Annotated in this window: 53 protein-coding genes, 1 tRNA gene and 1 rRNA gene (2 of these 55 cut by a window edge); 31 read left to right on the top strand and 24 right to left on the bottom strand. The window is 63.8% G+C overall.

Annotation, left to right across the window (positions count from 1 at the left end; genetic code table 11):
* Together LB559_RS15265 and LB559_RS15260 are read right to left on the bottom strand one after the other, a co-directional pair.
* Positions 1-623, bottom strand: partial view of an ABC transporter permease gene (locus LB559_RS15265; RefSeq protein ID WP_024503777.1) — the 5' end (the start) only. Its footprint begins 958 nt before the window's first position; only the first 623 of its 1,581 coding nucleotides appear in the window; it begins with the start codon at positions 621-623; its stop codon lies beyond the left edge, outside the window.
* 174 nt (positions 624-797) lie between these two features.
* The gene (locus LB559_RS15260; RefSeq protein ID WP_013529419.1) at positions 798-1,805 is read right to left on the bottom strand and encodes an iron ABC transporter substrate-binding protein; all 1,008 of its coding nucleotides are present in this window, start codon (positions 1,803-1,805) and stop codon (positions 798-800) included.
* Between the two features lie 261 nt (positions 1,806-2,066).
* Here LB559_RS15260 and LB559_RS15255 point away from each other — a divergent pair, with 261 nt between their 5' ends.
* From LB559_RS15255 to LB559_RS15245, 3 genes are all read left to right on the top strand, one after another.
* Positions 2,067-2,618, top strand: a complete 552-nt coding sequence (locus LB559_RS15255) for a sigma-70 family RNA polymerase sigma factor (protein ID WP_013529420.1) — start codon at positions 2,067-2,069, stop codon at positions 2,616-2,618.
* 1 nt (position 2,619) lies between these two features.
* Positions 2,620-3,258 (top strand): NrsF family protein, encoded by a 639-nt coding sequence (locus LB559_RS15250; RefSeq protein WP_013529421.1) that lies wholly within the window; start codon positions 2,620-2,622, stop codon positions 3,256-3,258.
* 134 nt (positions 3,259-3,392) lie between these two features.
* The gene (locus tag LB559_RS15245; RefSeq protein ID WP_224674418.1) at positions 3,393-5,432 is read left to right on the top strand and encodes a PAS domain S-box protein; all 2,040 of its coding nucleotides are present in this window, start codon (positions 3,393-3,395) and stop codon (positions 5,430-5,432) included.
* Between the two features lie 56 nt (positions 5,433-5,488).
* Here the strand turns inward: LB559_RS15245 and LB559_RS15240 are convergent, their stop codons facing one another.
* The 7 genes from LB559_RS15240 to LB559_RS15210 form a co-directional block, all read right to left on the bottom strand.
* A complete protein-coding gene (locus LB559_RS15240) occupies positions 5,489-6,367 on the bottom strand; it encodes a 3-hydroxybutyryl-CoA dehydrogenase (protein ID WP_013529423.1) in 879 nt (292 codons plus the stop codon).
* 207 nt (positions 6,368-6,574) lie between these two features.
* Positions 6,575-7,504 (bottom strand): electron transfer flavoprotein subunit alpha/FixB family protein, encoded by a 930-nt coding sequence (locus LB559_RS15235; RefSeq protein WP_024503779.1) that lies wholly within the window; start codon positions 7,502-7,504, stop codon positions 6,575-6,577.
* A 158-nt stretch (positions 7,505-7,662) separates the two neighbouring features.
* Entirely contained in the window at positions 7,663-8,412 is a 750-nt protein-coding gene (locus tag LB559_RS15230; protein WP_013529425.1) for an electron transfer flavoprotein subunit beta/FixA family protein, read from the bottom strand.
* Between the two features lie 198 nt (positions 8,413-8,610).
* A complete protein-coding gene (locus tag LB559_RS15225; RefSeq protein WP_024503780.1) occupies positions 8,611-9,411 on the bottom strand; it encodes a rhomboid family intramembrane serine protease in 801 nt (266 codons plus the stop codon).
* A 28-nt stretch (positions 9,412-9,439) separates the two neighbouring features.
* Complete coding sequence (locus LB559_RS15220) at positions 9,440-10,021, bottom strand: cob(I)yrinic acid a,c-diamide adenosyltransferase (RefSeq protein WP_013529427.1); 582 nt, start codon at positions 10,019-10,021, stop codon at positions 9,440-9,442.
* Between the two features lie 25 nt (positions 10,022-10,046).
* Entirely contained in the window at positions 10,047-10,238 is a 192-nt protein-coding gene (locus LB559_RS15215; RefSeq protein WP_013529428.1) for a twin transmembrane helix small protein, read from the bottom strand.
* A gap of 24 nt (positions 10,239-10,262) precedes the next feature.
* Complete coding sequence (locus LB559_RS15210) at positions 10,263-11,129, bottom strand: SDR family oxidoreductase (RefSeq protein WP_127365830.1); 867 nt, start codon at positions 11,127-11,129, stop codon at positions 10,263-10,265.
* A 55-nt stretch (positions 11,130-11,184) separates the two neighbouring features.
* On the opposite strand from LB559_RS15210, the gene LB559_RS15205 reads away from it, so the two are divergent.
* Entirely contained in the window at positions 11,185-12,036 is an 852-nt protein-coding gene (locus LB559_RS15205) for a YihY/virulence factor BrkB family protein (RefSeq protein ID WP_013529430.1), read from the top strand.
* A gap of 94 nt (positions 12,037-12,130) precedes the next feature.
* Here LB559_RS15205 and LB559_RS15200 read toward each other — a convergent pair whose 3' ends face one another.
* A complete protein-coding gene (locus tag LB559_RS15200; protein ID WP_224674417.1) occupies positions 12,131-13,051 on the bottom strand; it encodes a DMT family transporter in 921 nt (306 codons plus the stop codon).
* A 145-nt stretch (positions 13,052-13,196) separates the two neighbouring features.
* Positions 13,197-14,072: a tRNA glutamyl-Q(34) synthetase GluQRS gene (gene gluQRS, locus LB559_RS15195; protein ID WP_224620177.1), complete on the bottom strand. Its 876-nt coding sequence runs from the start codon at positions 14,070-14,072 to the stop codon at positions 13,197-13,199.
* Between the two features lie 74 nt (positions 14,073-14,146).
* On the opposite strand from gluQRS, the gene LB559_RS15190 reads away from it, so the two are divergent.
* Positions 14,147-14,788, top strand: a complete 642-nt coding sequence (locus LB559_RS15190; RefSeq protein ID WP_013529433.1) for a DNA-3-methyladenine glycosylase family protein — start codon at positions 14,147-14,149, stop codon at positions 14,786-14,788.
* A gap of 128 nt (positions 14,789-14,916) precedes the next feature.
* Entirely contained in the window at positions 14,917-15,474 is a 558-nt protein-coding gene (locus tag LB559_RS15185; protein WP_006328497.1) for an HNH endonuclease, read from the top strand.
* A gap of 165 nt (positions 15,475-15,639) precedes the next feature.
* On the opposite strand, the gene LB559_RS15180 is transcribed toward LB559_RS15185, so the two are convergent.
* On the bottom strand, positions 15,640-16,158 hold the full coding sequence (locus LB559_RS15180; protein WP_224620178.1) for a disulfide bond formation protein B: 519 nt from the start codon (positions 16,156-16,158) through the stop codon (positions 15,640-15,642).
* 34 nt (positions 16,159-16,192) lie between these two features.
* Positions 16,193-16,780: a YqaA family protein gene (locus tag LB559_RS15175; protein WP_013529435.1), complete on the bottom strand. Its 588-nt coding sequence runs from the start codon at positions 16,778-16,780 to the stop codon at positions 16,193-16,195.
* Positions 16,781-17,054: 274 nt separating this feature from the next.
* On the opposite strand from LB559_RS15175, the gene LB559_RS15170 reads away from it, so the two are divergent.
* A tRNA-Leu gene (locus LB559_RS15170) sits at positions 17,055-17,139 on the top strand.
* Between the two features lie 97 nt (positions 17,140-17,236).
* Here the strand turns inward: LB559_RS15170 and LB559_RS15165 are convergent.
* The 4 genes from LB559_RS15165 to secA form a co-directional block, all read right to left on the bottom strand.
* Positions 17,237-18,520 carry a hypothetical protein gene (locus LB559_RS15165; RefSeq protein ID WP_224674416.1) on the bottom strand — a complete coding sequence of 428 codons (1,284 nt, stop codon included), beginning with the start codon at positions 18,518-18,520 and terminating at the stop codon, positions 17,237-17,239.
* A gap of 232 nt (positions 18,521-18,752) precedes the next feature.
* Entirely contained in the window at positions 18,753-20,033 is a 1,281-nt protein-coding gene (locus tag LB559_RS15160) for a GNAT family N-acetyltransferase (protein WP_013529437.1), read from the bottom strand.
* Entirely contained in the window at positions 20,033-21,433 is a 1,401-nt protein-coding gene (locus LB559_RS15155) for a lipopolysaccharide biosynthesis protein (RefSeq protein WP_224674415.1), read from the bottom strand. The genes LB559_RS15160 and LB559_RS15155 overlap by 1 nt, the downstream gene beginning before the upstream one ends.
* A 443-nt stretch (positions 21,434-21,876) precedes the next feature.
* Positions 21,877-24,609 carry a preprotein translocase subunit SecA gene (gene secA, locus LB559_RS15150; protein ID WP_013529439.1) on the bottom strand — a complete coding sequence of 911 codons (2,733 nt, stop codon included), beginning with the start codon at positions 24,607-24,609 and terminating at the stop codon, positions 21,877-21,879.
* A gap of 246 nt (positions 24,610-24,855) precedes the next feature.
* Here secA and LB559_RS15145 point away from each other — a divergent pair, with 246 nt between their 5' ends.
* Complete coding sequence (locus tag LB559_RS15145) at positions 24,856-25,773, top strand: peptidylprolyl isomerase (RefSeq protein WP_024503787.1); 918 nt, start codon at positions 24,856-24,858, stop codon at positions 25,771-25,773.
* 69 nt (positions 25,774-25,842) lie between these two features.
* Here LB559_RS15145 and LB559_RS15140 read toward each other — a convergent pair whose 3' ends face one another.
* On the bottom strand, positions 25,843-26,442 hold the full coding sequence (locus tag LB559_RS15140; RefSeq protein ID WP_224620181.1) for a TetR/AcrR family transcriptional regulator: 600 nt from the start codon (positions 26,440-26,442) through the stop codon (positions 25,843-25,845).
* Between the two features lie 458 nt (positions 26,443-26,900).
* Here LB559_RS15140 and argJ point away from each other — a divergent pair, with 458 nt between their 5' ends.
* The 5 genes from argJ (at position 26,901) to LB559_RS15115 (ending at position 30,078) form a co-directional block, all read left to right on the top strand.
* The gene (gene argJ / locus LB559_RS15135; RefSeq protein WP_013529442.1) at positions 26,901-28,142 is read left to right on the top strand and encodes a bifunctional glutamate N-acetyltransferase/amino-acid acetyltransferase ArgJ; all 1,242 of its coding nucleotides are present in this window, start codon (positions 26,901-26,903) and stop codon (positions 28,140-28,142) included.
* A gap of 29 nt (positions 28,143-28,171) precedes the next feature.
* The gene (locus LB559_RS15130; RefSeq protein WP_013529443.1) at positions 28,172-28,924 is read left to right on the top strand and encodes a GNAT family N-acetyltransferase; all 753 of its coding nucleotides are present in this window, start codon (positions 28,172-28,174) and stop codon (positions 28,922-28,924) included.
* Positions 28,917-29,339 carry an 8-oxo-dGTP diphosphatase MutT gene (gene mutT, locus LB559_RS15125; RefSeq protein ID WP_063173141.1) on the top strand — a complete coding sequence of 141 codons (423 nt, stop codon included), beginning with the start codon at positions 28,917-28,919 and terminating at the stop codon, positions 29,337-29,339. The genes LB559_RS15130 and mutT overlap by 8 nt, the downstream gene beginning before the upstream one ends.
* A 129-nt stretch (positions 29,340-29,468) precedes the next feature.
* Positions 29,469-29,783 (top strand): hypothetical protein, encoded by a 315-nt coding sequence (locus LB559_RS15120; RefSeq protein WP_224674414.1) that lies wholly within the window; start codon positions 29,469-29,471, stop codon positions 29,781-29,783.
* 109 nt (positions 29,784-29,892) lie between these two features.
* The gene (locus tag LB559_RS15115) at positions 29,893-30,078 is read left to right on the top strand and encodes a Flp family type IVb pilin (RefSeq protein ID WP_013529446.1); all 186 of its coding nucleotides are present in this window, start codon (positions 29,893-29,895) and stop codon (positions 30,076-30,078) included.
* A gap of 27 nt (positions 30,079-30,105) precedes the next feature.
* Here LB559_RS15115 and LB559_RS15110 read toward each other — a convergent pair whose 3' ends face one another.
* Complete coding sequence (locus LB559_RS15110) at positions 30,106-30,981, bottom strand: class I SAM-dependent methyltransferase (RefSeq protein ID WP_224674413.1); 876 nt, start codon at positions 30,979-30,981, stop codon at positions 30,106-30,108.
* 65 nt (positions 30,982-31,046) lie between these two features.
* On the opposite strand from LB559_RS15110, the gene LB559_RS15105 reads away from it, so the two are divergent.
* The 5 genes from LB559_RS15105 to LB559_RS15085 all read left to right on the top strand — a co-directional run bounded on the left by LB559_RS15105 (position 31,047) and on the right by LB559_RS15085 (position 34,095).
* On the top strand, positions 31,047-31,847 hold the full coding sequence (locus LB559_RS15105; protein WP_013529448.1) for a ComF family protein: 801 nt from the start codon (positions 31,047-31,049) through the stop codon (positions 31,845-31,847).
* A gap of 27 nt (positions 31,848-31,874) precedes the next feature.
* The gene (grxC, locus tag LB559_RS15100; RefSeq protein ID WP_224674412.1) at positions 31,875-32,144 is read left to right on the top strand and encodes a glutaredoxin 3; all 270 of its coding nucleotides are present in this window, start codon (positions 31,875-31,877) and stop codon (positions 32,142-32,144) included.
* Positions 32,145-32,154: 10 nt separating this feature from the next.
* On the top strand, positions 32,155-33,021 hold the full coding sequence (locus LB559_RS15095; RefSeq protein ID WP_224674411.1) for a carbon-nitrogen hydrolase family protein: 867 nt from the start codon (positions 32,155-32,157) through the stop codon (positions 33,019-33,021).
* Positions 33,018-33,443, top strand: coding sequence for a DUF1178 family protein (locus LB559_RS15090; RefSeq protein WP_013529451.1), 426 nt, complete (start codon positions 33,018-33,020; stop codon positions 33,441-33,443). Before LB559_RS15095 ends, LB559_RS15090 begins: the two co-directional genes overlap by 4 nt.
* Before the next feature lie 97 nt (positions 33,444-33,540).
* Entirely contained in the window at positions 33,541-34,095 is a 555-nt protein-coding gene (locus tag LB559_RS15085; protein WP_164753528.1) for a hypothetical protein, read from the top strand.
* A gap of 6 nt (positions 34,096-34,101) precedes the next feature.
* Here LB559_RS15085 and LB559_RS15080 read toward each other — a convergent pair whose 3' ends face one another.
* Complete coding sequence (locus LB559_RS15080; protein ID WP_318014172.1) at positions 34,102-34,587, bottom strand: MarR family winged helix-turn-helix transcriptional regulator; 486 nt, start codon at positions 34,585-34,587, stop codon at positions 34,102-34,104.
* A gap of 96 nt (positions 34,588-34,683) precedes the next feature.
* Here LB559_RS15080 and LB559_RS15075 point away from each other — a divergent pair, with 96 nt between their 5' ends.
* Positions 34,684-35,574 (top strand): DMT family transporter, encoded by an 891-nt coding sequence (locus tag LB559_RS15075; protein WP_127387724.1) that lies wholly within the window; start codon positions 34,684-34,686, stop codon positions 35,572-35,574.
* Between the two features lie 142 nt (positions 35,575-35,716).
* Complete coding sequence (locus LB559_RS15070; RefSeq protein ID WP_224674409.1) at positions 35,717-36,235, top strand: flavin reductase family protein; 519 nt, start codon at positions 35,717-35,719, stop codon at positions 36,233-36,235.
* A 1-nt stretch (position 36,236) separates the two neighbouring features.
* Here LB559_RS15070 and ubiG read toward each other — a convergent pair whose 3' ends face one another.
* The gene (ubiG, locus tag LB559_RS15065; protein ID WP_023811162.1) at positions 36,237-36,986 is read right to left on the bottom strand and encodes a bifunctional 2-polyprenyl-6-hydroxyphenol methylase/3-demethylubiquinol 3-O-methyltransferase UbiG; all 750 of its coding nucleotides are present in this window, start codon (positions 36,984-36,986) and stop codon (positions 36,237-36,239) included.
* Positions 36,987-37,270: 284 nt separating this feature from the next.
* Here ubiG and LB559_RS15060 point away from each other — a divergent pair, with 284 nt between their 5' ends.
* Positions 37,271-37,840: a putative glycolipid-binding domain-containing protein gene (locus LB559_RS15060; RefSeq protein WP_224674408.1), complete on the top strand. Its 570-nt coding sequence runs from the start codon at positions 37,271-37,273 to the stop codon at positions 37,838-37,840.
* Between the two features lie 11 nt (positions 37,841-37,851).
* Here LB559_RS15060 and LB559_RS15055 read toward each other — a convergent pair whose 3' ends face one another.
* Complete coding sequence (locus tag LB559_RS15055; RefSeq protein ID WP_224674407.1) at positions 37,852-39,708, bottom strand: CHASE3 domain-containing protein; 1,857 nt, start codon at positions 39,706-39,708, stop codon at positions 37,852-37,854.
* A gap of 258 nt (positions 39,709-39,966) precedes the next feature.
* Here LB559_RS15055 and LB559_RS15050 point away from each other — a divergent pair, with 258 nt between their 5' ends.
* From LB559_RS15050 to LB559_RS15015, 8 genes are all read left to right on the top strand, one after another.
* Complete coding sequence (locus LB559_RS15050; protein WP_013529459.1) at positions 39,967-41,220, top strand: aspartate kinase; 1,254 nt, start codon at positions 39,967-39,969, stop codon at positions 41,218-41,220.
* Positions 41,221-41,303: 83 nt separating this feature from the next.
* On the top strand, positions 41,304-43,574 hold the full coding sequence (gene ptsP, locus LB559_RS15045) for a phosphoenolpyruvate--protein phosphotransferase (protein WP_224674406.1): 2,271 nt from the start codon (positions 41,304-41,306) through the stop codon (positions 43,572-43,574).
* A gap of 10 nt (positions 43,575-43,584) precedes the next feature.
* Positions 43,585-44,664 (top strand): peptide chain release factor 1, encoded by a 1,080-nt coding sequence (gene prfA / locus LB559_RS15040; RefSeq protein WP_224674405.1) that lies wholly within the window; start codon positions 43,585-43,587, stop codon positions 44,662-44,664.
* Positions 44,657-45,529: a peptide chain release factor N(5)-glutamine methyltransferase gene (gene prmC / locus LB559_RS15035; protein ID WP_224674404.1), complete on the top strand. Its 873-nt coding sequence runs from the start codon at positions 44,657-44,659 to the stop codon at positions 45,527-45,529. The genes prfA and prmC overlap by 8 nt, the downstream gene beginning before the upstream one ends.
* A 303-nt stretch (positions 45,530-45,832) precedes the next feature.
* Positions 45,833-46,777 carry a DUF4167 domain-containing protein gene (locus LB559_RS15030; protein ID WP_224674403.1) on the top strand — a complete coding sequence of 315 codons (945 nt, stop codon included), beginning with the start codon at positions 45,833-45,835 and terminating at the stop codon, positions 46,775-46,777.
* 219 nt (positions 46,778-46,996) lie between these two features.
* Positions 46,997-49,603, top strand: coding sequence for an ATP-dependent chaperone ClpB (clpB, locus tag LB559_RS15025; protein ID WP_013529464.1), 2,607 nt, complete (start codon positions 46,997-46,999; stop codon positions 49,601-49,603).
* 59 nt (positions 49,604-49,662) lie between these two features.
* A complete protein-coding gene (locus LB559_RS15020; RefSeq protein WP_013529465.1) occupies positions 49,663-50,028 on the top strand; it encodes an MmcQ/YjbR family DNA-binding protein in 366 nt (121 codons plus the stop codon).
* 150 nt (positions 50,029-50,178) lie between these two features.
* A complete protein-coding gene (locus LB559_RS15015) occupies positions 50,179-51,684 on the top strand; it encodes a L,D-transpeptidase family protein (protein WP_013529466.1) in 1,506 nt (501 codons plus the stop codon).
* Here LB559_RS15015 and LB559_RS15010 read toward each other — a convergent pair.
* Positions 51,658-52,290: a TMEM175 family protein gene (locus LB559_RS15010; protein WP_224674402.1), complete on the bottom strand. Its 633-nt coding sequence runs from the start codon at positions 52,288-52,290 to the stop codon at positions 51,658-51,660. The two genes, LB559_RS15015 and LB559_RS15010, sit on opposite strands and share 27 nt — an antisense overlap.
* Before the next feature lie 151 nt (positions 52,291-52,441).
* Here LB559_RS15010 and LB559_RS15005 point away from each other — a divergent pair, with 151 nt between their 5' ends.
* Positions 52,442-54,001: an MFS transporter gene (locus LB559_RS15005; protein ID WP_063173134.1), complete on the top strand. Its 1,560-nt coding sequence runs from the start codon at positions 52,442-52,444 to the stop codon at positions 53,999-54,001.
* Positions 54,002-54,007: 6 nt separating this feature from the next.
* Here the strand turns inward: LB559_RS15005 and LB559_RS15000 are convergent, their stop codons facing one another.
* Complete coding sequence (locus tag LB559_RS15000; protein ID WP_027163525.1) at positions 54,008-55,975, bottom strand: M23 family metallopeptidase; 1,968 nt, start codon at positions 55,973-55,975, stop codon at positions 54,008-54,010.
* Between the two features lie 787 nt (positions 55,976-56,762).
* On the opposite strand from LB559_RS15000, the gene LB559_RS14995 reads away from it, so the two are divergent.
* Positions 56,763-56,774 (top strand): 16S ribosomal RNA (locus tag LB559_RS14995); it runs 1,473 nt beyond the window's last position.

Raw genomic sequence — 56,774 nt, 5'->3', positions numbered from 1 at the left:
TACTCGGCCAGCAGATGCAGGCCGACCAGCAGCGAGCCGCCGCAGATGGCGAGCCGCAATTGCGGCAGCACGACCCGCCAGAACACGCGCCGGGGCCCAAGGCCGAGTGCGGCGGCGGCGTCTTCCAGGGCGGGATCGAGACGGCGCAACGCCGCCGACACCGGCAGATACAGGAACGGGAAATAGGCGATCACGGAAACCAGCACGCCGGCCCACAGGCCGTGTAGTCCCGGCACCATGGTGACCCAGGCATAGCTGTGCACAAAAGCCGGGATGGCGAGCGGCGCCACGCACAGCCAGGCCCAGAGCCGGGCGCCCGGCAGGTCGCTGCGCTCGGTCAACCAGGCCAGCGAAACCGACAGCACGATGGTGATCGGCACCGAGAGCGCGACCAGCAGGACAGTGTTGACCAGAAGCTCGCCGACACGCGGCCGGAAGACCAGTGCCGAGACTGTTTCCCAGCCGGTCTGCACCGCGATCCAGATGATGAAGGCAAGCGGCACCAGCGCCAGCAGCGCAACGAAGATGGCGGCGAGGACCAGCCAAAGCGGTGCGCGTCGCCGAGCCCTTCGGCCTGTGCCCGAAGGCAGGCCCGAATGCGCGAGATCGACCGCGGACTGCATCAGGTCAGACGCCGTGCCGTTGCCGTCCAGCGGCAGCAATTGAAAGACCGCGATCGCGGTCGGGAACACAGCGTGTCGTCATCGACGAATGCCATCTCGAAAAACAAAATCACTCCCGCGGAAGGCGAATTCCCGCGGGAGCGTGGTCGGGTGTCCTTTTAGGACGAATGGCAACTAAAGCAAGCCGGCTGCCGTCATCAGATCGGTGACCTTCTTGGAGTTCAGCGTCGTGGCATCGACCTTCGGCGCCTGCAGATCGGCGAGCGGCACCAGCTTCGGGTTGGAGTCCGCACCCTTGCCGACCGCGTACTCGAAGGAATCGCCGGTTTTCAGCACGTCCTGACCGCCTTTGCCTGTCAGCCATTTCAGGAACGCCTGGGCTTCCTTCGGATGCTTGCTCGAAGCCAGCACACCGCCGCCGGAGATCGAGACGAAGGCGCCCGGATCCTGGTTCTTGAAATAGTGCAGCGCGACATTCTTGCTGTTTTCGCCGGTCTTGGCCTGATCGCCGAAATAGTAATAGTGATAGATCACGCCGCCTTCGATCTCGCCGGCATTGACCGCCTTCATCACCGTGCTGTTGCCCTTGTAGGCGGTGAAATTGGTTTTCATCGCCTTCAGCCAGTCGGCGGTAGCGGCTTCACCTTTGAGCTGGAGCAGGGCGCTGACGATGGCCTGGAAATCAGCGCCCGACGGGGAGGCGGCCCAACGGCCTTTCCAGCTCGGATCGGCGAGGTCCAGCATCGACTTGGGCAACTGGTCGGCAGTCAGCTTGGTCTTGTTATAGGCAAAGACCGTGCTGCGCGCGGCAACGCCGACCCATTTGCCGCTGGCCGGCTGATAGTCCTGGGGAACCTGTGCCAGCGTGTCCGCGTCGACCGGCGCGAACAGGCCGGCGCTTTCGACCAGCGCCATGGCCGGTGAGTTTTCGGTCAGGAAGACGTCTGCGGGCGAAGCAGCGCCCTCGGCGACGATCTGGTTGGAGAAATCGCTGTCGCCGCCATTGCGCACGGTGACCTTGATGCCTGTTTCCTTGGTGAAGCCTTCGGCCCACGCCTTGGTCAGGCTTTCGTGCTGGGCGTTGTAGACAATGATGCCATCCTCTTCCGCCTTTGCCGGACCGGCGATGAGGCTGATTGCCAGCGCGGCGGCGCCGGCGAGGGTGGAAAGAGCGTATTTCATGGCATTGTCCTCGATTTCGGGGGTCCTAGGTCTGTCACGGCTGCACCTATCGATACATGACAGCTATAGTCAACATTGTTGGTGTGCTTCAATCGGTCGCTGACGTGCAAAGGTGGGTGCCGAACGGACAATTCCGCGTGATGCTCACGGTTCGGCGGTGCCGCAAACTTTCGTGATTTGCCGACAGTTTGGCTTGGACATTATTTCGCCGGCCACGTAACAAATCAGCGCCGAGACGCGAAAATCGGGGAGTGAACTCTTGTGAGCGGCAAGGACGAGGCCGAACTTTCCCGGCTGATGCGGGCCGCGATCGCGGGAGATGAAAGGGCTTACGCCGACTTTCTGCACCGGATTGCCGCGCTGGTTCGCGGTTTTGCCAGGCGCAAGATCGTGCAGGGCGGGGTCGATCCCGAGGATGTCGTGCAGGAAACCTTGCTGGCCATTCATGTGAAACGGCATACCTGGCGTCAGGATGCGCCGGTGTTGCCGTGGGTCTATGCGATTGCCCGCTTCAAGCTGATCGATGCGTTCAGGCGGCGCGGACGGCGCATCGAGATCGACGTCGACGATATCGCCGAGACGTTCGCCGAGCCGGAAACCGAGACCGTCAGCGAGCGCGACATCAACCGTGCATTGGACGGTCTGTCGCCGGCTCAGCGCTCCGTGGTCTCGGCCGTGTCGGTGGAAGGGCGGTCCATCGGCGAGACGGCGGCAAAGTTCGGCATCAGTGAGACGGCGGTGCGGGTGTCGCTGCATCGCGGACTTGCCGCGATAGCCAAGCGATTCGGGCAGGGGCGGTTCGGGCGGGAATGACATGAGAACGGACGATCTCATCAAGGCGCTGGACGCCGATGCAACCAGCAAGGCGATGCCGCTGCAATCGGCCTGGTGGCTGGCCGCCGGTGCGGCAGCGGTGATCGCGGCCGTCGTTTTCCTGCTGACCATCGGCCCACGCCCGGATTTCATGGCGGCCGCGCACACGATGCGCTTCCTTTCCAAATTCGTTTTCACCATCGTGCTTGCCGTCAGCGCCTTCGCCCTGATCCGCGCCTTGTCGACACCGGGTGCGTCGACGGGCCGGGCGATGGTTGGGATGGCTGCGGCGCCAGTGCTGGTAGCCGTGGCGGTGGTTCTGGAGCTTTTCATGGTGCCGGAGGCGCTGTGGGGAACCAAAATGGTCGGCTCCAACATGATGATCTGCATGGCTTTCATCCCGCTGATCGGCCTCGGTCCGCTTGCCATCTTCCTGTGGATGCTGCGCTACGGGGCGCCGACACGGCCGGTGCTTGCCGGTGCGGTGGCAGGCCTGCTCGCCGGCGGGCTGGCGGCAACCTTCTATGCCGCCCACTGCTTCGACGATTCGCCGCTTTTCGTCGCCACCTGGTACACGATAGCCATTGCAGCGCTCGCATTGCTTGGCGCGCTCGGCGGACGGTTTTTCGTGCGCTGGTAGCGTTGCGCCACGCTAGCCCGCTCGCGCATACCGATCCTTAATCATGCCGGCAATTGTTTGCCGGTTAGCGATGGCACCGGAATGCCTGACGCAACCTTTCCTTAAAATCGATCCGCCAAGGTTGAGGCGAGAACATGCGTTTGCGCACGGGGGTGGCACGTATCGTGATGTGGCGAGGATTGACCAGCCGAGAATCTCTTGGGCGTGCAGGGCTGGCGTTGCTCGTCGCCGGCCTGGGCGTGCTGGCGGCCTCGATCCTGCTGTCGCGCCTGGACCTGGGCACCGAAGCCTTGAAACTCTGCCTGCAGATCGCGATGGCAGTGGCGGCGGGCGCGCTGTTCCTCGCCGCCCTGTCCACCCGCAGGATCAGCATGGATCGCCAACAGATCGCCGAGAGCGAGCTGCGCTTCCGCCGCGCCATGGAGGATTCAGCGATCGGTATCGTCGTTGTCGGTCTCGATGGGCGCATCCGCCAGACCAATCCGGCCTTCGCGGCCATGCTTGGCTACACAAGCGAAGAGATCGAGGCGCTGACTTTCTTCCAGATCACGCATCCCGACGACCAGCAGATCGGGCGGGAGACGATGGACGATCTGAAGGCGGGCACGGTCAATTCCTTCCATTTCGAGAAGCGCTATCTCCGCAAGGACGGAACGCCTGTCTGGGCCCATCTTGCCGGTTCGGTCATTCGCGATGAGACCAGCGGCCGCCCGCTCTATCTCGTCTCGCAAATCGAAAACATCGACGCTCGCAAGCAGGCCGAGGCGCGCATTGCCGAAGCGGAAACGCGTTGGAATTTCGCGCTCGCCGGCGCCGGCCAGGGCGTCTGGGACCTCGACATGCGCAAGGGCGGCACGACCTATTCCTCGACCTGGGTCAAGATGCTGGGCTATGCGGATGGCGAGCTCGATGGCGACACCGACCGCTGGCTGACGATGATCCATCCTGATGATCGCGAGACTGTCGCCGAAGCGGATCGCGCTCATCTCGAGGGCAAGACACCGTTCTTTGAGGCCGAGTTCAGGATGCGCCACAAGGATGGCCACTGGGTGTGGATCCTCGACCGCGGCAAGGCCATCGAACGTGATGAGGATGGACGGCTGATCAGGGCCATCGGCAGCTTGACCGACATCACCCGCCGCAAGGAGGCCGAAGAGCGCCTCACCGTGTCGGCGGCAATGCTTGCCGATGAAAAGGAGCGGCTGAGGGTGACGCTGCAATCGATCGGCGATGCCGTGATCTGCACCGATGCCGCAAACCGGATCACCTTCATGAACCCGGTCGCCGAAAAGCTGACCGGGATTGCCGGCGGCGAGGCTCTCGGCAAGATGCTTGGCCATGTCTACTGGGCGGTCGATGAGGAGACGGGGCACAGGATCGGCGTGACCCGGCCCGCGGTTGGCGTTCATGCGCCCGCCGACCAGAACAGCCGCGCCGTCCTCATCCGGCGCGATGACACGCGCTGCAGCATTCGCCAGGTGGTGTCGCCGATCGTCAACGACCGCAACGAATTCTGCGGGCTGGTCATCGTCTTCCAGGACTTTACCGATGCGCGCGCGCTGCAGCGCCAGCTCGCCCACGCCGCGGCACACGATGCGCTGACCGGCCTTGCCAACCGCTCCAGCTTCATCCGCGCCATGGAGGACCTCGTCGGCCAGGCGCGCAAGGACGGCACCGCCGACACGACACGGTCGGTCGGCGACACGACAAGGTCGGTCGGAGGCGCCGGACATCAGTTCATGTTCATCGACCTCGACCACTTCAAACTGGTCAACGACACGGGTGGTCACGCGGCGGGAGACGCGCTGCTGAAGCGGGTCGCCGTGGCTATTCGCGGCGTGCTTGGTCCAGACGACATCGTCGCTCGCCTCGGCGGCGACGAATTCGCGGTCGTTTTGAAATCGGGTTCGGCAGCCGGCGCCAAGATCGCGGCGCGCTCCATCATCGATGCGATCGGCGGGCTAGACTTCACCTGGGACGGCCGTCCTCACGTGATCGGCGCCAGCATCGGGTTGGCTGCGATCAATGCCAATTGTGGCGAGGTCGACGAGATCATCGCCAGGGCCGATGCGGCTTGCTATGCCGCCAAGGCGGCGGGCCGTGGCTGTGTCTCCGTGGCGCCCGACGCACAGATCGTGGATGGCCGGACAGAGCCACTGGCGGTGGCCTCCTGATAGACCCGTGGCCGTTGAACCGAAAGGCTTGTCCCTGATTTGCGCCGACGATCCGCTCAGCGCGTCGGGACGGGATGCTCGCCGCGATAGTCGTAGAAGCCGCGCCCGGTCTTGCGGCCGAGCCAGCCGGCCTCGACATACTTCACCAGGAGCGGGCAAGGGCGGTACTTGGAGTCCGACAGGCCGTCATGCAGCACCTGCATGATCGACAGGCAGGTATCGAGCCCGATGAAGTCAGCCAGCTGCAGCGGCCCCATCGGATGGTTGGCGCCGAGCCGCATGGCCGTGTCGATGGCGTCGACCGAGCCGACACCCTCATAGAGCGTGTAGATCGCCTCGTTGATCATCGGCAGCAGGATGCGGTTGACGATGAAGGCAGGAAAATCCTCCGAGACCGTGATCGTCTTGTCGAGCTGCTTCACATAGGTCTTGGCTGCCTCGAAGGTCTGGTCCTCGGTGGCGATGCCGCGCACCAGTTCGACCAGCTTCATCAGCGGCACCGGGTTCATGAAATGTATGCCGATGAACCGCTCGGGCCGGTCGGTCTGCGCGGCAAGCCGCGTGATTGAGATCGACGAGGTGTTGGTCGCCAGGATGGCTTCGGGATTGAGCTGCGGACAAAGCTGGGCGTAGATCTTGCGCTTGACCGTCTCGTCCTCGGTCGCCGCCTCGATCACCAGGTCAGCACCCGCAAGATCGGCCATCGCGGGCGCGGCCGAAATGCGGCCCATCGCATCGTTGCGCACCTTCTCGTCGAGCTTGCCGGACCCCACCTGGCGGGCCATGTTGCCGCTGATCGTGGCGATGCCCTTCTCGATGCGGTCGGGCGAGATATCGTAGATCAATACCTTGTAGCCTGAAAGCGCGGAGACATGGGCGATGCCGCCACCCATCTGGCCCGCGCCGATGATGCCGATCGTCTCGATCTTGCTCATTACACCGATCCCGTCCTGAACCCTTCCGCTTGAACTGCGAAAGCGCTCCACCTTTTATTTTACCGCAATCCCGGACGCAAAACCGCTGCGCACTTTGCTGGATTGCTTTCAGCCTTTGCGGCCTGCTTTTTGTGCGGTGCAAACTAAAAGGGCGGGGCGACTTCGTCTACCCCACCCTCACCATTTAATACGCTTTGGCAGAAAGCGTCAAAGCGCCTTTTGCAGTTCCGGCAGGATGACGAACAGGTCCCCGACGAGGCCGTAGTCGGCAACCTGGAAAATCGGCGCCTCCTCGTCCTTGTTGATGGCGACGATGACCTTGGAATCCTTCATGCCGGCAAGGTGCTGGATGGCGCCGGAGATGCCGACCGCGATGTAGAGATCGGGGGCAACCACCTTGCCGGTCTGGCCGACCTGCCAATCGTTCGGCGCATAGCCGGCATCGACGGCGGCGCGGGAAGCGCCGACCGCGGCGCCGAGCTTGTCGGCAACCGGCAGGATGACCTCCTGGAATTTCTCCGAGGAGCCCAGCGCGCGGCCGCCCGAGATGATGATCTTGGCCGAGGTCAACTCCGGACGGTCGGTCTCGGAAAGCTTGTTCTCGATGAAGGTGGAGAGGCCCGGATTGGCCGCGGCCTTGACGGTCTCGACGGCTGCCGAGCCGCCCTCGGGGGCTGCCTGGAAGGAGGCGGTGCGCACGGTGATCACCTTCTTGGCGTCGCTCGACTGCACCGTCTGGATGGCGTTGCCGGCATAGATCGGCCGCTTGAAGGTGTCGGGCGATACGACTTCGATGATCTCGGACACCTGCGCGACATCGAGGAGCGCAGCCACGCGCGGCGCGACATTCTTGCCCGACGAGGTCGCCGGCGCGATGATGGTGTCGTAGGCGCCCGCCAGCGACACAATGAGCGCTGCCGTCGGTTCGGCCAGGCGCTCGGCAAGCTCGTCGGCCTCGGCCAACAGCACCTTGCTCACGCCCTTCAGCTTGGCGGCAGCGTCGGCTGCCGGCTTGGCGCCCTTGCCGGCAACCAGCACATGCACGTCCGAGCCGATCTGCAGCGCGGCCGACAGCGCCTTGGCGGTCTGGTCGGAAAGGGTTGCGTTGTCGTGTTCTGCAATCAGAAGAATAGCCATTGATGATATTCCTGACTTTCGTCTTCGCGGCTCCCTGAAATCCGGTCAGGCCGAGTCGAAAACGGTTGGTTTCGAGAACCGGAGCGGAGCGTACTTCTGTACGTGAGCACCGGAAGCGGAGAAGCCAGCCGTTTGCAGGCCGGCCTCATCGGATTTCCTTACAGCACGCCGGCTTCGTTCTTCAGCTTGTCGACCAGCTCAGCGACGCTCTTGACCTTGACGCCTGCCTTGCGGCCGCTCGGCTCTTCGGTCTTGATGACCTTCAGCCGCGGCTTGACGTCGGCGCCGTAGTCGGCCGGGCTCTTCTCGTCGAGCTGCTTCTTCTTGGCCTTCATGATGTTGGGCAGCGAGGCATAGCGCGGCTGGTTGAGGCGAAGGTCGGCGGTGACGATCACCGGCATCTTCAGTTCCACCGTCTGCAGGCCACCATCGACTTCGCGCGTCACCTTGGCCTTGTCGCCGTCGAGCACGATCTTGGAGGCGAAGGTGCCCTGCGCCCAGCCCAACAGTGCCGCCAGCATCTGGCCGGTCTGGTTGGAATCGTCGTCGATCGCCTGCTTGCCGAGGATGACGAGGCCGGGCTGCTCGGCGTCGACGACGCCCTTCAGCACCTTGGCGACGCCGAGCGGCTCGGTCTGTTCGTCGGTCTTGACCAGGATGGCGCGGTCGGCGCCCATGGCGAGCGCCGTGCGCAGGGTTTCCTGCGCCTGCTGCGGGCCGATCGAGACGACGATGATTTCTTCCGCCTTGCCAGCTTCCTTCAGCCGGATCGCCTCTTCAACCGCGATCTCGTCGAACGGGTTCATCGCCATCTTGACGTTGGCGAGCTCCACCGCCGAACCATCAGCCTTCACGCGAACCTTGACGTTCGCATCCACAACCCGCTTCACGGGCACAAGGATCTTCATTTGCCTGTCACCTCTTCACGCTAATTGGGCGCGCTATAACAGCCTGCGCCCGTTCTGAGTTGTCGAAAGCCGACATTCCAGGTGGAAATTCTGGCCGGATGGAAATTCTGGTCTTTGCCCGCCTTAGGTTGCGGCGGAGACGTTTCCGTAGTTGCGGCAACCCTGCACGTCAATACGCTGCAAGTGGCTCAAATCGGTTCAGTCCGAACTGGAAGCGTTTCCGCGTCCCCAGCGCGGTGTCGCGGCGGGTTGATCGGGGATCAGCGGTTCCGTGGCAACCGGCGGCTGGTCGGGCGCGGCGGGCGCGACGTCTTCGTCGGCGCCGGCAAACAGCGGCACGCCGCGGCTACGCAAGACAAGCACCAGAACGGCGCCGGCGATGATGCCGCCGATATGGCAGGCCCAGGAGATCTGATCCTCGCCGCCGGCGGCAAACATCACCACCTGGAAAAGGACCCACAGGATGAGCGGGATGAAGGCCGGAATGCGCAGCGGGATGCGGGCGAAGGCCAACACCCAGACCTTCACCCTGGGATAAAGGATCAGATAGGCGACGACCACGCCGGCGATGGCGCCCGAGGCACCGATCAGCGGCACCTGCGAGTCCCAGGCGACGAGGCCCTGGAAGGCGGCGCCGGCGATCGCGCACAACAGGTAGAAGATGAGGTAGCGGATGTGACCGAGCGCGTCCTCGACATTGTCGCCGAACACCCACAGGAACAGCATGTTGCCGCCGAGGTGGAAGATGTCGGCATGCAGGAAGGAATAGGTGAGATAGCTCAGGCTTTCGGGGATGACGATAAAACGGGGATCGAGCTCGGCGGTGTCATGGACGACCGACGGGATGAAGCCGAGACCAAGCACGGCGGCATTGGAGAAACTCTCGCCGCCGAGCGCGGTGGCGAGGTAGACCAGGGCGTTGACCACGATCAGCCCGATGGTCACATATTGCAGGCGGATATGGCGCAGCCTGTTGGTGTCGTAAAGCGGGATGAACATGCCCCAGGCCCTCTTCCGCTTTCGACAATCAGCGGTTCTTGCCGGGAACCCATAGCACGTCGGCGTTTCCGTTGTCATTGACCGCCCGGGCGGCGACAAACAGGAAATCCGAGACGCGGTTGATGTATTTCAGACCGTCGCGGTTGACGTGCTCGTTCGGGTCCTGGGCCAGTGCGACCATCAGCCTTTCGGCTCGCCTTGCCACGGTGCGGGCAAGGTGAAGTGCCGCCGCCGCCGCTGTGCCGCCATTGAGCACGAAGGATTTGAGCGGCTGAAGCTCCTTGTTGAGAAGGTCGATGTCCTTTTCGACCCGGTCGGTCTGCACGGCGACGATGCGAAGCGGCTCATAGCCGAGCGGCTTGCCGTCGTCGGGTACGGCGAGATCGGCGCCGAGATCGAACAGATCGTTCTGGATGCGGGACAGCATGGCGTCGATCGCGGGATGGGCCGCGGCCGTGTGGACCCTGGCGATGCCGATGCAGGCATTGGCCTCGTCGACCGTGCCGTAGGCCTCTACCCGCAGATCGGATTTCAGCCGCCTCTCGCCGGTGCCGAGACCCGTGGTGCCATCATCGCCGGTGCGGGTGTAGATCTTGTTGAGCTTGACCATTTCGCCTCCCCGGCCGCCGGCATCCTCACTTGCGGGTGAAATACACCGCCAGCAGGATCAGCACCAGCGCCACGGCCTGCAGCATGACTCGCGCCTGCATCAGCTTGTTCGAGGTGACGCCGGAGCCGCCGCGCATCATGTTGATGAGGCCGCGAACAAGCACGACCGCAACGGCGACCATGACCAGAATGGCGAGAATGTTGAAGACGGTTGCCATTGCTTCGTTCCAGTTGGTTGGCGTTCAGGCGCGTTTGGCCATCAGGCGGTAAAGCATCGATGCCGGCAGGATGCGTCTGAGCACCGCGCCGATCCTGGCGGGCACTGTTACCACATAGTGCGGGCGTGGGCGCCGCGACAGAAGTGCATGGCGCAGCGCCGCATGAACCACTTCCGGCCCTGGCTTCAAGGCCGATTGGCTGCCGCCGGCCCGCAGTCGCTCGAGTTGCGCCGCATAGTCCACGCGGTGCACGGAATTCTCGTGGTCGATGTTGCTGAGAAACCAAATGAGGCCATTGCTGGCGATCTTCGACTTCACCGGCCCCGGCTCGATCAGCGAAACGTGGACGCCGCTGCCGGCCAGTTCCTGGCGCTGGCAGAGCATCAAGGCCTCCAGTGCGTGCTTCGACGCCGAATAGGCGCCGCGAAAGCGCACCGGCACGAGGCCAAGGATCGAGGAGCAGTGGACGATGCGGCCCTGACCCTGGCGGCGCATCACCGGCACCAGCCGGCGGGTCAAATCATGCCAGCCGAAGAAATTCGCCTCGAACTGCTGCTTGAGCGCGGCAACGGGCAGATCCTCGACGGCGCCCGGCTGCGCATACGCGCCGTTGTTGAACAGGGCGTCGAGCCGGCCGCCGGTGCGGTCGAGCACCGCCGTCACCAGCGCGGCGATGGAGTCCGGCTCGCAATAATCGAGATAGAAGGCCTCGATGCCATCGGCTTCGAGCGCGGCGATATCCTGTGGCTTGCGCGCCGTTGCGAACACCCGCCAGCCTTCCGCCTTCAACGCGCGGGCGCAGTACGCGCCTATTCCCGAAGACGCACCGGTGATGATAATCGAGCGCAACTTCTGCGCCGGACCGTTCGTGGTTTCGCCAAGGGTTGCCATTTGCCGCAATCCCTTCCCATATTCCCGGCGTGGAGACAATTGGAGGGCGCGGTTCTTGTTGCGGAAGATCGTAGCCCTCAAGCGGGTCCTCTACGACGCACTTGGTCATTTCAACACCGATGACGGCTGGGCGATGGCCAGCCATCTGGCGATCACCTCGCTGATGGCGCTGTTCCCGTTCCTGATCTTCGCGACGACGCTGGCGAGCTTCCTCGGCGCGCAGGCGTTCTCCGACACGGCCGTGCATCTGGTCTTCGACACCTGGCCCGAACAGATCGCCAAGCCGATCGCGCGCGAAGTGCTCAATGTGCTGACCGTCAGGCGCACCGACCTTTTGACCTATGGTGTGGTGCTTGCGGCCTATTTTGCCTCGAACGGCATCGAGGCGCTGCGCACGTCGCTCAACCGCGCCTACCGCGTCTCGGAAACGCGCGGCATCATCTACCGCCGGGTGCAGAGCATCATCTTCGTGCTCATCGCCACAGCCGGTTTCCTGGCGATCAGCGTGCTCCTGGTGTTCGCGCCGCTGCTGGCGCGGCTCGCCGAAGCCCATATCGACTGGATCAAGCCCTATATGGGCACCATTACGCTATGGCGTTACGTCATCGCTTCGGCGGTCATTGTCGGCGGATTGTTTGCCGTCCATTTCTGGCTGCCGGCGGGCAAGCGCCGCTTCGTGTCGCTGGTGCCGGGCATCGTCTTCACGCTGGCGGCATGGCTTATCGGTTCGACCATCTTCGCCACCTATCTCGACCACTTCTCGTCCTATGTGACGACCTATGCCGGCCTGGCCTCGATCATGATCGCCGTGGTCTTCCTCTACATGGTGTCTGCGATCTTCATCCTCGGCGGCGAGCTCAATGCCGCGATCAGCCGCTACCTGGAGGCGCGTGCGCGGGTGGGATGACAGGGCGAATTGAGGAATTGAAGAACTGAAGAATTGGAGAAAAAGCGGGCCATATCCGGCGCTGTCTGTGCTTCTTCCTCAATTCCTCAATTCCTCAATTCCTCAATTCCTCAATTCCACAATTCCTCAATTCCACAGTTCTTCCCTTGGCCTGCCGCGCCGTTGCCAGGCCGACGCCGAATGTCGTGATCGCCATGCCGGCAATCTGAAGTGCGTTGAGCTGCTCGTCGAACAGGGCCCAGGCGATGATCGCCGTCACCGCCGGCACCAGGTAGAACAGCGAGGCCACCTTCGACATCTCGCCGTCGCGGATCATCACCATCAGCAGGAAGATGGCGCCGAGCGACAGCACCAGCACCAGCCAGGCCATGGCGAAGATGAGTTCGCCATTGATGACGACCGTGTGGGTTTCGAAGGCAAGGGAGGCGACGAGCATCAGCGAGCCACCGCCGACATATTGCCACATGGTCGCCGCGACGAGGTCGCCGCCGGAGGCAAAGCGCTTCTGCCAGATGGTGCCGGCGCTCATGCCGAGCACCGAAACCAGCGAGGCGGTCAATGTCGCCGCGGTCACGCCGCCGCCGAGCGCGCCGAGCTTCGGCCACAGCACGATGACGATACCGATGAGGCCGATGCCAAGGCCAAGCCAGTGACGCGGCAGGATCGCCTCGCCGAGGAATTTGCCGGCCAGCACCGCCGTGATCAGCGGCTGCAGGCCGACGATGAGGGCCGAAAAGCCGGCCGGCATGCCCCTGTGGATGGCCCAGAACACAGCGCCGAGATAGACGCCATGCATCAGGATGCCCGCGCCGGTGGCATGCAGCGCCTCCTCGCGGGTGGCTTTTTTCGAACCCAATACAAGCATCAGGACGGCCAGCAGGATGGCGGCGATGACGAACCGCGCGGCGAGGAAGGTGAACGGCTCCGCCCATGGCATGGCGTAGCGCGCGCCAATGAAGCCGGTCGCCCACAGAACGACGAAGGTGGCGGGAATGAACCGCTTGATGCTGTGCATGTTCCGGAGTCCGCCGCACTGGAGAGAATTGCCGTGGCGATGCTCTAATCCCGTTCACCCCGGCGCGCAAAGCGAAACGGTTGATCCATAGATCACCGGAATTCAACGCCGGCCCATCTGGGGTGGCTTCTTGGTCTCACCGGGCTCAAAGCCCGACCATTCGCCTGATGTCGTCAGGCGATGCGCCGGCATGGCGCAAGGCGGCAAGGCCGGTATCGCCCAGGCTCTTCGACAGTTTTCGCCCGTCGGGCCCGAGGATGAGGCGATGATGGAAATAGGCGGGTTGCGGCAGTCCCAGGAGTTGCTGCAGCAGGCGCTGCACGCCGGTGGCGGAAAACAGATCTTGTCCGCGCACGACGTGGCTGACACCTTGCAGGGCATCGTCCATGACGACGGCGAGGTGGTAGCTGGTCGGGATATCGCGGCGCGCCACGATCACGTCGCCCCAGTCCTGCGGACGGGCTTCGATCGAGCGTGTCGCGGAAAGCGTCTCGTCGGCGAATTCGGTCCAAGACAGGTCCTTGCCGACACGCGCCAAGGCGGCATCGACATCCAGCCGCCAGGCGAAGGGCGCATTCCCGGCGATCCGCCGCTGGCGTTCCTTGACTGGCAGCGCCTTGTCAGCGGCGGGGTAGAGCGGCACGCCATCGGGATCGCGCGGCCAGTCGCGCCCACGCTTTTCACTGTCGGCGATGAAGGCGCGGATCTCGCCACGGCTCATGAAGGCGGGATAGACGAGTTCCTCCCGGACCAGCCGCTCGAGCACCGCCTGGTATTCGGCGAAATGCTCGGATTGGCGGCGCACCGGCTCTTCCCAGCCAAGCCCCAGCCATTCCAGGTCGGCAAGCACGCCGGCCTCGAATTGCGGCGTGCAGCGCGTCGTGTCGATATCCTCGATGCGCAGCAGCAGGCGGCCGTCCCCCCGTGCCGCCAGCTTCCGGTTGAGCAGCGCCGAATAGGCGTGGCCGAGATGCAGGTCGCCATTGGGGCTGGGCGCGAAGCGGAATGTCAGGAGTGTCATCTCTGCGGCGGCAATCGGGTTGTGCGGCGGTTTTGCCAATTGCTACCGTGCTGCCGGTTCAGGAACAAGAAAGCATGCAGCGTATCGCGACATCGGACGACATTGCCCGGGGGCTCGATGCGCTTTGCGTGATCGACCCGCGCCTGGAAAAGGTGCGCGGCATGGCCGGCGAGGTGCCGCTGCGGCTGTCCGAACCGGGGTTTCGAAGCCTGGCGTCGATCGTCGTCTCGCAGCAAGTGTCCCGCGCCAGCGCCGATGCGATCTTCGGCCGGCTGACCAAGCTCGTCGATCCGCTGACGCCGCAGGCCATCCTGGCCGCCGGCGAGGACATGTTTCGCGAGGCCGGCCTGTCGCGGCCGAAGCAGCGTGGCCTGATCGCAATTGCCCAGGCCGTGGTCGACGGCCTCGACCTGCATCACCTCTGTTCGCTCGATGCCGAGGAGGCGATCACGACGATGACGGCGGTGTCCGGCATCGGCCCGTGGACGGCGGAAGTGTACCTTTTATTCGCCGCCGGGCACCCCGACATTTTCCCCGCGCGTGATGTCGCGCTGCAGAGCGCGGTCGGCCACGCGCTCGGCATCGAGCCGCGTCCGCCGGAGAAAACGCTGATCGCATTGGCCGAATCATGGAGCCCGTGGCGAGGTGTCGCATCGCGGCTTTTCTGGTCCTATTATCGTGAAACCAGAGGGCGGGACGCCGCGCCGCCGGCCTGAATCCGCGAAAAATCATAAAAATCATGCATTTTTGGCGCTTCAGCGACGCGACAATCCGCTTCACATCCCTGTCATGTCGGGCTTACAGTATCCGTGCCGTTCGGGTCTAGAACCAAGGAGGTGAACACGTGACGGTTGCCGTATCTCCGGATGGGCTTCCAGCACTGGTGCTGAATGCGGATTACCGTCCGCTCAGCTATTACCCCTTGTCGCTCTGGTCGTGGCAGGACGCTATCAAGGCGGTGTTCCTCGACCGGGTGAACATCGTCGCCGAATACGAGCACGCCGTCTCCTCGCCGACCTTCTCGATGAAGCTGCCGAGCGTTGTCAGTCTTAAGGCCTATGTGAAGCCCTCCAGGCACCCGGCCTTCACCCGCTTCAACGTCTTCCTGCGCGATCGCTTCCAGTGCCAATATTGCGGCACGCCGGAGGACCTGACCTTCGATCACGTCATCCCCCGCCATCGCGGCGGCGCGACGACGTGGGAGAATGTCGTTGCCGCCTGTTCGCCGTGCAATTTGAGGAAGGGCGGCATGATGCCGGCGCATGCCAAGATGTGGCCGCTGCAGAAGCCTTTCCAGCCGACGGTGCACGATCTGCACAACAATGGCCGCCTGTTCCCGCCCAACCATCTGCATGAGAGCTGGATGGATTATCTCTACTGGGATGTCGAACTCGAACCATAGAGTTCGGCACAAATCCGCCATGCTGGCCGCCTGACGCAGCTTTCTGCGCTTCCGGTGCTCACGTACTTCAGTACGCTCCGCTCCGGTTCTCGAAAGCCGCGCCATCCGACTCAGCCTGGCGAATTTTTGCTCGAACTCTGCGTCGCGCCGTTCAATCGAATTGGCTTAGTCGCGGGCGAAAGCGGCTCGGAAGGCGACGGCGGCGAGGATCAGGCTGGCGATGGCGTTCCAGCCGGCCAGCGACAGGCCGAGGATGCGCAAGGCGGCCTTGTCGCAGGATGGCGGCACGAATTTGTCGAGCGCGTCGAGCACGCCCTTGCCGCCGGTGTCGACCGGTCCGGCGCCTGCGGTACAATCGGTCGGGCCGGCCCACCACTGCCATTCGACGCCGGAGTGGTAGACGCCGAGATAGAGGCCGTAGAGCATCAGGATGCCGCCGACGGCCAGCAGGCCGCGCGTCAGCCAGCTGGGTGCGTGCAGCATCGATGCAATCACCGCCAGCACCATCAGCGGGACGCCGATATAGTAGGGCGTGCGCTGTTCGAGGCAGAGGTGGCAGGGGATGTAGCCGCCGAGATACTGGAAGCCGAGCGCCGAGCCGACAGTGGCGGCCATGGCGGCGGCGAGGAACAAGGCGGTCAGCGTGCGCTGGCGTCCGGTGTCGGCATTCATGGTCGCTGTCATTTCAATCGGTCCGTCCGGCTTGCAATGGTTCTGTTCAGAACGCGTATTTGACCAGGATATAGAGCAAAATCAGGGCAACCGCCCCGGCGCCGGCGATCAGGCCGAGGCGCTTTTCGATGAATTCGCGGATCGGTTCGCCATAGCGGCGCAGCAGCCAGGCGAGCAGCAGGAAGCGGGCGCCGCGGGCCACGATCGCCAGCACGATGAACAGCAGCAAATTGACGCCGATGACACCGGACAGGATCGTCACCACCTTGATCGGCGGCAGGTGGGCGGCACCCGATGTGATCAGCATCAGGACGATGAAGCCGACGCCGGCGCCCGCGCGCAGTTGCTCGAACTCGTCGTACTTGCCGTAGAATTCGAGGATCGGCCTGGCGACCGCGTCATAGGCATAGTGGCCGATGAACCAGCCGGCGATGCCGCCCAGCACCGAGGCGACGGTGGCGATCAGCGCATAGCGGTAGGCGCGATCCGGCCGCGACAGCGCCATCGGCAGATAGAGCACGTCGGCCGGCACCAGGAACACCGAGCTTTCGACGAAGGCGATGAAGGCCAGCCACCATTCGGCGGATTTGCGGGCCGCCAGCGACAGGGTCCAGTCGTAAAGTCCGCGAAGCATCGGCACTCCTAATGCGTGTCGTTCAATTGCGCAGGCATGTTGGGGTGTAACGGCATGCACAGAACAAAGACCCAGCGCACGCCATCCGTCCCCGCAGACGTGCCGCGCTTTGATGCGCCGCCTGTCTAGAAAGATTTTCCGCGCTGCACAATGGCAGCCCCGTCACGAAATCGAAAGGCGCAGTTTGGTCGCATCCGGGGCGACGAGGAATTGGCCAGTTGACGAACAGGCCTCCAACCGTATAGTCCCGCGCCATCCAGGCCGCCCGGCCTGAGCCCCTATGGCGGAATTGGTAGACGCGCTCGACTCAAAATCGAGTTCCGCAAGGAGTGCTGGTTCGATCCCGGCTAGGGGCACCACCCTTCGCTCTCCGAGCTTCGGGTGGCGGGCCACTCGAAGTTCAATAGACGAAGGGCGTCACGGTCGCTTTGGCTCCCGATACGTCTCAGCAGGCGATCAACACGCTTTGCGCGCCACGCTGGGGTCGCCGTCATTGGCCGGGCCGATCTCGCCAGCTGCCAGCAATTCGTCGAATGTCCGTTCTAGGTCGGCGCTGTCATCGGCTGCCGGTCCGCTGGGCGGATCCTGGCGTGTCAGCGTTTCCAGCCTTTGGTGAAGCTGGCGGTTCTCGTTGCGGCAACGGGCATGCGCGAGTTCGTCGGTCATGCCGCGCAAGCGGAGATCGGCGAGTTGAACCTTCACCGCGCCACAGTCCCGGCGCGCCGCGTCGCGCTCCTGGCGTAATTTCGCAATCTCGGTTTCCGAGGTTTGGCGCCGATGCTCGGCCACGTCCTCGGCGCGCTGCCCGGCGCTCGGCGTTGCGCGGACCACGCTTTGATCGGGGGCGTTGCGCTGGAGCAAGCGCAAGCTCTTTTCAAGTTCCACGGCCCGTTCCTGCGCGGCGGCGGCGCAATCGCCGAGAACGCCGCGCTGATGCTCGACCGTGGACAGCCGCGCCTGCAGGTCCTGCTGTACAAGCATCTGCGCAGATAGTTTGCCGGTCAGTCGTTCGTTGTGGAGCTGGTAGTCCGCGACCTTGGACCGAAGCAGCATGGCGGCCTGTTGCAAGCTGGCGAGCCGCGATGCAACGTCCTCACGCGCCTGCTCGGCGGCTTGCCTGGCCATGGTCTCGTCGCGAAGTTGCCCCGACACGCGCGCCAGGTTCCGTCCCAGGCGCTCGACCTCGACATTCGCTTCGAGGAACCGTGTTGCGCGCTGGCCGGCATGCCTATCCGCCTGCGCAATGGTCTGCCGTGCCCTGTTGAGTTGGACCTCCAGGTCGGCGATGGTCTTGCTTGCGATCGATAGCTCGCGCGATTTTCGCCCAAGCTCTTTCGAGGTGCGATCCTGCAAGCGTTGCAGCTTCGCCACCTCTTCCTGCAAGTCCCATTTGTCCGTATCGTGAGCGTCGGCATCGTGCGTTTGCGCATCGAGCCTGGCCACATAGTCCTCAACCAACGACCACGCCAAGTCGTCATCGTTGGACAAGAGCGAGGAGCCGCGCATGGCGTGGGCCTGACTCGAGCCCGTCCGGGCCGAAGTCGAGCCGAGGGAGGCGGCCAGCGTGTCTGACTGGGCCAATCCGGTCACGGGCTCCTCTTCGAAGAGAGGCAAAGCTTGATGCGTGGCGGCTCGGATGCTTCGAATCAGTTCTTCGAAGTCTTCGTCGGCCCTTCGGACAACGGCGCTGTCGTTCGCACTGATGTGCCGGGCGCCGTTGGCCTCATGATTCAGCGACATTTTTCTCTCATCGGGGACCGAATCACTAGACTATCGTGCATCAAGGACAAGAATGCGAGTAGATCTTGCCGGGTTTCACCGGAAAATTGCTGCAAAAAATCTCGTTTTTTTGAAGCGGAAGTCGATCTTAGCGCTTGCCTCTTGGGCAATCGAAGTAAAGTCCCGGCCACCTCTGTGTCAAATATTGCAGCGAAAATGTGCCATCCTTCCAGAACCGCACCCTTGCCTTTTCTCAGCGCCGCCCCAACAAGCTCTTCATGCGGTTGCGCAGCAGGCGGGCCATGTTGCGGGTTTCGCGGTAGAGGTGCAGTTGCGAGGCGGCCTGGCGGGTGAGGCGGTCGGCGTCCGGCGTCAGGCCGATCACCAGCGTGCCCATCGGCTTGCGCTCGGCCCATAGCCGGCTCATCACCGGATGGTCGGGCACGGCGCAGGAATCGGTCATCATGATGTTGGGATCGTCGAGATGCTGCCTGGTCACCTCGATCATCAGCAAGGTGCCCGGCGAATAGCTGGCCAGCGTCTCGTCATAGGCGGTCTTCCAGGTGTAGGCGATGCCGGCTTCGACGAAGACGATCAGGCAGGCGATGGTGCGGCCGTCGAGCGTCAGCGAATGGATGCGGCACATGTCCTGCTCGGCCAGCCGGTGCACGGCCTCGCGGGCGAAGGCGGCGCGGAAACGGTCGATCGCCATGGCGGTGCGTTCGCGGCCCTTCCAGCCGGCCGCCTCCAGCGTCAGGAAGTTCTCGATGGCGTGGCGGATGTCTTCGGGGCCGCGCGCCACGACATGCTCCAGCCTGCCGAGGTCGCCAAGGCGCCGCTTCAGCCGCCGGAACTCGCGATAATGGTGCGAACGCAGCGAGGCCTTCAGATAGTCATCGCCGTCGCGCTCGCTCTCCAGCGCCGGGCGCAGGGTCTGGCCGGTGGTGACCAGCATCAGGCCGCGCGTCTCGGCCACGGTGGCAAACAGGCTCGCCACCGGGCCATCGAGCCGGACATCGGGCAGGACGAACACTTTCGGCAGCTTGAGATGCGGGCGCGACAGCATCGAGAAGAAATCCTCGACGACGCCCACCGGGTCGTCGCGGTCGACCAGCGGCGTGCCGAGCGGACCGAACGGGCTCGACCATGTGCGCATCACCGGCACGCCGAGCGGCACCACCGGCCGTTCCACCGAGAACGGCACCAGAAGGCGCAGCCGGTTGCGGTATTCGTCGCCGTCGCGGATGACCGCCAGCCGCACCTCGCGATCCTCCAGCCGCGGCATGGCGGGCGCAAGGAAACGCGGGTTGAAGAACACGTTGGGCTCGACCGTGCGGGCGCAGAGATAATCCAGTTCCTCGACAAGGTCGAAGCCGGCGGATGCCGGGTAGATGGCGAGCTTGCGCTCGGGCCGGTTGTTGGCGAGAATCTCGATATGGGCGGGGTCGGCGTCACGGGTCAGCCCGGCAAGGCCCGACACCATGGCGCCGGCGGTGCCGCCGCTGGTTTCCTCAAGCAACGGGATGGCAGCCATCACGCGGCTCCTTTCGCAGGCACGAAGATAAGCATGACGATGCCGAGCTTGCGCCACACCGTGAAGGACAGCGCGCCGGCTTCGAAGATCATGGCAAAGGCGGTGGCCATGGCCGCGCCCCACAGGCCGAACATCGGGATCAGCACCACGTTGAGGGCGATGTTGAAGGCCAGCGTCATGGCATAGACGGCGGCGCAGATGTTCTGGTTGCCGCTCATCGTCAGCAGGCTTTCGCAGGGGCCGACGGCGGCGCGCGCCGCGACGCCGAAGACGAGCAGGAACAGCAAGGGATAGCCGCTGCTGAATTCCGGGCCGAACAGCACCAGCATCGGCTCGCCGAGCGCCAGCACCAGCAGCGCCATCAACAGCGAAGGCCAGAACGTCCACGACACCGTCTCGCGGGCAAAGGCGGCGAGCCTTTGCGGGTCGCCATGGGTGAACTGGGCGTAACGCTGGGCGACGCCGGCCTTGACGGCGAAGTAGACGAAATGCACCAGCGCCAGCGTCTTCACCGTGGCGAAATAGACGGCGACGTCATTGGGGTCCATATAGGCGCCGACCATCAGCACGTCGGCATTGGTCAGCAGGAAGAAGAAGCTCTCGACCAGGAAGATCGGCAGCGAGACGACGAACCATTGCGCGAAATGGACCTTCATCGGCCCGGCCGGGATCTGCCGTTCCATGCGCTGGGTGACACCGATAAGCTGGCCGAGCGTTGTGGCGTAGGTGGCGGCGATCGAGGCGAAGATCGCGGTCCTGGCATCGGGTGCGTAGCCCGCAAACAGCATCAGCGCCATGAACAGCAGGATCAGCACCGGCCGCACCAGATAGGTCGGCGACAGGGCAAACAGCGCCCAGCTGTTGGCGCGTGCCAGGCCCGACAGAAGGTCGGACATGGCGATCATCGGCAGGCAGATGACGCCGAGGATAAACGGGATCACATAGTAGCTTTCGATCCAGGGTGCCGCCAGCCAGACGCCGAGCGCGCCGAGCCCGGCGATCAGCGTCGATGCGATCAGCACGAACAGACGGCTGGCCAGCACGATGCCGCGCAACTCGTCCATCAAGCCGCGCTCGCGGTATTCGGGAATGTAGCGGATGACGGAGGTGTGGAAGCCCAGGCAGGCGAGATTGCCGACGATGACCATCGTCACCCAGACGAGGACGAAGATGCCATATTCGAACGAGCCCATCCAGCGTGCCATCAGCACCTGGCTGACGAAGGCAATGACGGCGCTGACGATGCGGACCGAGAAGGCGATAACCGACATGCGGCTGGCCTCGCCGCGCTCGTCGGCGGTGAACAGCACCGCATCGATGCGGCCAAGCAACGGCCCCATGCGCAGCGCCCAACGCTGCGGCAAGAACCGCCCGGCTGTCGTGGCCGCGGAAAAGCGCACCCCGATTTCTCTCCGTTTTCCGCTTCTTTTCAGGCGTTGGTGTAGCGGAGACACATTAAGAAACGGTTGGGTGGAGCGCCCTTCGCCCCGTTCACGGGGAGAAGGTGCCGGCAGGCGGATGAGGGGCGGCGCAGGCGTTTGAGGTTGCGCCGCTGTTTCATCATCGCCGAGGCGCGCAGCACGGAGACGTTGCCGATCAGGATAGCACCCGGCTTTATCGCAAGATCGTGCCTCAGATGGTGCCTTGGTTGCCAGAGGAAGAGGCCGCGCAGCTGAAGTTCGAGTTCGAGGCGGCTTAGTCGGCGGGACAGCGCCCCCCTCTGGCCTGCCGGCCATCTCCCCCTCAGGTGGGGAGATTGGCTAATCGCGAAAATCCGCGCCGCCCCTCATCTGCCTGCCGGCACCTTCTCCCTGTGAACGGGGGGAAGGAAAGCGCCGCGCCTTTACGCGAACGCCCCGTGGCAGTGCTTGTACTTCTTTCCCGATCCGCAGGGGCAGGCTTCGTTGCGGCCGACTTTGCCCCAGGTGGCCTGGTTGTTGGGGTCGCGGTCTTCGGGGGCGACGATTGCGGTTGTCTCCGGGCGGACCAGGAGGGCGGTTTCGCCGCCTTCGAAGTCGTTTTCGCCGGTGGTGCCGTCGATATGGGTGCCGAACATGTCGGGGGCTTCCGGAGGCGGGGCTTCGGCGGCCTGCCGGACCAGTTCGACGCGCATCAGCTGCGCGGTGACGGCCTGGCGCAGATTGCCAAGCATGGCCTGGAAGAGCTCGAACGCCTCGCCCTTGTACTCCTGCAGCGGATCGCGCTGGGCGTAGCCGCGGAAGCCGACGACCGAACGCAGATGGTCGAGATTGACGATGTGCTCGCGCCACAGATGGTCGAGCGTCTGCAGCACCACCGAGCGCTCGACGTAGTTCATCACCTCGGGGCCAAAACGCTCGGCGCGCTCCTTGGCGGCGGCTTCGGCGGCCTGCGCGATGCGCTCGCGGATGTCGTCCTCGGCGATGCCCTCTTCCTTGGCCCAGTCCTCGACCGGCAGGTCGAGGTTCAGGAACTCGGCGATCTCGGCCTTCAGCCCGGCAACGTTCCACTGCTCGGCATAGGCGTTTTCGGGAATGGCCTTGGCGACGATCTCGTCGATGACGCCTTCGCGCATTTCGGCGATCGTTTCGGAGAGGCCTTCGCCGTCCATCAGTTCGATGCGCTGCTCGAACACCACCTTGCGCTGGTCGTTGGAGACGTCGTCATATTTCAACAGGTTCTTGCGGATGTCGAAGTTGCGCGCCTCGACCTTCTTCTGCGCCTTTTCCAGCGCCTTGTTGATCCACGGATGGATGATCGCCTCGTCTTCCTTGAGACCGAGCTTCTGCAGCATGCCGTCCATGCGCTCGGAGCCGAAGATGCGCATCAGATCGTCCTGCAGCGACAGGAAGAATTTCGAGCGGCCGGGGTCGCCTTGTCTTCCTGAACGACCTCTAAGCTGGTTGTCGATGCGGCGCGATTCGTGGCGTTCGGTGGCCAGCACATAGAGGCCGCCGGCGGCCAGCGCCTTTTCCTTCAGCCGCTCAATGTCGGCAATGATTTCCTTTTCCCGCGCCTCGCGTTCGGGGCCGGCCGGCATGTCGCCCAGCTCTTCCTCGATCCGCATCTCGGCATTGCCGCCGAGCTTGATGTCGGTGCCGCGGCCGGCCATGTTGGTGGCGATGGTGATGGCGCCGGGCTTGCCGGCCTGGGCGACGATCGCCGCCTCGCGCTCGTGATGGCGGGCGTTCAGCACTTCGAAATCGGTAAAACCTTCCTTGCGCAGGCGCTCGGCCAGCTGCTCGGATTTTTCGATGGAGGTGGTGCCGACCAGCGTCGGCTGGCCCTTGGCGCTGGCTTCGCGGATCTCCCTGACGATCGCCTTGTATTTCTCCTCGACCGTCCGGTAGACCTCGTCGTCCTCGTCGATGCGGATCACCGGCAGATTGGTCGGGATCTCGGTGACTTCGAGGCCGTAGATGTTGCCGAATTCCTCGGCCTCGGTCAGCGCCGTGCCGGTCATGCCGGACAGCTTCTTGTAGAGGCGGAAATAGTTCTGGAAGGTGACGGAGGCGAGCGTCTGGTTCTCCGGCTGGATCGCCACATGCTCCTTGGCTTCGAGCGCCTGGTGCAGGCCTTCCGAATAGCGGCGGCCCGGCATCATGCGGCCGGTGAACTCGTCGATGATGACGATCTCGCCGTTGCGGACGATATAGTCCTTGTCCTTCTGGAACAGCCGGTGCGCCTTCAGCGCGTTGTTGACGTGGTGGACGATGGCGACGTTCTCGACGTCGTAGAGCGACTCGCCCTTGAGCAGGCCGGCGTCGCGCAAGAGGTTCTCGAGCTTCTCGGTGCCTTCCTCGGTGAAGATCGAGGTCTTCTGCTTCTCGTCGATCTCATAATCCTGCGGCTGCAGCTGGATGATGAAGGTGTCGATGGTGTTGTACATTTCCGAACGGTCCTCGAGCGGACCGGAAATGATCAACGGCGTGCGCGCCTCGTCGACCAGGATGGAATCGACTTCGTCGACGATCGCGTAATTGTGACCGCGCTGCACCATCTGGGCGCGCTCGTATTTCATGTTGTCGCGCAGATAGTCGAAGCCGAGCTCGTTGTTGGTGGCGTAGGTGACATCGGCGGCGTAGGCGGCGCTGCGCTCCTCGTCGGATAGGCCGTGGACGATCACGCCGACCGAGAGGCCGAGGAATTTGTAGACGCGGCCCATCCATTCGGAGTCGCGGGTGGCCAGATAGTCGTTGACGGTGACGACGTGGACGCCCTTGCCGGCAAGCGCGTTGAGGTAGACCGGCAGCGTCGCGACCAGGGTCTTGCCCTCGCCGGTGCGCATCTCGGCAATGCCGCCATTGTGCAGCACCATGCCGCCGATCAGCTGGACATCGAAGGGGCGCATGCCGAGCACGCGGCGCGCGGCCTCGCGGGCGGTGGCGAAAGCCGGCACCAACAGGTCATCGAGCGTGGCGCCGTTGGCGATGTCCTGGCGGAATTTCGCGGTGCGGCCGACCAATTCCTCATCGGAAAGCGCCCGCATCTCGTTTTCCATGGCGTTGATCGCCTCGACACGGGGCCGGGTCGATTTGACCCGACGGTCGTTGGAGGAACCGAAAACCTTACGGGCGAGACCGCCGAGACTGACCATCCAATGGTCCTTTCGATAGAATTCTCAATCTTGAGATGAGCGCCGGGCGGCCCCATCAATTCCACGTGAACGTGGACAAACACAAAAAGCGCCCGGAAAACGGTTCTGGACGCAAAGTCGTTGGACAGATAAGAGGGGGCTCAACTGATGTCAACGCCGCGCTGGCCCTGCTGGCTGCGCCAAATTCCGCCACAATCTGGCCGATCTGGAAGCACCCCTCTTAACAATCCCCACCGGAGTCCCCCTATGTCCCTGTTGTTTCGCCGCGCGTCGCTCGCCAGCCTTGGCTTGGCCGTCGGCCTGTCGGCCCTTTCGCTCTCGCCTGTGATGGCGCAGCAAACCGCTCCCGCTCCGGCGGATGCAGCAGCGCCAGCCGCGGCACCGGTCGATCCCAATAAGGTTATCGCCACGGTCAACGGTCAGCCCCTGACCGAAGCAGATCTGGTGCTTGCCGAAGGGGAATTGTCGCAGCAGTTCGCACAATTGCCGCCCGAGCAGCGCCGTGCTGCCGCCCTTTCGGCTGCCATCGAGATCCGCGTCATGGCCGCCCAGGCGGTCACCACAGGGCTCGACAAGGATCCCGACTTCCAGCGCCGCATGGCCTTCCTGCAGCAGCGCGCGCTGCATGGCGAGATGGTCGAGAAGGGTGTCGTCGACAAGGTCACCGACGCCGAGGTCCGCGCCCGTTACGACCAGGAAATCGCCAACACGCCGCCCACCAACGAGCTGCATGCCCGTCACATCCTCGTGAAGACGAAGGAAGAGGCCGAGGCGATCATCAAGCAGCTCGACGGCGGCGCCGACTTCCAGAAGCTCGCCAACGAGCACACCAGCGATCCGTCAGGCAAGACCAGCGGCGGCGATCTCGGCTGGTTCGGACCTGGCCAGATGGTGCCGGAGTTCGACAAGGCGGCCTCCGCGCTCGAGGTCGGCAAATACACCGAGCAGCCGGTGCAAACGCAGTTCGGCTGGCATGTCATCAAGCTCGAGGACAAGCGCACCAAGCAGCCGCCGGCCTTCGACGACGTCAAGGACCAGGCCAAGCAGGCCGTCATCCGCGACAAGTATTTCGCGCTGGTCAAGTCGCTGCGCGCCGGCGCCAAGGTCGAGATCCCCGACGCCAACCTGAAGAAGGCGGTCGATACGCTGGAAAGCGCCAAGTAAGACTGGCAGCTTTTTGAAAAGGGGCGCGGCAGCCAGGGGTTGCCGCGCCCTTTTCATTCATTGCCGTCTTTACGAGGCAGGCGCCGCTATGCCTCGCATCACGTAGTTGACGGCCTTGCCGATGGTCGCTTCGTCCTCGTCGAGCCGGTTGGTCAGCAGATGTCTCCAGGCGAAGGAGGCGATCAGGTCGGCGACGACAGCTGAATCGATTTCGGCCGGGATTTCGCCCCTTGCCTTGGCGCGTTCGATGATCTGGGCGGTATGGGACCGTCGGCCCAGTGAGTAGTCGGCAAGGGCCGCGGCCGCGGTCGCGTCCGACTGTGCCTCGGCGATCAGCGACCGGAACACGCTTCCCGACGATGTCTCGCGCCAGTGGGCGAACAGGTTCTTCAGGAAGCCGACGAGATCCTCCTCCAACACCCCGGTATCGGGAACATCGACGCGCTTCTGGCGCTGGTAGACCTCAAGCAGCAACGCCGCCTTGCTCGGCCACCAGCGATAGATGGTGGGTTTGCCGGCGCGGGCCCGCCGCGCCACCGCCTCGATCGAGAAACCGGCATAACCGGCTTCGACCAGCACGGTCTCGGCGGCTTGGAGAATGGCCTCGGCGCTGTCGGGATTGCGCCGCGCACCGATCGATCTGCGCGCCGGATCGGCGTCCTCGGCCATCTCTGTCGTCCTCGCCAAACACTTCGCCGGCAATATAGGTGACCCGACGCTCAAACGAAACGGCGCGTTTTGAAGCTTCTGGAGGCTGGCAAGGTCGGGGCAGGGGTTGGTCGTTTTTCCGGAACCTTACCGGCGTCTCGGTTGGTGAGCCCCCAAAAGCAAAACCCGCCGGAGGCGGGTCACTGGCGCAAATCAGCACCATGGACGAAAATGTAGCATAGCTGCTCTCACCCTGTCAAGAATAAATTCCTATTACAGGAACGCGGCCGGCGCAAACTGGCTGACACCGCCGGACCGGCCGTCGGACGATGTCTACTGCATGGGCTTGCGACGTCTCGGAGCCCTGCTCCCAGGGGCGAGTTCGAGCTCCCGGACAAGAGCGACGAAAACGCCCTTGCGCCGGCGCGGTCTATCGGGCAAACCGGCCTTCCGTTGCGATTTTCCCGCCCGAGGCCTCCATGTCCACGACGATTTCGCCGCTTGCGCCGAAGAAATACCCGAAAATGCCAGAAATCGAGGGGGTGCGCATCGCCACCGCCGAGGCCGGGATAAAGTACAAGGGCCGCACCGATCTTTTGACCATGGTCTTCGATGAAGGCACTGCGGTCGCCGGCGTGTTCACGAAATCGAAATGCCCCTCCGCGCCGGTGGATTTCTGCCGGCAGAATCTCGGCGCGGGCAAGGCGCGGGTGCTGGTCGTCAATTCGGGCAACGCCAACGCCTTCACCGGCAAGAAGGGCCGCGAGTCGACCGCACTGACCGGCGAGGCGGCGGCGAAGGCGGCCGGCTGCACGGCAGCGGAGGTTTTCATGGCCTCGACCGGCGTCATCGGCGAGCCGCTCGACACCAGCAAATTCAGCCATCTGCTCGCGGGGCTGGTCAGCAACGGCAAGCCCGAGCTGTGGACCGAAGCGGCAAAGGCGATCATGACCACGGATACCTATCCGAAAGTGGCGACCGCGACCGTCAAGCTCGGCGACACCGATGTCACCATCAACGGCATTTCCAAGGGCGCCGGCATGATCGCGCCCGACATGGCGACGATGCTCTCCTTCATCGCCACCGACGCGCCGATCGCCGCCCCTGTCCTGCAGGATCTGTTGTCGCGCGGCACGGCCAAGACTTTCAACGCGGTCACCGTCGACAGCGACACCTCGACCAGCGACACGCTGCTGATCTTCGCCACCGGCAAGGCCGCCAGGCGCGGCGCGCCGGAGATAACCGATCCCAAGGATGCCCGTCTCGGCACGTTCCGCCGGGCGCTCGGCAAGGTGCTGAAATCGCTGGCGCTGCAGGTGGTGCGCGACGGCGAAGGCGCCCGCAAGCAGGTCGAAGTCACCGTCACCGGCGCCAAATCGGCGCGCTCGGCCAAGCGCATCGCGCTGTCGATCGCCAATTCGCCGCTGGTCAAGACGGCAGTCGCCGGCGAGGACGCCAATTGGGGCCGCGTCGTCATGGCCGTCGGCAAGGCCGGCGAACCCGCCGATCGCGACCGGCTGTCGATCTGGTTCGGCGACAACAGGCTGGCGCATGAAGGCGAGCGCGATCCCGGCTATTCCGAGGCGGCGACGTCGGCCTACATGAAGCGCGACGATATCCGCATCCGCGCCGATATCGGCATCGGCCGCGGCAAGGCGACGGTGTGGACCTGCGACCTCACCAAGGAATATGTCGCCATCAATGGCGATTACCGGAGCTGACGGTTTTGAGCTCCAGGCATCCGGCAAGCATGCTGGCGATCGTACGCCGTTACGAGGCGGCCGGCTTTCGCGCCTGGCCGGCGGCCGCCGTCCACTATGACGGCACCTGGGTGGTGCGGCTGACCGCCGGCCATCCGGCCAAGCGGCTGAACTCGGTCAATCCGCTCGATCCCGGCGACATCCAGCACATTGCCGACCGTATCGGCCGGGCCAGCCGCCGTTTCGATGCCTATGGCAGGCCGCTGACATTCCGCATGTCGCCGTTGTCGGGTCCCGATCTTGCCAGTCATCTCGACCGTGAGGGATGGAGCCGGTTCGACGAGTCGCTGGTCATGCGGCTGCCGCTGGCCGATGCGCAACTCGACGCTGCCATGGACCAGATCCCGCTGAAAGACATCAGCCGCTTCATCGGCGCGTCGCTCAAGGTCAGCGGTTCGGATGTTTCGCTGCGCCCCGGCCTGTCGGAGATCATCGGCGCCATCCAGCCCGAAGCCGGGCTGTTCGCGCTCGAAGATGGATCAGAAGCGCTGGCGACGCTGATCTGCGTGCATGACGGCGATCTCGCCGGCCTGTTCGAAGTCGCCACCGACAAGTCGGCACGCAACAGGGGCCACGGCCGCAACCTGATCCTGTCGGCACTGAAATGGGCACGGCTGCGGGGCGCACGGGAAGCCTGGCTGCAAGTCGAGGCCAACAATGTGCCGGCACTGGCGCTCTACCATTCGCTCGGCTTCGAGGAAGTCTATCGCTACCACTACCGCCGGCCGCCGGGTCATGAATGATGTCGTGATTGCCGGCAAGCGCCTGCTGCTGGTCGCCGCCTGCGCGCTGGTCGATGCCGACGGCCGGGTGCTTTTGGCGCAGCGGCCTCAGGGTAAGCAACTTGCCGGGCTGTGGGAATTTCCCGGCGGCAAGGTCGAGCCGGGCGAGACGCCCGAACAATGCATCATTCGCGAACTGCATGAGGAAATCGGCATCGAAACCGACATCCCGTGCCTGGCGCCGCTCACTTTCGCCAGCCATTCCTACGACGATTTCCACCTGCTGATGCCGCTGTTCATCTGTCGCCGCTTTCGCGGTATCGCGCAGCCCAGGGAAGGGCAGACGCTGAAATGGGTGCGGCCGAAGCAGATGCGCGAGTATCCGATGCCGCCGGCCGATGAGCCGCTGATCCCGTTCCTCATCGATCTTCTCTGAGGCTCCCGTCCGGCCGGTTCCTGGCCGAGGCGTTGTACCAGCCAGCATTAATGGAAGATTTATCTCGTCGTGAAAAGTTGAAGCATGGCCGTTCGCGGCCGAGCCGTCGATTTGCCGGGGAGCGATAGCATGAGCCTAGACAGGGATTGGGACTCGATCAGGCCCGAGCGCGGCTTTCGCGCCGCCGATGCGGGCATGGGCATATTGCGCATCACGCTTCTGTTCGGTTCGGCCGCGGTGGCGCTGGCGCTGATCGCAACCCCTTTCCTCGATAGCCAGACACGCTCGCTGTCGGTCCGTGACGGTTTCGGCGGGCTCGACATGGCGGCCACAGGCTCGATCGGCCATCGCGAAACCTACACGCTGCGCCGCAGCGTGCTGCAGCCGCAGCCGAGTTCGGTCTGCATCATCAGGTCCAATGGCCGGAGCAGCGGCGACTGCTGACATGGTTAAGAAATTTCGCAAAGGCGGCGGTTTCACCGCCTGTTAAGCCTTTGCCGTTAACCTTTCTTAACAGGTCGGCTGTAAGGTCCCGGACAGAGGGGTTGAGGCCATGAAAGCAGTGCTGCTGGGTTTTCTGAACGACGAGACCGGCGCCACGGCCGTCGAATATGGCGTGATCATCGCCGTGCTGTCGCTGGCCATCGTCGGCGGTATCGGTGAGGTCCGCGACGGGATCATCTGGCTGTTCAGCGACAACAACAGCAAGCTTGCGAACGCTTTCGCACCCACTCCCTGATCCGGCTTTTCCGCACCTGGGGCAGGATCATTGCCCGTCGGGCGCCTCCAGGATTGTTTTCAGCGAGACCTTGGCCGACCCTGGCTTCAGCGGTTTTTGCTGCGAAGCGTCGGGCGCCCAGCCGGACATCCAGACAATCGAGAAACTTGCCCTGACGCGGCCGTCGGGGTCGGAAAACCGCTCGGCGTAGATTTCCGCCGCACGGGCAAACAGCTTGCGCGAGCCCGGCCGCCGGCTGCGATCGGTGAGCGCATTGGTCTCGCCCATGGCCCGCAGATCCGCGATCAGGTTGAACAGGCTGGCATAGCGCACCGTCACCGTCTCGACGTCGGCGACCGGCAGAGCGAGACCGGCGCGCTGCAGCAGCGCACCGGCATCGCGCACATCGGTGAACGGCGCGACACGCGGGCTGGCGCCGCCGTAAAGCTCGGTCTCGGCCGCAAGCAGGCTTTCGCGCAATTCGAAAAGCGTGCCGGCGCCGGCAAAGGCGCCGAGGAAAAGCCCATCCGGCCGCAACGCACGGCGGATCTGGATCAGCATGCCTGGGATGTCGTTCATGGCCTGCAGCGACAAGAGCGACACCGCCAGATCGAGGCTTTCCGGCTCGAACGGCACGGTTTCAAGCGGTGCGATCAGGCCGGCATCGCCACCGCTCAGGAAAGCCGTATCCGTCTCGACGCGGACAATGTCGGCGACCTTGCCGCTTTCGGCGAGCGTTTCGGCCGCCGCCGGCGTCTGGCAAAACAGCACGGCCGCCTTGCCGAACCGGCGCTCGACGGCGCCCAGCCGTTCGGCAAGGTCCTCGGCCGTGCGGCGCATGAGGAAGTCCGCGCCGTCGACCGGACGGGCAAGCGCGCGCCGCTTGTGCGTCAGCCACAGAGAGGTATCCATTATTGGCTGCAACGGGCAGATCCTTTGTTTGTCCACGCTCCGAGATCGTTGATATAGTGGCGCGCAGGAGCAACCACGTGGCCGATCCGATGCCCAAGATCAAGTCCATCGGGATCACGAACCTGGCCCGGTCGGTTGTCGGCTGGCCGGCGCGGATGCTGTTTCCGCCGGTCTGCGCCGGTTGCCGCCGGCATGTCTCGCAGCCGGGCGTGCTGTGCGGCGCCTGCTGGCCGAAGCTCAGGCTGCTGGAGCGGCCATGGTGCCCTGTCATGGGTACGCCGTTCACCCACCATATGGGCGAAGGCTTTCTGTCGGCCGAGGCGATTGCCGATCCGCCGCCTTTCGAGCGGGCGCGGGCGGCGGTCGCCTATTCCGGCGTTGCGCGCCAGATGGTGCAAGGGTTGAAATACCAGGATCGCACGGATCTGGCACCTTGGATGGCGCGCTGGATGATGCGTGCGGGTGCCGATCTCATCGCCGAAGCGGATGTGGTGGTGCCGGTGCCGCTGCACTGGAGGCGGTTTTTCAGGCGGCGCTTCAACCAGTCGGCGGAACTGGCAAGGGCGGTCTCGGCACTTAGCGGATTGCCCTTCGCCCCGTCGGCGGTGCGGCGCGTGAAACTCACCCGCCAGCAGGTCGGGCTGGAGCGCGGCGAACGCGAGGAGAATGTGCGGGCCGCGTTCCGGGTGCCTGCCGAGGCGGAAATCGAGATCGCCGGCCGCAGGGTGCTTTTGATCGACGATGTCTACACCACTGGCGCCACGGTGCGTTCCGCCACCAAGGCGCTGAAAAGGGGAGGTGCGGCCGCCGTCGACGTGCTGACCTTTGCGCGTGTGTTGCCGGGGGACTTTCGGGCGGACGAGTCCGCGACTATATAAGTCGGCAACGAACAGCGGAAATTCGTCATGACCGATGTCACGATCTACACCCGCATGATGTGCGGCTATTGCACGGCAGCCAAGCGGCTGCTCGAGCGCAAGGGCATAGCCTTTACCGAGCACGATGGCTCCTTCTCGCCGGAATTGCGCCAGGAGATGATCTCCCGGGCGCATGGCCGCACGACCTTTCCGCAGATTTTCATCGGCGATACGCATGTCGGCGGCTGTGACGACCTCCACGAGCTGGAGGCCGAAGGCCGGCTGGACAAATTGCTCGCCAACGGCGCGACGAATTGAGGGAATGACGATGGGTGTTTTCAAGGCCGCTGCGATCCAGATGCGCTCAGGCGAGAGCCCCGAGCGCAACGCCGCCGATCTCGAACGGCTGGTGCGTGAAGCAGCCAGCCTGGGTGCCACCTACATCCAGACGCCGGAAATGACCGGGGCGCTGATCCGCGACAAGGAAGCTCGCGCCGCATTGTTCACGTCGGAGGACAAGGACATCGTCGTCGCGACCGCGCGCAGGCTGGCCAAGGAGCTCGGCATCTTCCTGCATATCGGCTCGACCGCCATTCTGCGCGCCGACGGCAAGCTCGCCAACCGGGCGCTGCTGTTCGGGCCGGATGGTGCTGCGCTCGCCGCCTACGACAAGATCCACATGTTCGACGTCGATCTCGACAATGGCGAGAGCTGGCGTGAGTCCGCCGCCTATGAACCGGGAACCGAGGCCGTCGTCACCGACATCGAGGGTGCAAAGCTCGGCTTCGCCGTTTGCTACGATCTGCGCTTTCCGCAACTCTTCCGCGCCGAGGCGTTGGCCGGCGCAGACCTGCTTTCCGTACCGGCTGCCTTCACCCGCCAGACGGGCGAGGCGCACTGGCACGTGCTGCTCAGGGCGCGCGCCATCGAGAACGGCGCCTATGTCGTCGCCGCCGCGCAAGGCGGCTTGCATGAAGACGGCCGCGAGACTTACGGCCATTCGCTGATCGTCGATCCGTGGGGCCGGATCATTGCGGAAGCCGCGCATGACGAACCGGCGGTGATCGTCGCCGAGATCGACCCGGCGCAGTCGCTTGCCGCGCGCAAGAAGATCCCCAATCTCAGGAATGCGCGGGATTTCGCCGTCAATGCCGGCTCGGGCGAGGCGCCGCGGCTCAGGGGTGCAGCCTCTTGATCCGCTTTGCCCTGATCTGCGAGCACGAGCACGAATTCGAAGGCTGGTTCCGCAGCAACGACGATTTCGACACCCAGAAGAAGCGCGGCTTCGTCGATTGCCCGAGCTGCGGTTCGCACAAGGTGCAGAAAGCACTGATGGCGCCGGCCGTCTCCACGGCGCGCAAGCAGGAAACCATAGCGCTGGCCATGGGCGAGGCGCAGAAGCAGGCTTTGGCGCAGCTGAAAGCGATGGCCGAGAAGGTGCGCGAGAATGCCGATTATGTCGGCGACAAGTTCGCCGAGGAAGCGCGAAAGATCCATTTCGGCGAGAGCGACCCGCGTGGCATCTATGGCGAGGCGACGCTGGACGAAGCCAAGAGCCTGGTCGAGGACGGCGTCGAGTTCATGCCGATCCCGGTGTTTCCGGACGACCGCAACTGAGTTCCGAGGGAGCTTTGCGCGACCCAGAAGCGATTGAGCCGCGACGCAGCATAAGAGCCGTCGTTGGCCGATTGGCCCGCTGGGGCGCCGTCACGGGTTGCTCATCATCAGCGACAAGGGCACCGACAAGATCGTCGAGGCGCTTCAGCTTATTCGTGATTTTGATCCAGTGCGCTACAGACGGCTGCTTGGTGACGTAAGACAGGTATTTGTCACAACCCTTCCTGCTTCAGTCGCGCAATGGGCAAACTCTTCCAAGGCATGCGAATTGGACGAGCGCCATATCATCAGCGAAGGGACGACGCCGGAATTGGTCGCTTCGATTATCGTCCATGAAGCCACCCACGCGCGGCTTATGCGATGTGGTATCGGCTACGAAGAGGCGCTGCGGGATCGCGTGGAGCAGGTCTGTCTGCGTCGAGAAATAGCCTTTGCGGCCAGATTGCCGACCGGAAAGGGCCGGAGCCAGCAAGCCGAAGCGACACTCGAGGCCATGCCGGACTTTTCCGACAAGGCGATGAGTGAGCGCTATCTCAGCGGTTTGCGGGATGCTCTGCTCTACCTCAACATGCCGACCCGGCTTGTCGACCTCACCGTATCATACCGCCGCTGGAAACACCGGCGCAGGTTCTCGCGGCAGCCTACGAACTGACCCGGCTTAGCTCACGCTCCCGATCAATTTCTCAAGCAGCCGAGAGAGCGTCTCCCGTTCGGCCGGTGTCAGGCCGGAAAGAATCTCATGCTCGTTGGCAACATGGGCGGCAATAGCCTCATCGATCAACGCGAGACCCTTTTCGGTCAGCCGCACGACAATGCCGCGCCGATCGTTGGGGTGCGGCCCGCGCAGGATCAATCCGGACGTTTCGAGCCGGTCGAGCCGGTTGGTCATGGCGCCTGACGTCACCATCGTCGCTTCATAGAGGGCGGTCGGCGTCAGGGCGTAGGGTGATCCAGAGCGGCGCAGCGTTGCCAGCACGTCGAATTCCCCGGACTGCAATCCATAACGGGCAAACAACGGCGCCAGGCGCTCGCGGGCGATCAGCGAGGAGGCCTCGTTCAGCCGCCCGAGCACACCCATCGGCGAGACGTCCAGATCGGGTCGTTCCCGCTTCCATTGCTCGATCGCCCGTGCTGCCCTGTCCAACTGTCTCACCATCATTTATCTTGACGTTAAGAATCTTTCCGTTATCTTACTGCAAGATGCAATGCCGGCCAAGAGCCGCGCTACAGGATTCGGTCAATGAAGCTTCTCTGGGATTCGGCGCTCGGCCTGCTGGTCGTCACCGGCGGCCTGCTCGGCCTGACGCTGCCGTTCGGCAAGCTCGCCACGGCTGCCGGCGTGCCGGCCATGGTCTGGGCCTTCGTCATCTCGCTCGGCGCCGGCGGGGTCTTGCTGTGCATGCTCTTGGCTCGCGGCAAGCGGGTCCGGCTCACCGCGCACAAATTGCGCTATTTCTTCGTCACCGCCGCGGTGTCCTATGCTGTCCCCAATCTCCTGATGTTCTCGGCCATCCCGCATCTGGGCGCCGGCTACACCGGCATCATGTTCACCCTGTCGCCGGTCATCACGCTGGTGTTCTCGATCCTGCTGCGTGTCCGGCGCCCCAACATGCTGGGCATTGTCGGCATCGCCGTCGGCTTCGTCGGCGCCGTCATGGTCGCGGTGACGCGCGGCGAGGCCGGCCAGCCGGCCGATTTGTTCTGGGTGGCGATGGGGTTGCTCATCCCGGTCAGCCTTGCCGCCGGCAACATCTATCGCACGGTCGACTGGCCGGACGGTACCGGCCCGATCGAGCTTGCCGTCGGCAGCCATCTGGCGTCGGCGGCGATGCTGCTTGCCGGCATTCTCCTCCTGTTCGGCGGCGAAGCTTTCGTCCCACTCGGCGGCGTGCCGCTGGTCGTCGTCGCGCAGGTCGCGTCGGCATCGGCGATGTTCGCGTTCTTCTTCCGGCTGCAGGCGGTCGGCGGTCCGGTCTATCTCAGCCAGATCGGTTATGTGGCGGCGGCCGTCGGCCTGTTTGCCGGAACCCTCTTCCTCGGCGAGCACTATCAGTTGCTGACCTGGGCAGGCGCGCTCATCATCACCGCCGGCGTGTTCATCACCACCAGGGCACAAAGCCAGAAGGCGTGAGCGGTCGCAGGGGATCCGAACTGCCTTCGCGCCTGGAGCCGATCTCACCTGAATTTGTATCCAGATCTGCTTTATCTTCTTGTTTGAGCGTGGTCTTTTCCGAGGACTTTTCCCTTTTTGGAATCGTGCTCTGGAGCAAGCCATGACCGAACCGAAGACATTCGAGGGGACTGCCGTCGGTGTTGCGGATTTTCGCGCCGCGATGCGGCTGATCGTCGGCAATGTCAGCGTCATCACCGCCGGCACCGGCGAGGACCGCTCCGGCCTGGTGGTCATTTCGGTCGTCTCGCTGTCGGCCGAGCCGCCCAAGGTGATCGCCTGTGTCAACCGGTCATCGTCGACCTGGCCGGTGATCGAACGCTACCGGCATTTCGGCGTCAATTCGCTTGGCCCCCAGCATCAGCGCGTGGCCGAGCGGTTCTCCGGCTTCGGCGGCATCAAGGGCAAGGACCGCTATGAGGGCGCCGAATGGGTGACGCTCAAGACCGGAGCTTTGCTGCTTTCGGATGCAGTGGCCGCATTCGACTGCAGCCTCGATGAGATGATCGATCGCGGCACGCATTCCATCGTCATCGGTTCGGTCGAGGCCGTGCGCACGTCGGATGCCGGCCAGGCGCTGATCTACTGGCGCGGCGGCTACAGGCCGCTGAATTCTGAATAGATCAGACCGAGCCTTTTTCCGCCAGGACCATGTAGTTGACGTCCATGTCCTTCGACCGCGCCCAGCGGTCGGCCAGCGGATTGTAGGTGACGCCGGTGCGGTCGATGATGGTCAGGCCGGCGCCGCCAAGCGCCTTTTCGAGCTCTTCCGGGCGCACCAGCTTGCCGAACTGGTGGGTGCCGCGCGGCAGCCAGCGCAGCACATATTCGGCGCCGATGATGGCTAAGCCCAGCGCCTTCAGCGTGCGGTTGATGGTGGCCACGAACATGATGCCGCCGGGCCGCACCATCTCGCCGCATTTGGCGACGAACAGGTCGATGTCGGCGACATGCTCGACCACTTCCATGTTGAGGATGACGTCGAATTTCTCGCCGGCGTCGGCAAGGTCCTCGGCCGTCGTGGCGCGATAGTCGACGCTGACATTGCCTTCGGCGGCGTGCAGCTTGGCCACTTCGATGTTGGTTTCGGAGGCATCCGCGCCCACAACCTCGGCGCCAAGCCGCGCCATCGGCTCGCACAAAAGTCCGCCGCCGCAACCGATGTCGAGGATGCGCAGTCCCTCGAAAGGCCTTGCAGCGCGTGGGTCACGGCCGAAGCGCGTCGCTATCTGGTCGCGGATATAGGCCAGCCGGACCGGATTGAATTTGTGCAGGGGACGGAACTTGCCGTTCGGGTTCCACCATTCGGCGGCAAGGGCGGAAAAGCGTTCCACTTCTCCGGCATCGATCGTCGATCGTCGGGGCTCTGGCATAGTTGGTCTCCTCGACACTACAGCGCCGCGCGTCCTCTTGGACGCGCAAAGGACGCTGTAGCACTTTAGATTCTGCGCATGATCCTTTCCGAAATCGACTTCGATTTCGGGGTCATGCGCTAGGAAGTCGGGCGTGAAGCCGCGAATGTCAAGGCAACAATTTCCTCTGCCGGCAGGGAGCCGGATTCTGTCAGGGCATGTCAGCTGGAGTGCGCCGCGGTGAAACACAATGGGCCTGGCGGGCGAAGGAATACATCATCGTTTTGAATTCGAAGGAGGTGACGATGACAGCAATGACGGCTTCGATCCTCTGGCATCGGCTGGACGTGGAGGGGCATGATGCCTGTCTGCTTGCGCAGACCGATGGCGGGCACAGCCTCAAGGGACAAGCCATCTTCATCCAGGACGGCAAGCCGTGCTGCCTCGCCTACGAGGTGGATTGCGATGCCGGCTGGCACACACGGGCGGCGCTTGTCGAAGGCTTTCTCGGCACGCGCCAGCTGCATTATGCGATCGAACGCGATTTCAACGGCCAGTGGACGCTGAACGGCGAAGTCCAGCAGGGTGTCGACGGTCTTGTCGACGTCGATCTTGGCTTCACACCGGCATCGAACCTGGTGGCGATCCGCCGGTATGGCCTCGGGATCGGCGAAGCGTCGCCTGCCCCGGCTGCCTACCTGACTTTCCCTGAACTGAGCCTGGTGCGCCTCGATCAGACCTATCGGCGTCTCGACACGGTTCGCTATGCCTATGCCGCGCCGGTGTTCGGCTATGACGAGACCCTCAACGTCTCGCCGCACGGCTTCGTTGTCGACTATCCCGGCCTTTGGAGAAGCGCGGCTGCGTCAGGCTGAAGCGATTGTGATCAGTCCGCTGCGACCTGCGTCGTGCCAAGCACGTCACGCAGTTTCGCTGCCAGTTGCTCGATGGTGAAGGGCTTGGCGAGGAAATGCACGTCGTGGTCGAGCACGCCGTTGTGGACCACGGCGTTCCTGGTGAAGCCGGTGGTGAAGATCACCTTCAGCAGCGGCATGCGGGCAACGGCCTCTTCCGCCAGCTTGCGGCCGTTCATGACGGGCATGACGATGTCGGTGAACAGCAGGGCGACCTTCGGGTTTTCCGCCAGTTTCTGCAACGCTTCCTCGCCACTCGCGGCATCAATGACGGTGTATCCGAGTTCGCGTATGGCCTCGGTGGTGGAGACCCGCACGCGGGCATCATCCTCGACGACAAGGATCGTTTCGGCGACCGGTGCGGCGGGGTTGTCGCCGCGCCCGGTGGGCACGGCCGGCTCTTCGGCGCCGAAATACCGCGGCAAGTAGATCTTGATTGTCGTGCCTTCGCCGGGCTCGGAATAGATGTTGACGTGGCCGCCCGACTGTTTGACGAAGCCGAACACCTGGCTCAATCCAAGGCCGGTGCCCTTGTTGACCGGCTTGGTGGTGAAGAAGGGTTCGAAGGCCTTGGCCATGACATCGGGGGTCATGCCCGAACCGGTATCGCTGACGGCGATCATCACATACTGGCCGGCCGCGACTTCGGCATGGCCGGCGGCGTAGCTGTCGTCGAGATGGCTGTTGGCGGTCTCGATGGTCAGCTTGCCGTCATCGCCCATGGCGTCGCGGGCGTTGACAGCCAGGTTGAGAACGGCGTTCTCGATCTGGCTCGGGTCGGCATGGGTTTTCCACAAGCCCCCCGCCAGCACCGTTTCGATGCGGATGGTTTCGCCGAGTGCCCGACGGATCAGGTCGGACATCCCGGTCAGCAGGCGGTTGGCGTCGACGATCTGCGGCGCCAGCGGCTGCTGACGCGAGAAGGCGAGCAGCCGGGCCGTCAGATTGGCGGCACGGGTCGCGGCATCGATCGCCGCGTCGATGAATTGTGCGATGTCGTGCTCGCCGCGCGCCAGCTTGCGCTGGGCGAGGTTCATGGCGCTGATGATCACCGCCAGCATGTTGTTGAAGTCGTGGGCGATGCCGCCTGTAAGCTGGCCGACCGCCTCCATCTTGTGCATCTGGCGGATCTGGGATTCTGCCTTTTCACGTGTCTCGATCTCTCTGCCGAGCGCGACGTTCTTGCGCACCAACTCCTCCTGGGCGACGACCACCTCAAGGAAGCGGCGGCGCGATTCCCTGATCGCGTAGCCGGCAAGCAGGAAGATCGCCAGCAGTGCCGCCACCGAACCGATGCGTAGCCAGGTCTCGACCTGGTCGGTATGCGCGTCGCGCGCGGCGACGGCTGCGGCGCTGATGCGTCGGACCGTATCCATGCTGGTTCGGATTTCGTCCATGACTGCCTTGCCCTGGCCGCTGCGAATCAGATCCAGCGCTTTCGTCGCATTGCCCTGGTCGTACAGGGCAATCGTCTCGGCCAGTTCAGCCTGCTTTTGCGAAAGCGCGTCCTTGATGTGGTTGATCGGCTGGACGAACTGGTCGTCGGGGGCGGTCAAGCTGTCGATACGGGCAAGTTGCCCCGGAATGGCGCCGACAGCGCTCCGATAGGGTTCGAGATAGGATTTCTCGCCGGTCAGCAGGTAGCCACGCTGGCCGTTCTCGGCTTCCTGTGCCAGAGAAAGCAGACCCGAAAGCAATTGCTGATATTCGATTGCCTCGCGCGCGGCGGCGCGGTTGGCCCGCTGTTCCTCGACCAGCATGGCACGGCTGCCGACAATAAGCGCCAGCACCGCAAAGCCTGCGACAAGCGGGAGCGATTGCCATCGCATGGCACGTCGAAACCGAGCAATCATCATCTGCTATGCCGAACCAAAAGAATTCCCCGCAGGCAGCATTTCGTAGGCGGCGCCGGGGCGGAAGGCAATATGCCGGCTTCTGGAGCCGGCAATTGGCCGCCAGCCTTGCGAAACCTTCGTCATTTGGCTAAGGAGGCCGCGCATTCAGCGGCCGGCGTCAGCCGGCCTTCCGCTTTTCGGGATTCCGGCTTTTGGCTGGGATCCGGCTTCAGTCAAAGGCATTTCGCTCCCATGGCGCGCATCGTGATGAAATTCGGCGGAACCTCCGTCGCCGACATCGCCCGCATCCGCAACGTGGCGCGTCACGTCAAACGCGAGGTCGACGCCGGCCATGAGGTGGCGGTGGTCGTTTCGGCGATGGCCGGGAAGACCAACGAACTGGTCGGCTGGACGCGTGAGGCCTCGCCGATGCATGACGCACGCGAATATGATGCGGTCGTCGCTTCCGGCGAGCAGGTCACGGCCGGCCTGCTGGCCATCACTTTGCAGAACATGGGCGTGCACGCCCGCTCCTGGCAGGGCTGGCAGATCCCGATCAAGACCGATAATGCGCATGGGGCGGCGCGCATCCTCGACATTGACGGTGCGTTCCTGATCAAGCGCTTCGGCGAGGGCCAGGTGGCGGTGATTGCCGGGTTCCAGGGCATCGGCCCGGACAATCGTATTGCCACGCTCGGCCGCGGCGGCTCCGACACCAGTGCTGTCGCCATCGCTGCGGCGGTCAAAGCCGATCGCTGTGACATCTACACCGATGTCGACGGGGTCTACACCACCGATCCACGCATCGAGCCCAAGGCGCGGCGGCTGGCCAAGATCTCGTTCGAGGAAATGCTTGAAATGGCCTCGCTCGGCGCCAAGGTTCTGCAGGTGCGTTCGGTCGAGCTTGCCATGGTGCACAGGGTGCGTACCTTCGTGCGGTCGTCCTTCGACGATCCCGATGCGCCCGGAATGGGGGATTTGCTCAATCCGCCCGGAACGCTCATTTGCGACGAGGAAGAGATCGTGGAACAGCAGGTCGTCACCGGAATTGCCTACGCCAAGGACGAAGCGCAGATTTCACTGCGCCGGGTCGGCGACCGGCCGGGCGTTGCCGCCGGCATCTTCGGGCCGCTGGCCGAGGCCAACATCAATGTCGACATGATCGTCCAGAACATTTCCGAGGACGGCAAGTTCACCGACATGACCTTTACCGTGCCGTCGGGCGATGTCGACAAGGCGCTGGCCGTGCTTGAACGCCTCAAGGCCTCGATCGGCTACGATGTCGTGCAGTCGGAAGCCGGCATGTCGAAGGTTTCGGTCATCGGCATCGGCATGAGGAGCCATGCCGGCGTCGCCGCCACCGCTTTCAAGGCGCTGGCCGACAAATCGATCAACATCCGCGCCATCACGACCTCGGAGATCAAGATTTCGATCCTGATCGACGGCCCGTATACGGAACTTGCGGTTCGTACTTTGCATTCCGTCTACGGTCTGGATAAGCAGTAGCGAGAACGATTTGAGTTGTTGCGTGTGCGCCGGTCGCGGTGGAAACTGCGGCGGGCAGAATGCCCATTGGAGAACAAGCCGCGATGCGTGATCAGGCCAGTGGCCCGCGCGTTTTGCTCAAACGGCTCCGCGAGCTCATGCAGGAGCCGCTGGAGCCGCAGGAGCGGCTTGACCGGATTGTGCGCGACATCGCCTCCAACATGGTCGCGGAAGTCTGCTCGCTCTATGTGCTGCGTGCCGATTCGGTGCTCGAACTCTACGCCACCGAAGGCCTGAACCCGAACGCCGTCCATTTGGCGCAGTTGCGGCTGGGCCAAGGCCTGGTCGGCACCATCGCCGCCAGCGCGCGGCCGCTCAACCTGTCCAATGCGCAGGAACACCCTGCCTTCGCCTACCTGCCGGAGACCGGGGAAGAGATCTACAACTCGTTCCTGGGCGTGCCGGTGCTGCGGGCAGGGCGCACGCTGGGCGTGCTGGTGGTGCAGAACAAGACCATGCGCCACTACCGCGACGACGAGGTCGAGGCGCTGGAAACCACGGCGATGGTGATCGCCGAGATGATCGCCACCGGCGATCTGGCGCGGCTGACCCGGCCCGGCCTCGAACTCGATCTGCGCCGTCCTGTCAGCTTCACCGGCCTGTCCTTCAATGAAGGCGTCGGGCTTGGCCATGTCGTGCTGCACGAGCCGCGCATCGTCGTCACCAATCTGTTCAACGAGGACAGCGAGGAAGAGGTTCGCCGGTTGGAGACCTCACTCAGCTCGCTCAGGCTGTCCATCGACGACATGCTGGAACGCCGCGACGTCGCCTTCGAGGGCGAGCATCGCCAGGTGCTGGAAGCCTATCGCATGTTCGCCAACGATCGCGGCTGGGTGCGACGGCTGGAAGAGGCGATCCGCAACGGCCTGACGGCCGAAGCGGCGGTGGAAAAGGTGCAGAGCGACATGCGCGCCCGCATGCTGCACATGACCGATCCCTATCTGCGCGAGCGGATGAGCGATTTCGACGACCTCGCCAACCGCCTGCTGCGCCAGCTGATGGGGCGCGGGCCGGAAGATGTCGCGGCATCGCTGCCTAAGGACGCCATCATCGTCGCCCGTTCGATGGGGGCTGCCGAACTGCTCGATTATCCCCGCGACAAGATGCGCGGGCTGGTGCTCGAGGACGGTGCAGCGACCAGCCACGTCGTCATCGTCGCGCGTGCCATGGGCATCCCCGTCGCCGGCCAGATGAAGGGCGCTGTTTCCATGGCGGAAAACGGCGATGCCATCATCGTCGACGGCGAGGAGGGCGTGATCCATTTGCGGCCGCAGCCCGATCTCGAAGCTGCTTATGCCGAAAAAGTGCGTTTCAGGGCGCGCCGGCAAGAGGTCTACCGCGAACTGCGCAAGAAGCCGTCGACGACCAGGGATGGTGTCCAGGTCGATTTGCTGATGAATGCCGGTCTTGCCGTCGACCTGCCGCAGCTTACCGAAGCGGGTGCGGCCGGCATCGGTCTGTTCCGCACCGAATTGCAATTCATGGTCGCTTCCACCTTTCCCCGGGCCGAGGCCCAGGAAAAGCTCTACCGCGACGTGCTCGAAGCGGCGCGCGGCAAGCCCGTCACCTTCCGCACCATCGACATTGGCGGCGACAAGGTGCTGCCCTATTTCAAGGGCGCGATCCAGGAAGAGAACCCGGCGCTTGGCTGGCGGGCGATCCGCCTGACGCTCGACCGGCCGGGCCTGCTGCGCACCCAGATCCGCGCTTTGCTCAAGGCCAGCGGCGGCCGCGAATTGAAGCTGATGCTGCCGATGGTGACCGAGCTCGGCGAGATTACCCAGGCGCGCGAGATCATCGACCGCGAGGTGCGGCACTTGTCGCGCTTTGCCCATCATTTGCCAACCAGCCTGAAGCTGGGGGCGATGCTTGAAGTGCCGTCGCTGCTGTTCCAGCTCGACGAATTGATGAAGGCGGTCGATTTCGTCTCGGTCGGTTCGAACGACCTGTTCCAGTTCGTCATGGCCGTCGACCGCGGCAACACGCAACTGGCCAACCGCTTCGACACGCTGTCGGCACCCTTCTTGCGCGTCCTCAAGCAGATCGCCGATGCCGGCGTCCGCAATCACACGCCGGTGACGCTGTGCGGCGAACTCGCCGGCAAGCCGATCTCGGCGATGGCGTTGATCGGACTCGGTTTCCGCTCGATCTCGATGTCGCCGGCCTCGATCGGGCCGGTCAAGGCGATGCTGACGGAACTGCCGCTGGACGAATTGAAGGCGTTTTTCGACGACAATCTGATGGCTCCGGCACAGGGCCTGCCGATGCGGGCGCTGCTGCAGGCCTTTGCCGACGACCGTTCGATCCCGTTATAGCAGCCTCATCATGGTCAATTTGCCCCGCGATCGTATGGATCAAGTCGTCAAGCGTTTCGAGATGCTCGAAGCGCAGATGTCGGCCGGCCCGGCGCCGGACGCCTATGTGCGGATGGCGTCCGAATATGCCGAAATCCAGGACATGGTGGCCAAGGTCAGGGCGCTGCGCGCGGCCGAGCATGAACAGGCCGACCTCGAAGCCATGCTTGCCGACAGGGGCACCGACGCCGAGATGCGGGCGCTGGCCGAGGCCGAGCTGCCAGGGGTCGAGGACCGCATCGAGACGCTGCAGAAGGACATTCAGATCCTGCTGTTGCCCAGGGATGCCGCCGACGACAAGAACGCCATTCTCGAAATCCGCGCCGGCACCGGCGGCGATGAGGCCGCGCTTTTCGCCGGCGACCTGTTTCGCATGTACGAACGCTACGCCGCCGAACGCGGCTGGCGTTTCGAGACCGCCTCGGCCAGCGATGGCGATGCCGGCGGCTACAAGGAAATCATCGCCACGGTGTCGGGCAAGGGCGTCTTTGCGCATCTGAAATTCGAATCCGGCGTGCACCGCGTGCAGCGCGTGCCGGCGACCGAGGCCAGCGGGCGCATCCACACGTCGGCGGCAACCGTCGCGGTGCTGCCCGAGGCCGAAGAGGTCGACATCGACATCAGGGCCGAAGACATCCGCATCGACACGATGCGCGCCTCGGGTTCGGGCGGCCAGCACGTCAACACCACCGATTCGGCCGTCCGCATCACCCATCTGCCGACCGGCATCATGGTCGTGCAGGCTGAGAAATCGCAGCACCAGAACCGCGCCAAGGCGATGCAGATCCTGCGCGCCCGCCTCTATGATCTCGAACGCGGCAAGGCTGACGAGGAGCGCTCCGAATCGCGCAAGTCACAGGTCGGCTCCGGTGACCGCTCGGAACGCATCCGCACCTATAATTTCCCGCAAGGGCGCGTCACCGACCATCGCATCAATTTGACGCTCTACAAGCTCGACCGGGTGATGATGGGCGAACTCGACGAGATCATCAACGCGCTGATCGCCGATCATCAGTCCAAGCTGCTCGCCGACATCGGCATCGATGACTGACCTGCCCAACGCGCTCGGGCCGCTGCTGCGGGAAGCGCGGGCTCGGCTCGGCAGCACCGTCGACGACCCGGCGCTCGATGCGAGGCTGATCGTCGAGCATTTTTCGGGCACGACGCGCACGCAAGCCATTGCGGACCCCGAACGCAGGGTCGGCGCCGGCGCTGTTGCCGAAATCGATGCCGCGTTGAGACGCCGCGCCGGCGGCGAACCTGTGCATCGCATCCTCGGCTATCGTGAATTCTACGGTTTGCGCCTGGCGCTGTCGCCGGAAACGCTGGAACCGCGGCCGGATACCGAAACGCTGGTCGAGGCGATATTGCCCTTCGTCAAGGCGGTTGCGACGCAGGAAGGCGAGTGTCGCGTCCTCGATCTTGGCACCGGCACCGGCGCCATTGCGCTGGCGCTGCTCAGCGTCGTGCCGACGGCTAATGCCACCGGCGTCGATCTGTCCGCGGGTGCGCTGGCGACGGCGGCCCGCAATGCCGGGCAACTTGGCCTTGCGGGCCGGTTCACGGCGCTGCAGTCGGACTGGTTCGAAAAAGTTTCCGGCCGGTACCATGTAATTGTCGCAAACCCTCCCTATATATCTTCCGAAGACATTGGAAATCTGCACGACGAAGTCCGCAATTTCGACCCGCGCCTAGCCCTGGATGGCGGCGCGGACGGTCTGAACCCCTACAGAACCATCGCTGCGGAAGCGGCAAGGTTTTTGGAAATTGAAGGCAGAATTGCGGTCGAGATCGGCCATACGCAACGCAACGAGGTCTGCGAGATATTCACTGCAGCCGGCTACGTGCCGGGCAGTGTTTTCCGTGACCTCGGTGGAAACGACAGGGTTATTGTCTTTGAAAGGATAAAGCCTTGACGCAGTGCAAAAAAGCGCTTGGCAATGCCGGGGAATGCGGCTAGGGTCGCCTTAACCGGATGAGACGAAGCAGGCAGTGCTCTTAGCGATTCGGTTTTCCTTGGAAATAGCTGCCTTCTTGCGCAAACGATGCCCAAGCTTCGTGCGGGAATCGTCCGGCAAGTGATGTAACCGGAACAGGATGACACGTGGCGCCAACGCAATCGATGCGGGCGAACGCCGGTGAAGAGACGAAACGGCTGGCTGCATGAGCGCCTCCGTTCGTGAAGAGTTTTTCGAAAATTTCAAAATGAAGAGAGTTTGATGAGGCCACAACAGCAGAACAGGCGCATGCGCGGTCGCAACAACAATGGCGGCGGCGGTGGTAACAATAACAACAATAACAACAATAACCGCAAGGGGCCTAATCCCCTGACGCGCAACTACGAGAGCAATGGCCCGGACGTGAAGATCCGCGGTTCGGCTCAGCAGATCGCCGAAAAATACGCCACCCTTGCCCGTGATTCACACAGCTCCGGCGACCGGGTCATGGCGGAGAACTATCTCCAGCACGCCGAGCATTACAATCGCATCATCGCGGCCGCACAGGCGCAGATGCCAATCCAGAACACGCAGCAGAATCGCGATGATTTCGACGATGACGGCGATGAGGACCGCGACGATTTCGACAATAGCGGCAACAACAGCAACGCTGCTTCCGACGTCCAGATCCCGGTGGTCAACCATGGCGCCGGCCCGCAGCCGGTTATCGAAGGTACGCCGGCCGAGGTCGCGCTGAACCGGGAAGGTGGCCGCGAGGCCCGCGATAACAATGGCGGGCGCAACAATGGCGGCCGCGACAACAATGGCGGGCGCCATCGTGATCGCCGCCCCAATGGCGGCTATGGCCAGAACGGCCAGCGCGACTTTTCATCGTCCGCCGAGCAAGGTAGTCAGCCCCAGGGCAACGAGACCCCGATCCAGGGCGAAGCCGTTTCGCCGGCCGAATCTGTGGCGCCGGCCGAACCGGCTCCGTCGTTCGAGAACCTTTCCCCGGCAGGTCTTGCCGCCCAGGCCGAACTCAACGAGGCGGCCGCCGAAAGCGGTGCTGCCCGTCGTCCGCGTCGTCCGCGTCGTCCGCGCGTCAACGCCGATCAGGTTGATGGCGGTAGTGACAATGCCAATTCCGGGACCGACGCCGGCGAGGTGGCTGCGGCCCCGGCCGACAGCGGCAACGCCCAACCGGTCAATGTCGATATCGACAACTGACCCAACGGCACTTCAAGGCATTGAACGGCGGAGAGAAATCTCCGCCGTTTTCGTTTGGGCGGCCGTGCAATATTATGTGGTTGCCGATATCGGGACGTCTTGAGGGTTCAGGGCCGGTGCACCATATCAGCCTCAACTGGACCCGGCTCGAATGAGCGGGTCCGTCACCGCAATCGGATCCGGTGCCGCAAAGCGGGCCGGTGATGGAAGGAGACAGATATGAACCTTGAGAAATACTCAGAGCGCGTGCGCGGCTTTATCCAGTCCGCGCAGACCATGGCGCTTTCCCGCAACCACCAGCAATTCACCCCTGAACATATCCTGAAAGTGCTCGTCGACGACGACGAGGGCTTGGCCGCGTCGCTGATCGAACGCGCCGGCGGCAACGTCCGCGACGTCAAGCTTGGCGTCGAGACGGCGCTCGAAGCGATGCCCAAGGTCGAGGGCGGCAATGGCCAGCTCTATCTGGCCCAGCCGCTGGCGAAAGTGTTTTCGACCGCCGAGGAACTGGCCAAGAAAGCCGGCGACAGTTTTGTCACGGTCGAGCGGCTCTTGCAGGCGCTCGCCATGGAAAAGTCGGCCAAGACCGCCGACATATTGGCCAAGGCCGGCGTCACCGCGCAGGCGCTCAACCAGGTCATCAACGATGTCCGCAAGGGCCGCACCGCCGATTCGGCGAGTGCCGAACAGGGCTACGACGCGCTGAAGAAATACGCGCGCGACCTGACTGCGGATGCCCGTGCCGGCAAGCTGGACCCCGTGATCGGCCGTGACGACGAGATCCGCCGCACCATCCAGGTGCTGTCGCGCCGCACCAAGAACAATCCGGTGCTGATCGGCGAACCCGGCGTCGGCAAGACGGCGATCGCCGAAGGCCTGGCACTGCGCATCGTCAATGGCGACGTACCGGAATCGCTGAAGGACAAGCAGCTGATGGCGCTCGACATGGGCGCGCTGATTGCCGGCGCCAAATATCGCGGCGAGTTCGAGGAGCGGCTGAAGGCCGTGCTCTCCGAAGTCACCTCGGCCAGCGGCAACATCATCCTGTTCATCGACGAGATGCACACGCTGGTCGGCGCCGGCAAGGCGGATGGCGCCATGGATGCGTCCAACCTGTTGAAGCCGGCGCTGGCGCGCGGCGAGCTGCACTGCGTCGGCGCCACCACGCTCGACGAGTATCGCAAGCATGTCGAGAAGGATGCAGCCCTTGCCCGGCGCTTCCAGCCGGTTTTCGTCGACGAGCCGACGGTGGAAGACACCGTTTCGATCCTGCGCGGCCTGAAGGAGAAATACGAGCAGCACCACAAGGTGCGCATTTCGGATTCAGCGCTGGTGGCGGCGGCGACGCTGTCCAACCGCTACATCGCCGATCGCTTCCTGCCGGACAAGGCGATCGACCTGGTCGACGAAGCCGCATCGCGGCTGCGCATGCAGGTCGATTCCAAGCCCGAGGCGCTGGACGAGATCGATCGCCGCATCATGCAGCTCAAGATCGAGCGCGAGGCGCTGAAGGTCGAGACGGACGATGCTTCGAAGGACCGGCTCGCCCGCCTGGAAAAGGAACTCGTCGGCCTTGAGGAGGAATCGACCGAGATCACCGCCAAGTGGCAGGCCGAGAAGCAGAAGCTCGGGCTCGCCGCCGACCTGAAGAAGCAGCTCGACGAGGCGCGCAACGACCTTGCCATTGCTCAGCGCAAGGGTGAATTCCAGCGCGCCGGCGAGCTTGCCTATGGCAAGATTCCGGAATTGGAAAAGAAGCTGAAGGAGGCCGAGGCCCAGGACGGCAAAGCCGGCATGGTCGAAGAGGTGGTTACCCCCGACCACGTCGCCCATATCGTCTCGCGCTGGACCGGCATTCCGGTCGACAAGATGCTGCAGGGCGAGCGCGACAAGCTGCTGCGCATGGAAGACGAGATCGGCAAGCGCGTCGTTGGCCAGGGCGAGGCGGTGCAAGCTGTGTCGAAAGCGGTGCGGCGCGCCCGCGCGGGCCTGCAGGATCCGAACCGGCCGATCGGCTCGTTCATGTTCCTCGGACCGACGGGTGTCGGCAAGACCGAGCTGACCAAGGCGCTGGCGAGCTTCCTGTTCGACGACGAGAGCGCCATGGTGCGCATCGATATGTCGGAGTTCATGGAAAAGCACTCGGTCGCCCGGCTGATCGGCGCGCCTCCCGGCTATGTCGGCTATGAGGAAGGCGGCGCGCTGACCGAAGCGGTGCGGCGCAGGCCCTATCAGGTCGTGCTGTTCGACGAGATCGAGAAGGCGCATCCGGATGTGTTCAACGTGCTGTTGCAGGTGCTCGATGACGGCCGCCTGACCGACGGCCAGGGCCGCACGGTCGACTTCCGCAACACGCTGATCATCATGACGTCGAACCTCGGCGCCGAATATCTCGTCAACCTCACCGAGGACCAGGATGTCGATCTGGTGCGCGACGAGGTGATGAACGTCGTCAGGGCATCGTTCCGGCCGGAGTTCCTCAACCGCGTCGATGAGGTGATCCTGTTCCACCGGCTGCGCCGGCAGGATATGGGCCGCATCGTCGAGATCCAGCTGAAGCGGCTCGAGAGCCTGCTTGTCGACCGCAAGATCACGCTATCGCTGGACCAGGAGGCGGTGGATTGGCTGGCGGCCAAGGGCTACGACCCGGCCTATGGCGCGCGGCCGCTGAAGCGGGTGATGCAGAAGGAATTGCAGGACCCACTGGCGGAGAAGATCCTGCTCGGCGACATCCTCGACGGCTCGACCGTCAAGGTGACAGCCGGTTCCGACCGGCTGAATTTCCGCTCCAAACCGACGATCGTCGCGGCGGAAGCGGCAGCCTGATCCTGCGCCGCGCGTCCTTCCTGGACGCGCGGCGTTTTCATATAAAACGTGGGGCGGGGATGACACTGGACGACTACAACAGCTTCTGCGACTCGCTGCCTTCGACGACCCATGTCGTCCAGTGGGGTGGCGCCCATGTTTGGAAGGTGGGGGCCAAGGTCTTCGCGATCGGCGGCTGGGACGATGGCCAGCAGCTCTTCGTCACCTTCAAATGTTCCGATATCGCCTATGATGTGCTCAAGGAACAGCCGGGGCTACGGCCCGCACCGTATCTTGCCTCGCGCGGCATGACATGGATCCAGCGTCGGACAAGCCAGAGCATGGATGATGCCGCGCTGAAGGACTATCTGCGCGAGAGCCATCGCCTTGTCGCCCTGAAGCTTACCAGGCAGGCGCGCAAGGAATTGGGACTTGCCGAAAGCTAGCCTATATTCCTTGAGGCGCCGGAAAACCGCCATCTTCATGCCCGGTTCATGTTGGAACCATAGGATGGTGTAACTGGTTTGCTGGCGAAGGGGTTCGCCAGAAGACAATGCCGGCGGCGGCAAATTTACGGACCGGAGAATTTGGCCACCATGTTCCGCACGATCTTTGCCCTCTCGGCGCTAGCCGCCGGGCTTGTGTCTTCCGGGGCGTTCGCCGCGCCGACGACGGACAATGCGCCAAGGGTTGTCCGCGCTGCCGATACCGGGGGCATCCTTGTCGCCCAGGACGGCAATCTCGACATCTACTACGACGCCAGGGGCAACCGCGTGATCGTCGATGCCGATACCGGCAAGGTCATCGCCATCCAGCCGCCGCAGACCCGGCTCGACCGCCGCGCCTTGCGCCGCGAGACACGACTGCGCGAACTGGGCCGCGCCCCCGAAGGCGACGACCGCTACTATCTCGACGATCCGGAAGACATGGCGCGGTTCCGGCGCAAGCAGTTGGAAGAGGAAGGCCGCGTTATCCCGCCGCCGGCGGATGAGTACGATCCCTATGGGGACAATTCCGCCGAAGCCTACCCGCCGGCGCCGCAGGACGATGGCAATTACGACGACAATTATCCCGACGCGCCGCAGCCGGCTAAGCCGGGTACAATCAAGCGCCAGCCGCTGAACGAGGCCGCGATAGACCCTGCCCAGCCGACGACACCCGCCGATCAGGCGGCTCTGCCGCCAAAGGCCGGCGACAAGACCACCGTTGCCCCGGCACTTTCGCTGGGAGCGCGCCAGGATGTCGCCGCCCTTCAGGTGCTGCTAGACCGGGGTGGCGCTTCGCCTGGCGTCATCGACGGGCGTTTCGGTTCGAATGTCGACAAGGCGCTCGCCGCCTACAACCAGATCACCGGCGCCAATCTGCGATCGACCGACGCGGTCGCCATCCAGGCGGCACTTGCGCAATCCGGCGGCGATGCCTTCGCCAACTACACGATCACAGCGGAGGACGCGGCCGGTCCCTATGTCGCGTCGATCCCGGAAGACTACAGCCAGAAGGCGCAACTCGACCGCATGGGTTATACGTCGGTGACCGAGGCGCTCGCGGAGCGCTTTCACATGGACGAGAATTATCTCAAGGCGCTCAACCCGGAGGTCGATTTCAATCGTCCCGGCACGATCATCAAGGTCGCCAATTTCGGCAGGCTGGTTTCGACGCCGGTGGCGCGTATCGTCGCCGACAAGGACAAGAAAGAGGTTTTCGCCTATGACGCCGGCGGCAAACTGGTCGCCGCCTATCCCGCAACCATCGGCTCGTCGGATACGCCGTCACCGTCCGGCATACACACGGTGTCGCGCGTGGCGCTCGATCCGAACTACACCTACAATCCCAGCATCAATTTCAAGCAGGGTCAAAACGACAAGGTCCTGACCATTCCGCCGGGCCCGAACGGTCCCGTCGGTTCGGTCTGGATCGCCCTGGATAAGCCGACCTACGGCATCCACGGCACGCCCGATCCGTCGAAGATCGGCAAGACCGAGAGCCATGGCTGCGTACGCCTGACCAACTGGGATGCGCGGGAGCTGGCCAAATTGGTTTCGCCGGGCGTGACGGTGGAGTTTGTCGGCGGGCCCTCAGCCGATAACCTTGCCCAGCAGTGAACCGCGAAGCGCGGCGGCATAGACCAACTGCACGACCAGGATGAAGCCGACGCCGAGCAAGGGACTGACAAGCGAGAGTGCGGCGCCGACCGCCCACAGGATCTGTGCCTTGATGATGCGCAGATAGACCGTGCGTTTGGTTTCCGCATCGACATCCTCTGCTACGAAGCCGCTTTTCTCCGCATAACGCCAGCTCGCGAACAGCGTGACGCCGAGCGCCAGCAGATTGAGCCAGTAGACCAGCACCGCGGTTCTGAACTCGAGGAAGTCGGCCAGAAGATCGGTCGAGAAGGGCAGCAAGGCGATGAAGGCGAGAAAGCAAAGGTTCAGCGTGGCAAGCCGTCGATCGGATTTGGCGATCAGACCATGCTGCGCCTGCTGGCCAAACCAGAAGATGGTCAGCGTCAGGAAGCTCAAGGCGTAGGTCAGGAAACGCGGCGCCAGGGCGGCGATCGCAGCGAGCAGCTCGCGTTCGGAATGGATCGCCTCGTGCGCCGGCACCCTGATTTCGAGAACGATCAGGGTGAGCGCGATGGCGAATACGCCATCGGTGATCCCGACGATACGGCCGCGTCCCTCAGCCGATGCTTCAAGTGGCCGCTTCATCGATGTTTCCCCATCGGCACCTTCCGGAAACCTAGCATGGTTGCCGCCATTTGCATCTGACAGGGTGCGACCCTGGCCAAACGGCTGGTTTCAGCGACAGCAAGCCACTGGCTGGTTGTTGCCGGTGCGCCAGGGGTTTAAGCAAGGTTTCATGCATTCACCAAGTGAAGCCGCCGCCGTCCCGCTGACCAATCCGGTCACGAATGGAACGTTTTGTCCGCAGTCGCGGCGACGATTTGTGCTGGTCGCGGCAATTCTGGCCTCGGCGCTTGGCTTCATAGACGGCTCCATCCTGGCCATCGCTACACCAGCGATCCGCGTCAATCTCGGCGCAAGCCTTGCCGAGGCGCAGTGGATTTCCAATGCCTATGCCTTGACGCTCTCGGCGCTGATCCTGGCCGGGGGCGCTGCCGGCGACCGATTCGGTCTGCGCCGCGCCTTCGTGGCCGGCATTGCGCTGTTCATCCTCGCTTCGCTTGCCTGTGCGCTGGCGCCGAATGCAATTGTGCTGATCGCATTTCGCGCGTTGCAGGGCATCGGTGCGGCAATCATGGTGCCTGGCAGCCTCGCCATCATCGCCAAGGCCTACCCGAAGAAAGAACGCGGCCGTGCTATCGGCATCTGGGCGGCGGCTTCGGCGCTGACCACGGCACTTGGCCCGGTGTTCGGCGGCTTCGTGCTGTCGGCCTTCGGTGACGGCATCTGGCGGGCGATCTTCGCCATCAACCTGCCGCTGGGCTTGATTTCGATCTGGCTTCTGCTGGCCAAGGTTCCGGCCGATGCGCCGACGGAGAAACGCAGCCTGGATCTCGGCGGTGCAGCGCTCGCGACATTGGCTTTCGGTGCGCTTGCCTATGGGCTGACCTCGATGAGCGCCAGCGGCGAGGGCCTCATGGCAGGGCCGAGCATTGCCGCCGGCGTCGTATTGCTGGCTGTCTTCATCGTCTTCGAGCTTCGGCAGGGCGAGCCGATGATCGACCTCAGCCTGTTTCGCGTCGGTGCTTTCGCCGGCGCCAATGTGGCGACGTTCTTCCTCTATTTTGCGCTGTCGGCCAACCTTTTCTATCTGCCAATGCTGCTGATCGCCGGCTGGGGGCTGAGCACGGCCGAGGTCGGCTTCATCTTCCTGCCCTTGTCGGCATCGATCGCGCTTTTGTCGGGACCTGTCGGCAAGCTGTCGGACCGGATCGGACCGCGTTTTCCGATCGCCTGCGGCAGCCTGGTCGTGGCTTTTGCGTTTGCCGGGCTGGCCTTGCTCACCTACGCCGGCATCCACAATTTCTGGACCGGAACATTCCCGCTGATGGGGCTGATGGGGCTCGGCATGGCTCTGGTCGTGTCGCCCTTGTCGACCGCGATCATGACGGCGGTGGAGGACAAGGACACGGGGGCGGCCTCCGGCATCAACAATGCCGTCTCACGCATCGGCGGTCTGATCGCGGTGGCGGCGATGGGCTCGCTTGCCGCGTGGGTCTACGCGAATGCACTGGACGCGAGCGCAACGTCCGGCATCCCGGGATTTGGTGAACCGGCGCCAGCCGGGCTTGCCCCGGCCATCGATGCGACAAGGCTCGCCGCCAGCGACGCCGCGTTTGCCGCGGTTTCTTCGGTGACCGCGCTGCTTTGCCTGCTTGCGGCTGTCATCGCATGGACGACCATTCCCGGTGACCGATTGCCATGGCCGCGACGGGCCGAAGATACGCCAGGCTGAAGCCGATCAACCGTCGATCTTGGCGCTCGCAACCTTCAGCGAATCGCTGTCTTCCTGCTTCAACAGTTCGTCGATGCGTTCGCGTTCGCGCTTGAAGGCGACGAGGTCATCGCCCTTCAGCACCTTGCCGACCGGCAGGCGGACACGCATCGGATCGACCTTGGTGCCGTTGACGATCAGCTCGTAGTGAAGATGCGGGCCGGTGGCGAGGCCGGTTTGGCCGAGGAAGCCGATGGTCTGGCCCTGGCGGACGTGCACGCCCGGTTCGATGCCTTTGGCAAAGGCGCTCTGGTGATTGTATGAGGTTTCGTAGCCATTGGCGTGGCGGATGATGATCTGCTTGCCGTAACCGCCGGCCCAGCCGACCTTCTCGACCGTGCCGTTGCCGGCGGCGATGATCGGCGTGCCGATGGGGGCTGCCCAGTCGACGCCGGTGTGCATGCGGACATAGCCGAGGATCGGATGCCTGCGGGCGCCGAACCCGGAGCGGAATTTCCCGGCGGGCAGGGGATTGCGCAACAGGAACTGCTCGGCGCTCGAACCGTCCTCATCGAAATAGTCGGTGCCGCCGTCCTGCATCTGGAAGCGGTAGAAGTTGCGGGTCTGGCCGCCGAACGTCGCCGAGACGTAGAGAAGCTCGGAGCTGTCCGAGGTCTGATCGTCGCCGTCGGGCTGCGAGAACAGGACTTCGATGCGGTCGGCGGGGCTGAGGCGAGACTGGAAGTCGACATCGGACGCCAGCAGCTTGATCAACCGCTGCGTCATCGCCTTGGACATGCCGTAGGAGTAGGCGGCGCGGTAGATGCCGTCATAGACGTTGGGCAGGTTGCCGCGCACCACCACCGGCGCCGACGAATCATCGAAGGCCGTCAGCAATTCGGGGTTCGGATCCGGTTCCTGCGCCGGCACATACTGGCCGCGATCGTTGAGCGCGATGGTGACGATGTGCTGGGTCCGGTCGTAGACGCTGGTGCGCACGACCTTGGCGGCATCGCCGTGAACCTCGAGGCCGACGCGCAGCACGGTTCCAGCCTTGAGCGCCGTCGCATTGAGCAACTTGGCGATGGCTTCGGCCATTCCGGTGGCGTCTTCCCCTGTGTAGCCCGAATCAGCAAAAGCCTCGGTGACGTCGAGATCCTTGGTGAAGGGGATGATTTCCTCGGCGAAAGCCGGCGCCTGGTCGTCAACGGTGGCTCGCGGCGCCACCGAGACGTTTTCCGGCACGATCTTGACGTCGTAGGAGCCGGCCATGCTCTCGGCAAAGGCTTCGCCGAATCGCTGCGGATCGACATAGTGGAGCGAAGCGACCTGCACGGCGCCGTCGCTGAGGTCGGTGCCGGCCTCGCGCACCACTTTTTCCACCTCGTCGGCGGAGAGGTCGCTCTTTTCGTCGAAGGAAGCCGTGTCGATCGGAAAATCGACGGTCTTCAGGCTCATCTCGCTTTCGACCTTGGCGCCGTAGATCTGGCCGGAAGCGGCCGAGGCCGTCGCCGGCTGGGCATTGTCGTCGCCGTCGTCGCCGAACACTTGCATCGGGTCGAAGGGGGGGTAGGCGCGGCTGGTGGTGTGGCCGGCGGCAAGGGCCATCTTGATCTGCACGAAAGGCATGGTGTGGATGACGTCGCGGTCGCCGACCTTGGTGACCATCGACACTTCCATGCGGCGGCGGTCCTTGGCCTTTGCGATCTGACGTGGCGCCACCAGCCTGGTCGTCTTGGCGACTTCGCCGGAATCTCCGTTGCCGGCAAGGCTGATCAACTCGGCGATCTCGGGTGGGGTGGCCAGCTGCTGGCGGCCGTCAAGAGCGGCGAACAGCGCCACGCCCATCAACACGCTCGAGGTCACGCCAGTGAGAAATGTTCCCGACAGCCAGCGTGCAGAAACCTCTCGCCGGTCGGGCGGGCCGCTGCGGCCATCCGCGATCAGCGGCGGCTCATTGCCGAGTTCGGCTATGACATCTTCCGTGTCTGGCATCCAGAAAGGCTGCTTCTTCCCCGGGCGGAACGGCTTGTCGCTTTTGTTGTGGCCGTGACATTTGCCTGTCATGGCAGGTGAAGTCAACGAAGCGCCAGGCTCCGACCGAATTGCCCCCAGGCACTTCTCCTATAGAGCACTCTACCAGGCGGGGCGGTGTACCTTCTCCGCAAGGCCCATCGCACACTCCTATATAGGAGGGCTCCTAAGAGAGGCGCTGCTCGATCGGCGGCGCCCACATTCGATGGCTTTGGTGTCGAACGGCAATGCGGCGGCAATAGGGCTCCTTCCTGGCCGTGCCACGCATGTTGCCAGCGTTCCCCTGGGGCAGTTGGCTATCGACAGATCGGGTCCGAAATTTCTGTCGTAAAAAGTTCAAAAACATTATCGATGTGTGTTGACAGTTGTCGTTGGTGGCGACTATATACGCCTCACGAACGAGGGCGGCTCGCCGCTGGCGACGAAGAAGTTTGCTTCTAAGCCTGCCCTTAGCGAAATTCAAGAGAGCCGCGTAAGCGACACTCGGACGGCCCCGGAGCCAAAAGCGAAGCGGGCCACGACATTGCGTGAAGTGATGTCTGTTCTTTGAAAATTGAATAATGAAGAAAGAGAAACGTGGGCGGCAGAGTCCTGCTGAACCTCTTATCCCGCCAGGGGTATGAGGTTCGAACGAGACTTTGGCGGACACGTTTTGAGAGAATAAAGTCTACCAAGACACGTGAGTGTCTAGGTGTGAATGTTCTCGTCAATTCAAAGCGTGACCAGATAAAAGCCAATCAAAGTTTCAAAACTTGAGAGT

Source organism: Mesorhizobium sp. BR1-1-3 (assembly GCF_020165455.1).
In the GTDB taxonomy this organism is placed as follows: domain Bacteria; phylum Pseudomonadota; class Alphaproteobacteria; order Rhizobiales; family Rhizobiaceae; genus Mesorhizobium; species Mesorhizobium ciceri.
This window is presented reverse-complemented; position numbering and strand designations above follow the sequence as displayed.

Excerpts from the sequence above, each read along its gene's own strand:
- mutT (WP_063173141.1), top strand. The coding sequence starts at position 28,917 with ATGAATGATGTCGTGATTGCCGGCAAGCGCCTGCTGCTGGTCGCCGCC.
- argJ (WP_013529442.1), top strand. The coding sequence starts at position 26,901 with ATGTCCACGACGATTTCGCCGCTTGCGCCGAAGAAATACCCGAAAATG.
- LB559_RS15060 (WP_224674408.1), top strand. The coding sequence starts at position 37,271 with ATGACAGCAATGACGGCTTCGATCCTCTGGCATCGGCTGGACGTGGAG.
- LB559_RS15120 (WP_224674414.1), top strand. The coding sequence starts at position 29,469 with ATGAGCCTAGACAGGGATTGGGACTCGATCAGGCCCGAGCGCGGCTTT.
- LB559_RS15130 (WP_013529443.1), top strand. The coding sequence starts at position 28,172 with ATGCTGGCGATCGTACGCCGTTACGAGGCGGCCGGCTTTCGCGCCTGG.
- LB559_RS15055 (WP_224674407.1), bottom strand. The coding sequence starts at position 39,708 with ATGCGATGGCAATCGCTCCCGCTTGTCGCAGGCTTTGCGGTGCTGGCG.
- LB559_RS15095 (WP_224674411.1), top strand. The coding sequence starts at position 32,155 with ATGGGTGTTTTCAAGGCCGCTGCGATCCAGATGCGCTCAGGCGAGAGC.
- LB559_RS15020 (WP_013529465.1), top strand. The coding sequence starts at position 49,663 with ATGACACTGGACGACTACAACAGCTTCTGCGACTCGCTGCCTTCGACG.
- clpB (WP_013529464.1), top strand. The coding sequence starts at position 46,997 with ATGAACCTTGAGAAATACTCAGAGCGCGTGCGCGGCTTTATCCAGTCC.
- LB559_RS15030 (WP_224674403.1), top strand. The coding sequence starts at position 45,833 with ATGAGGCCACAACAGCAGAACAGGCGCATGCGCGGTCGCAACAACAAT.
- LB559_RS15190 (WP_013529433.1), top strand. The coding sequence starts at position 14,147 with ATGCAGCGTATCGCGACATCGGACGACATTGCCCGGGGGCTCGATGCG.
- LB559_RS15015 (WP_013529466.1), top strand. The coding sequence starts at position 50,179 with ATGTTCCGCACGATCTTTGCCCTCTCGGCGCTAGCCGCCGGGCTTGTG.
- LB559_RS15250 (WP_013529421.1), top strand. The coding sequence starts at position 2,620 with ATGAGAACGGACGATCTCATCAAGGCGCTGGACGCCGATGCAACCAGC.
- prfA (WP_224674405.1), top strand. The coding sequence starts at position 43,585 with ATGGTCAATTTGCCCCGCGATCGTATGGATCAAGTCGTCAAGCGTTTC.
- prmC (WP_224674404.1), top strand. The coding sequence starts at position 44,657 with ATGACTGACCTGCCCAACGCGCTCGGGCCGCTGCTGCGGGAAGCGCGG.
- LB559_RS15160 (WP_013529437.1), bottom strand. The coding sequence starts at position 20,033 with ATGGCTGCCATCCCGTTGCTTGAGGAAACCAGCGGCGGCACCGCCGGC.
- LB559_RS15225 (WP_024503780.1), bottom strand. The coding sequence starts at position 9,411 with ATGTTCATCCCGCTTTACGACACCAACAGGCTGCGCCATATCCGCCTG.
- LB559_RS15050 (WP_013529459.1), top strand. The coding sequence starts at position 39,967 with ATGGCGCGCATCGTGATGAAATTCGGCGGAACCTCCGTCGCCGACATC.
- LB559_RS15235 (WP_024503779.1), bottom strand. The coding sequence starts at position 7,504 with ATGGCTATTCTTCTGATTGCAGAACACGACAACGCAACCCTTTCCGAC.
- LB559_RS15180 (WP_224620178.1), bottom strand. The coding sequence starts at position 16,158 with ATGACAGCGACCATGAATGCCGACACCGGACGCCAGCGCACGCTGACC.
- LB559_RS15145 (WP_024503787.1), top strand. The coding sequence starts at position 24,856 with ATGTCCCTGTTGTTTCGCCGCGCGTCGCTCGCCAGCCTTGGCTTGGCC.
- LB559_RS15075 (WP_127387724.1), top strand. The coding sequence starts at position 34,684 with ATGAAGCTTCTCTGGGATTCGGCGCTCGGCCTGCTGGTCGTCACCGGC.
- LB559_RS15010 (WP_224674402.1), bottom strand. The coding sequence starts at position 52,290 with ATGAAGCGGCCACTTGAAGCATCGGCTGAGGGACGCGGCCGTATCGTC.
- LB559_RS15245 (WP_224674418.1), top strand. The coding sequence starts at position 3,393 with ATGCGTTTGCGCACGGGGGTGGCACGTATCGTGATGTGGCGAGGATTG.
- LB559_RS15140 (WP_224620181.1), bottom strand. The coding sequence starts at position 26,442 with ATGGCCGAGGACGCCGATCCGGCGCGCAGATCGATCGGTGCGCGGCGC.
- LB559_RS15005 (WP_063173134.1), top strand. The coding sequence starts at position 52,442 with ATGCATTCACCAAGTGAAGCCGCCGCCGTCCCGCTGACCAATCCGGTC.
- ubiG (WP_023811162.1), bottom strand. The coding sequence starts at position 36,986 with ATGCCAGAGCCCCGACGATCGACGATCGATGCCGGAGAAGTGGAACGC.
- LB559_RS15220 (WP_013529427.1), bottom strand. The coding sequence starts at position 10,021 with ATGGTCAAGCTCAACAAGATCTACACCCGCACCGGCGATGATGGCACC.
- LB559_RS15215 (WP_013529428.1), bottom strand. The coding sequence starts at position 10,238 with ATGGCAACCGTCTTCAACATTCTCGCCATTCTGGTCATGGTCGCCGTT.
- LB559_RS15260 (WP_013529419.1), bottom strand. The coding sequence starts at position 1,805 with ATGAAATACGCTCTTTCCACCCTCGCCGGCGCCGCCGCGCTGGCAATC.
- grxC (WP_224674412.1), top strand. The coding sequence starts at position 31,875 with ATGACCGATGTCACGATCTACACCCGCATGATGTGCGGCTATTGCACG.
- LB559_RS15165 (WP_224674416.1), bottom strand. The coding sequence starts at position 18,520 with ATGTCGCTGAATCATGAGGCCAACGGCGCCCGGCACATCAGTGCGAAC.
- LB559_RS15115 (WP_013529446.1), top strand. The coding sequence starts at position 29,893 with ATGAAAGCAGTGCTGCTGGGTTTTCTGAACGACGAGACCGGCGCCACG.
- LB559_RS15230 (WP_013529425.1), bottom strand. The coding sequence starts at position 8,412 with ATGAAGATCCTTGTGCCCGTGAAGCGGGTTGTGGATGCGAACGTCAAG.
- LB559_RS15070 (WP_224674409.1), top strand. The coding sequence starts at position 35,717 with ATGACCGAACCGAAGACATTCGAGGGGACTGCCGTCGGTGTTGCGGAT.
- gluQRS (WP_224620177.1), bottom strand. The coding sequence starts at position 14,072 with ATGACACTCCTGACATTCCGCTTCGCGCCCAGCCCCAATGGCGACCTG.
- LB559_RS15210 (WP_127365830.1), bottom strand. The coding sequence starts at position 11,129 with ATGGCAACCCTTGGCGAAACCACGAACGGTCCGGCGCAGAAGTTGCGC.
- LB559_RS15000 (WP_027163525.1), bottom strand. The coding sequence starts at position 55,975 with ATGCCAGACACGGAAGATGTCATAGCCGAACTCGGCAATGAGCCGCCG.
- LB559_RS15175 (WP_013529435.1), bottom strand. The coding sequence starts at position 16,780 with ATGCTTCGCGGACTTTACGACTGGACCCTGTCGCTGGCGGCCCGCAAA.
- LB559_RS15200 (WP_224674417.1), bottom strand. The coding sequence starts at position 13,051 with ATGCACAGCATCAAGCGGTTCATTCCCGCCACCTTCGTCGTTCTGTGG.
- secA (WP_013529439.1), bottom strand. The coding sequence starts at position 24,609 with ATGGTCAGTCTCGGCGGTCTCGCCCGTAAGGTTTTCGGTTCCTCCAAC.
- LB559_RS15240 (WP_013529423.1), bottom strand. The coding sequence starts at position 6,367 with ATGAGCAAGATCGAGACGATCGGCATCATCGGCGCGGGCCAGATGGGT.
- ptsP (WP_224674406.1), top strand. The coding sequence starts at position 41,304 with ATGCGTGATCAGGCCAGTGGCCCGCGCGTTTTGCTCAAACGGCTCCGC.